The sequence below is a fragment of the Streptomyces sp. NPDC000348 genome (assembly GCF_042898795.1).
In the GTDB taxonomy this organism is placed as follows: domain Bacteria; phylum Actinomycetota; class Actinomycetes; order Streptomycetales; family Streptomycetaceae; genus Streptomyces.
Map to the genome: position 1 here is coordinate 182,722 of NZ_JBIAZD010000008.1, position 57,671 is coordinate 240,392.

Here is a 57,671-nt window from a genome sequence, read left to right on the forward strand (position 1 = left end):
CGGCGGGGGGGCCGGGGGGGCGGGGGCGCCCTGGGGGGGGGGGCGCCCACGAGCCCCCCCGGGCGGGGGGGCGGGGGGCCCCCCCGGCCGGCCCCCCCCCCCCCCCCCCACAGCCGGGTCACGGGAAGGCCGCGTGGGGCCCCGCGCCGGTGCGGCTCACCCGCACCGCCCGCCGGGGTCAGCGGTCCAGTTCGTCCTCCACCGGCGGTTCGGGCACCTCCCGCAGGTGCTGGGACTGGCCCTGCCTGCCGCCCGCACGGGCCTGCTCCGCCTGCTGCGCGGGACTCGGGCCGAGGTCGGAATCGGGGTCCACGCGCACCGACCGGGCCACCTCCTCACGATTGGCGTACTGCTCGGCGGGAATGCCGCGCAGCGCCTTGACGACGTCCTGCGAGGCACCCGACCGGCCGGCCGCCTCGACCAGGTCGTCCTTGCCGGCCGGGAAATCGACGTCCTTGACGGCGTTCACCACGTCCCGGGCGCTCGTCCTGTGGGCCATGGCTCCTTCTCCCCCGTCGTGCTGCCGGGACCCCCGGGTAACCGCCCCCGCCCGTCCCTCACCTCCGCGGAGAGCCCGCTAGGACGACTCCCGCACCACCAGCTCCGTGGGCAGCGTCCGCTGCTGCCGGGGCGCGCCCCGCCGGGTGATGCCGGTGAGGATCAGGGCCATGGTGCGGCCGATCTCCTCCACCGGCTGGCGCACGGTCGTCAGGGGCGGGGCGGTGTGGCGGGCGAGGATGGAGTCCTCGTAGCCGACGACGGCGACATCGCCGGGCACCTGCCGTCCCTGTCGGCGCAATTCGGCCAGGGCGCCGACCGCCATGAGGTCGGAGGCGGCGAAGACGGCGTCCAGGTCCGGGACGCGTTCAAGTAGCGAACGCATGGCCCGGCAGGCGCCCTCCTCCGTGAAGTCGCCCTCCTCGACCAGGAGTTCGTCCGCGGGCACCCCCGCCTCCCGGTGGGCGGTGCGCCAGCCGGCGAGCCGGCTGCGGCCGACGTCCATGTCCAGCGGGCCGGTGATCGTGGCGATCCGGGTCCGGCCGCGGTGCAGCAGGTGCCGTACCGCCGCGGTGGCGCCACCGGTGTTGTCGGAGTCGACGTAGCTCAGCCGCTCGCCCGCGTCCCGGCGGCCGGCCAGCACGGTGGGCAGGCCCATCTCCTCCAGCATGCCCGGCAGCCGGTCGTCGGCGTGCACGGAGACCAGCAGGACGCCGTCCACGCGGTGCGCCGCCACCGTCTCGGTGAGCTGGTCGCGCTCGGCCTGGTCGCGGACGAGCATCAGCTGGAGCTGGGTCCGGCTCTCCGCCAGGGCGCCGCTGACACCGCGGATCAGCGCGGCGAAGAAGGGCTCCGAACCGAGCCGGCTCTCCGACTCCGGGATCACCAGGGCCACCGCGTTGGTGCGGTTGGTCACCAGGCCGCGGGCGACCGAGTTGGGGACGTAGTTCAGTTCCTTGATCGCGGCCAGCACCCTCGCCCGGGCGTCGGCACTGACCAGGTCCGAGCCGTTGACGACGCGGGAGACCGTGGTACGGCCCACGCCGGCGCGGGCGGCGACCGTTTTGATGGTCGGACGGCGGTTGCCGCTCATGTGCTCCCCCCTGGGCGGCCGCGGCGGCGATGCCTGCCGCGGAGGTGACCTGCGGCAATTCTTGCAGACGCCGCCGTCGGCGCAGCACCCCCCGGGGGCGGGACGGCGGACGCGGGGCCCGGTGCGGGACGACGAGTTGGTTTCAAGTTATTGACAGACCTATCCGCTAGCCATGAGTCTTCGTTGCGCGGTGGGAACGTGCCCACCCCGAAATGGGCACGTTCCCATCCCTATCAGAGCCGCTGTAGTCATCGCAGAACTCGTCACTCCGATGTGTCAGCGCCGTCGCTAGGAGGAGATCCATGGGCACTCTCGGTTCGTTGCGCAGGAAGGCGGTGGCGACAGCCGCGGCCGCCGGCGCGCTGGCACTGGTCGTCGGCTGCGGCGGCAGCGACGACTCGGTCACCGGCGGTGGCAAGAAGGACGGCAAGGTCACCATCACCATGGGCCTGTACGGCGTGATGGGCCTCAAGGAGACCGGCCTTCTCGAGCAGTACGAGAAGGAGAACCCCGAGGTCGACATCAAGGCCGAGATCGCCGGTGACGAGCAGACGTACTACACCGCGCTGCAGACCAGGCTCGCCGCCGGCAACGGTCTGAAGGACATCCAGGGCATAGAGATCGGCCGGGCCAAGGAGATCACCGAGACCCAGGCGGACAAGTTCGCGGACTTCGCCGGCACGGCGGGCACCGACCACTTCCTGCCCTGGAAGGAGTCCCAGATCAGCACCGCGGACGGCAAGGTGCTGGGCCTGGGCACCGACATCGGCCCGATGGCCGTCTGCTACCGCAAGGACTACTTCGAGCAGGCCGGCCTGCCCACCGACCGCGAAGAGGTCGGCAAGCTGTGGGAGGGCGACTGGAAGAAGTACGTCGAGGTCGGCCGCACCTTCAAGAAGGACTTCAAGGGCGGGAAGGTGGCGTTCACGGACTCGGCCAGCGGTCTGTTCAACGCCATGGTCTACGGCTACCCCGAGCAGTACTACGACGAGAAGGGCGACCTGATCTACGACAGGAACCCGGCCGTCAAGGAGGCCTGGGGCCTCGCCTCCGACGCCGCGGAGGAGGGGCTGACCGCCAAGCTCCGCCAGTTCCAGCCGGGCTGGGACCCCGGCCTGGCCAACGGCACGTTCGCGACCGCCGTGTGCCCGGCCTGGATGCTCAGCCACATCAGCGAGAAGGCCGGTGAGGGCAACAAGGGCAAGTGGGACGTCGCCCGGGCGCCCAAGGGCGCCAACTGGGGCGGGTCCTTCCTCGGGGTGATCGAGAAGAGCCCGGTGAAGGAGGAGGCCAAGAAGCTCGTCGCCTGGCTGACCGCGCCGGAGCAGCAGGCCCACATCTTCAAGGAGATCGGCAACATCCCCTCCTCCGAGAAGGCCCTGGAGAACCCCGACGTGAAGAACGCCACGTCGGAGTACTTCGACAACGCCCCGATCGGCCAGATCTTCGGAGCCGCCGCGCAGGAGATCCCGGACAAGCAGGTCCTCGGCCGCAAGGACGGCACGATCAAGGACACCTTCTCCCAGGGCCTGGCCCTGGTCGAGCAGGGCACCGCGCGCGACCAGGCGTGGAAGACCACCACGGAGCGCATCGAGAAGGCGGTCGGCTGACCCGACGCCTCCCGCAGCCGCCCGGGCCCGCCCGGCACCTCGCCGACGGGCCCGGGGCCCGGCTCACCCATCCGCTCTCAGGAAGGAAAGTCCGGTGGCCACCTCCACCACCAAAGCCCTGACCGGCGAGGAGCCGCCGGCCCCGCCCGGCACGCCGGGCGGCGAGAAGACCGCCCGGCGGCGCAGCGCGCTGCTGCACCGGCTGGACGTCAAGGGCGCGCCGTTCGCGTTCGTCGCACCCTTCTTCATCGTCTTCGCCGCGTTCAGCTTCTACCCCCTCGTCTACACCTCGTGGATCTCGCTGCACGACGTGGAACTGGCCACCCTCGACGTCATGGAGTGGGTGGCGTTCGACAACTACGTCGAACTCTGGGGCGACTCGCGGTTCTGGAACGCGCTGCGGAACACCGTCACCATCGGCGTCATCTCCACGGTGCCGCAGCTGATGATGGCGCTCGGCCTGGCGCACCTGCTCAACTACCGGATGCGCGCCTCGCTGTTCTTCCGCGTCGCCTCGCTGGTCCCGTACGCCACCTCGGTCGCCGCCGCCGCGCTCGTCTTCACCATGATCTTCGAGCGTGACTTCGGCATGATCAACTGGGCGCTCGGCTCGGTCGGCATCGACCCGGTGGACTGGGAGGCCGACAAGTGGCCCGCCCAGGTGGCGATCTCCACCATCGTCATCTGGCGCTGGACCGGCTACAACGCGCTGCTCTACCTGGCCGCCATGCAGGCCATCCCGGCCGAGCGGTACGAGGCGGCGTCCATCGACGGAGCGTCCCGGTGGAAGCAGTTCACCCACGTCACCGTCCCCGGCATCCGCTCCACCATCGTCTTCACCATCGTGCTCTCCACCATCGGCGCCACCCAGCTGTTCGGTGAGCCGCTGATCTTCGGCCAGGGACCCAACGGCGTCACCGGCGGCGCCGACAACCAGTACCAGACGCTGGGCCTGCTGCTGTACGAGGAGGGCTGGAAGAACTACCAGATGGGCCGCTCGGCGACCGTCGCCTGGGCGATGTTCATGCTGCTCGTCCTCGCCTTCGCGGCGCAGCGCCTGATCAAGCGCCTGCGTTCCCGCACGTCCTGACCTGGAGTCCTCATGACCACCCACAGCCTCCCGGTCCGGACCAAGACCCCGGTCCGGACCCCCGCCGAGAAACCGGCCGGCCGCGGCGGCCGCCGGCTGCTGCGCCAGGGCGCCGGCCGCCAGCACCACGCCGGCCCGCTCGCCTACGTCCTGCTCGTCGTCATGGCGGTGCTGTCGATCTTCCCGCTGTACTGGACGATGGTGGCGGCCTCCACCGACAACACCCGGGTCAGCCAGACACCGCCGCCGTTCCTGCCCGGCCCCAACCTGTTCAGCAACCTCGCCCGGGCCTGGGACGAGGCGGCGATGGGCAAGGCCATGATCAACAGCCTGATCGTGGCCGGCGTGATCGCCCTCTCCACGGTGATGTTCGCGACGCTGGCCGGATTCGCCTTCGCCAAGCTGCGGTTCAAGGGGCGCAACGTCCTGCTCATGCTGGTCATCGGCACCATGATGGTGCCGCCGCAGCTCGGCGTCGTACCGCTGTTCATGATGATGTCCGAGCTGGGCTGGTCGCAGCAGCTGCCCGCCGTCATCTTCCCCACGCTGGTGAGCGCGGTCGGCGTGTTCTTCATGCGGCAGTACCTGTCGGAGGCCCTGCCGGACGAACTCGTCGAGGCCGGACGCGTCGACGGGGCGCACTCGCTGCGGATCTTCTGGAGCATCGTGCTGCCCGTGGCGCGGCCCGCGATGGCGGTCCTGTTCATGATCACGTTCGTGCACGCGTGGAACGACTTCTTCTGGCCGTTCGTGGTGCTCGACATGACCAACCCGACGGTCCCCGTCGCCCTCACCCAGCTCAGCGCGGGCTACGTCCGCGACCAGTCGCTGATCATGGCGGGCGCGCTGCTCGGCACGCTGCCGCTGCTGGCGATGTTCGTCGTCTTCGGCCGTCAGATCGTCAGCGGCATCATGGCGGGCGCCGTCAAGGGCTGACCCGCCGCGCCCGGACCCGCACCCCGGCCCCCACCAGGCATCCGCCTGCGAACCCCCTTACCCCGAAAGGACTTACGTGGTCACCGCACAGCAGACCGCGTCCGCCCCGGACGCCGCCCGCACCTTCCCCAAGGGCTTCCTCTGGGGCTCCGCGACCGCCTCCTACCAGATCGAGGGGGCCGCCGCCGAGGACGGACGCACGCCGTCCATCTGGGACACCTACGCCCGCACCCCGGGCCGGGTCCGCAACGGCGACACCGGCGACATCGCCACCGACCACTACCACCGCTGGCGCGAGGACGTCGCCCTCATGGCCGAGCTCGGCCTCGGCGCCTACCGCTTCTCCCTCGCCTGGCCCCGCATCCAGCCCACCGGCCGCGGCCCCGCCGTGCAGAAGGGCCTGGACTTCTACCGGCGCCTCGTCGACGACCTGCTGGACAAGGGCATCCAGCCCGTCGCCACCCTCTACCACTGGGACCTGCCGCAGGAGCTGGAGGACGCCGGCGGCTGGCCGGAGCGCGCCACGGCCGAACGGTTCGCCGAGTACGCCGCCCTCGCCGCGGACGCCCTCGGCGACCGGGTGAAGACCTGGACCACCCTGAACGAGCCCTGGTGCAGCTCCTTCCTCGGCTACGGCTCCGGCGTGCACGCCCCCGGCCGCACCGACCCGGTCGCCGCGCTGCGCGCCGCCCACCACCTCAACCTGGGCCACGGCCTGGCCGTACAGGCACTGCGCGACCGCCTTCCCGCCGCCGCCCAGTGCTCGGTCACCCTCAACATCCACCATGTCCGCCCGCTCACCGGCAGCGACGCCGACGCCGACGCGGTCCGCCGGATCGACGCGCTCGCCAACCGGGTCTTCACCGGCCCGATGCTGCGGGGCGCCTACCCGGAGGACCTGTTCAAGGACACCGCGGCGCTCACCGACTGGTCCTTCGTGCGCGACGGCGACCTCGAACGGATCCACCAGCCGCTGGACTTCCTGGGCGTCAACTACTACACGCCCACCGTCGTCTCCGAGGCCGACGGCAGCGGCACCCACACCTCGGACGGACACGGCAACAGCGCCCACAGCCCCTGGCCGGGCGCCGACCGGGTCGCCTTCCACCAGCCGCCCGGCGACACCACCGCCATGGGCTGGGCCGTCGACCCCACCGGCCTGTACGACCTGCTGCGCCGGCTGTCGTCCGACTTCCCCAAGACGCCGCTGGTCATCACCGAGAACGGGGCCGCCTTCGACGACTACGCCGACCCCTCCGGGAACGTCAACGACCCCGCCCGGATCGCCTATGTGCGCGGCCACCTGGCCGCCGTCCACCGGGCGATCGTCGACGGCGCGGACGTCCGCGGCTACTTCCTGTGGTCGCTGTTGGACAACTTCGAGTGGGCCCACGGCTACGGCAAGCGCTTCGGCGCCGTCTACGTGGACTACCCGACCGGCACCCGCATCCCCAAGGCCAGCGCCCGCTGGTACTCCGAGGTGGCCCGCACCGGGATCCTGCCCGGCGCCTGACCGGACGGGTGCGGTGGTGCCCGCCGCGCCCATGACCACTGCGCCGTGTGCCGGGGACCGAGCGGCCCCCGGTGCGGCACAGCGGGCGGGCGGCACCCCGGCGACGGGGGATCCGGTGGCGCCGACAGCAGACCGGCGACGGCGGTGACCGGCGGGACCACGGCCGCCGCCGGCCCGGCGCAGTTCCCCCACCCGGACTGCTCAACTGTCCCCCCGCACCTCTCGGTTCACGGTCAGGGTGCACCACTGTGCGGTACGCGACCGGCCTCGTCCTCCGCGGGGCGCGCAGACCTCCTCGACCTTCCGCGCACCGCCGCCGCGAACCGACCGGCTCTGCGCTCCCCGGAGACCGGCCCGCGGTGGAGAATGCGGGGAGGGGATCACCTGCGGTGGGGGCGGAGGGCCATGGAGCGCGAGGACGCGGCGGGGAAGAGCAGGCCGGCGGGCCCGGTGTCCGTCTCGACCGACAGCGTGAGCGGACCGGAGGGGTTCGACTGGTGGGGGGAGATGGTCGGCAAGGAGGTCATGCCGGTGTCGCTGGCCAGCGCACACGCCGACCGCTTCAGGGGCGAGGCGACCACACTGGAACTCGCGCGCACCGAGGCGTCCGCCTTCTCCTTCTCGCCGATGTCGGCGTGGCGGACCCCCGACCACATCCGGAGGTCGGACCCGGAGAACTACTACCTCTTCCTGGTCCACGGCAGCCCCGTCGGACTGGAGCAGCGCCGCAACAACGTCCTGCTCGCGGCGGGGGAGATGGCGATCTTCGACACCTCGCAGCCGCTGTTCTGCGAGTTCCAGGACCACGGCCGCCCCACCCGGGTGTCCCTGCTGCGGCTGCCCAGGGCCGCCCTGCCGCTGCCCGGTGACGGAACCGACGGGCTGGTGGCCACCCGGCTGCCCGCACAGGCCGGTTCGGGCGTGCTGCTCGCCTCCTTCCTGACCGGTCTGCGGGCGAACGCCGGGCAGTTCAACACGACGGAGCTGCGACGCCTCGGCGCCACGGCACTCGAACTGGCGGCCACCTTCCTCGCCGCCCGTCTCGACGTCTCCCCGCCGCTGCCGGTCGAGAGCAGGCAGCAGGTGCTGCTGGCCCGCATCGACGCCTTCATCGCGCACCACCTGTCCGACCCGGACCTGAGTCCGGCGACGATCGCCGCGCACCACCACATCTCCGTACGCCTCCTGCACGCCCTGTTCGAGCAGGAGCCCGAGACGGTCGGCGCCACGATCCGCCGCCGCAGGCTGGAACGCACCCGCGCCGACCTCGCCGACCCGCGGCTGCGGCACCGGACGATCGGCGAGATCGCCCTGCGCCGGGGCTTCCGCCACCCCGCCGACTTCAGCCGCGCCTTCCGGCGCGCCTACGGAATCTCCCCCAGCGACTTCCGGAACACCTCCTGACCCGACGGCGTCACGGGCGTCCCGTAGGCCGGTGCACCGCTTTTCCGGGAACCTCCGAAACATTCGGATTCCCCTGGTCCCTCCCGGGTTCCCGTCCCGCCGCCCCGGACCACCCTCACCGGCCGCGCTCCCGGCCGGCCCTGCGCCGTTCAGGCCTTCCCGGGCGGAGCCGTGCTCTGCCGCACCACCAGGTGCGTCGCCAGCTCGATGCGCTGGGCGGCCGTGCCGGGGTCGCCCGGGCGCAGCAGCATCCGGGCGGCCTCCTCGGCCATGTGCCGCAGCGGCTGGTGGACCGTGGTGAGCGGCGGGCTCGACCACTGCGCCAGTGGCACGTCGTCGTAGCCGACCACCGACAGGTCCTCCGGCACGCGCAGGCCCCTGACCCGGGCCGCCTCCAGCACGCCGAGCGCCTGGAGGTCGCTGCCCGCGAAGACCGCCGTGGGCCGGTCCGGCCCCTCCAGCAGGTCCATGGCGTGCTCGAAGCCGCCCTGCACGTGGAAGTCGCCGAAGCGCGTCAGCCGCGGATCGGTCTCCAGACCCGCCATCGCCATGGCCGAGCGGTAGCCGTCGAGGCGCGCCAGTGAGCACAGCATGTCCTCGGGCCCGGTGATGATCGCGACCCGTCGGTGCCCCCGGTCGGTGAGATGGCGGGTGGCGGCGAGACCGCCGGCCCAGTTCGCCGAGCCGACCGAGGGCACGTCCGGGTCGGGGTCGCCCGCCGGGTCGATGACGACGAAGGGGATGGCCGCCGTCCCGAGCCGCCGCTTGACCTCCTCGGGGAGCGTGGAGAAGACCAGCACGACGCCCAGCGGCCTGCGCCGCAGCACACCCGGGAGCCAGTCCGGCGCGGGCGCGTGCCGGGTGCCGCTCTCGGTGAGCACCACCGTCGCGCGGTTCTCCTTGGCGACGTTCTCCACGCCCCTGATCAGCTCCATCGCCCAGATGCTGTCCAGTTCGTGGAAGACGAGCTCGATGAGCGGGGAGCGGGACGCCGCCTGGGCGCGCCTGCGGTAGCCGTGGACCTCCAGAAGCCGCTCCACCTTGGCCCGGGTCGCGCGGGAGACATCCGAACGGCCGTTGAGGACCTTCGAAACTGTCGGCATCGAAACACCGGCCTCTTTCGCGACCGCGGCCAAGGTCACTCTGCCGCTCACCTCGTCGTCATCGTGCATATCCGCAGGATAGGGCACCGCGCGTCGATAACGGTTTGGGCGAGTACCGCTCCGACCGTTGACCGAAACACAGGTCTGACCTACTGTCCCACGGCATGGACTTTCGGCGATGATGCCGAAACTTTCGAAAGGCGAACGATGAAGACACGTGCGCGCTTGCCCAGACTGGTCGCCTGCGGTGCGACGCTCGCCCTCGCACTGGGCCTGACGGCCTGCGGCGACGGGAACGGCGGGGCGTCGGCGGACGACGGCAAGATCCATGTCCTGGTCTACGGGGACGCCACCAACAAGGTCGAGAAGCGGATCGTCGACACGTTCAACAAGACGTCCGACGTCAAGGTCGTCCTCGACACCATCCCCGGTGCGGACTACCAGCAGAAGCTGCAGACGATCATCAACACCCCCCAGGCCCCGGACGTCTTCTTCAACTGGGGCGGCGGCAGCATCAAGCCGTTCGTCAAGGCCGGTCTGCTGATGCCGCTCGACGACTTCATCAAGAAGAACCCGGACCTGGAGAACAAGTTCCTGCCGTCCGTCTTCAACAACGCCGTCGTCGACGGCAAGCCGTACGGCATCCCGATGCGCGGCACCCAGCCGGTCCTGCTCTTCCACAACAAGGCGGTCCTCGACAAGGCGGGCGTCGAGCCGCCGAAGACCTGGGACGAGCTGCTCGACGCGGTGGAGAAGCTCAAGGACGAGGGCGTCACGCCGATCGCGCTCGGCGGCGGCGACGTCTGGCCGACGCAGATGTGGTTCCAGTACCTCTACGACCGCATCGCCGGCCCGGAGCTGTTCGCGAAGGCCGTCGGGGGCGACAAGAGCGCCTGGGAGAGCGCGGACAGCAGGAAGGCCCTGGACATGATCAGGGAGCTCGTCGACGCCGGCGCCTTCGGCAAGAACTACGACTCCGTCAAGTACACCAACGGCGGCTCGGTCCAGCTGGTGGCCGGGGGCAAGGCCGGCTTCGAGCTGATGGGCTCCTGGTACTACTCCCAGCAGCTCACGGACCACAAGGAGTTCGCCGAGAAGGACCTCGGCTACAGCACCTTCCCGACCGTCGAGGGCGGCAAGGGGGACCCGGCCAACGTCGCCGGCAACACCAACAACTACTACTCGGTGATGAAGAAGACCAAGCACCCCGAGGCGGTCGCCGAGTTCCTGAAGCTCATGTACTCCGACGACTTCGTCAAGGCGCAGCTGGAGGTCGGCAACCTGCCGACCACGACCAACACCGACAAGTTCATCGAGACCACGGGCTCCCCCGAGTACTCGCGCTTCCAGTACGACCTGGTCGCCGACGCCCCGTCGTTCCAGCTCTCCTGGGACCAGGCGTACCCGCAGAAGGCCAGCTCGGACATGCACAAGGCCGTCCAGCAGTTCTTCAACGGACAGCTCGACACGGACGGCTTCATCAAGGCCATGCAGGCCCTCCCGACCGAGTGACGAACGGCTCATGACGACACAGATCACGAGCGCCCGGCCCGCCGCCGGACCCCGCAAGGGGTCCCGGCGGCGGCCGCCCGCCTCGTCCGCAACAACGGTGGGCCGCCCCGGCTTCGCCTGGGCGCTGCCCGCCGCAGTGTTCTTCGCCCTCTTCGCGATCGTCCCGCTGATCATGGTGGCGGTGCTGTCCTTCATGAGCTGGGACGGGCTCAGCTCGCCCGAGTTCGTCGGCACGGACAACTGGTCGCGCCTGATGGACGACCCGGTGATGCTCAACAGCATCTGGCTGACCCTGCTGCTGACCGTGCTCGGCGTGGTCCTCCAGACCCCGCTGAGCATCCTGCTCGGCGTCTGGGCCGCCGGCCACCAGCGCAACCGGGCCGTACTGTCCGTCATCTACTTCATCCCGCTGCTGCTGTCCGCGACGGCCGTCTCCGTACTGTGGCGGGCACTGCTCGACCCGAACTTCGGCATCCCGGCCGAGGCCGCCTGGCTGTTCGGCGACGGCAACCTGTTCGGTGAACAGGCCACCGCCATCGGGGTGCTGGCGTTCGTCAGCACCTGGCAGTTCACCCCGTTCCACACGCTGATCTACCAGGGCGCCGCCCGCGCGATCCCCCAGGTGCTCTACCAGGCAGCGGAGATCGACGGGGCGGGCCGCTACCGGCAGTTCTTCCACATCACCCTGCCGCAGCTGCGCAACTCGATGATCACCTCGATGATCCTGATGATCGTCGGCGGCCTGACCACCTTCGAGACCGTCCTCATCCTGACCCAGGGCGGCCCCGGCACCGACACCACCATCAGCGCCTACTACATGTACGACAAGGCGTTCAAGAGCTTCGACTACGGAACCGGCTCCGCCATCGCCCTGGTCCTGGTCGTCGCGGCCACGATCATCTCGCTGATCGTCGTCCGGGTCTCCGGCTACGACAAGATGCGCAGCTCCATGGAGGGTGTGTCATGAGGCGCCGACCGAACTACGTGGCCGGCGCCGGCTCCCTCCTCTGGCTCTTCCTGGTCGGCCTGCCGCTGTACGTGATGCTCGCCGCCACCCTGCGCACCCGCCAGGACTACGCCGAGAACGGCCCGGTCTCGATCCCGGACAGCTTCACCCTGGACAACTACACCGGCGCCTTCGACTCGGGCTTCGGCCAGTACTTCCTCAACACGCTCGTCGTCACCGCCTGCGTGATCGGCATCGTGCTGCTGCTGGTCCCACCGCTCGCCTACGCGATCGTCCGCAGCCGCGGCCGGACCACGTCGGCGATCTTCCGGCTGTTCCTGCTCGGCCTCGCCATCCCGGCCCAGGCCGTCATCGTGCCGATGTTCTACCTGATCAGCGAAGCCGGCCTGTACGACAACCTGCTGGGCGTCATCCTGCCCACGGCCGCTTTCTGCCTGCCGATGTCGGCGCTGATCCTCAGCGGCGCGATGCGTGACATCTCCCCGGAGCTGTACGAGGCCATGGCCATGGACGGCGCCACCCCGCGGCGCATGTTCTTCCAGCTCGTGCTGCCGCTGTCCCGCGGAGGGCTGTCCACGATCGTGGTCTTCTCCGCGCTCCAGGCGTGGAACGGCTTCCTGTTCCCGCTCGTGCTGACCCAGTCCGACTCCACCAAGGTGGTCACCCTGGGTCTGTACAACTTCCAGACCGAACACGGCATCGACATCCCCGGTCTGCTGGGAGCCGTGGTGCTGTCCATGGTGCCCATCCTGCTCGTCTACCTGTTCGCCCGTCGCGCCCTGGTCCAGGGCCTGATGGGTGTCGGAGGAAAGTGACTGCCGACGTGGCCGTAGAGACCGCCCCCGAAATCCCCCTCTGGAACGACCCCGACCGACCCGTCACCGCCAGGGTCGACGCACTCATCGGCGCGATGACCCTGGACGAGAAGATCGCCCAGCTGTACGGCGTGTGGGTCGGCGCGTCCGCCAACGGCGGCGAAGTGGCCCCGCACCAGCACGACATGGAGGAGGCCGTCGACCTCGACGCGCTCCTGCCCGCCGGACTGGGCCAGCTGACCCGCCCCTTCGGCACCGCGCCCGTCGACCCGGCGCTCGGCGCGCTCTCCCTGCTGCGCACCCAGTCCCGCATCACCTCGGCGAACCGCTTCGGCATCCCCGCCGTCGCGCACGAGGAGTGCCTGGCCGGTTTCGCCGCCTGGGGCGCCACCGCCTACCCCGTCCCCCTCTCCTGGGGCGCCACCTTCGACCCGGACGCGGTGCGCCGGATGGCCGCCGCCATCGGCCGCGACATGCGGTCCGTCGGCATCCACCAGGGCCTCGCCCCCGTCCTCGACGTGGTCCGCGACGCCCGCTGGGGCCGGGTGGAGGAGACCATCGGCGAGGACCCCTACCTCGTCGGCACCATCGGCACCGCGTACGTGCGGGGCCTGGAGTCCGCCGGGATCGTCGCCACCCTCAAGCACTTCGTCGGCTACTCGGCCTCCCGCGCCGGACGCAACCTCGCCCCCTCGTCCATGGGCGTCCGCGAACGGGCCGACGTCCTGCTGCCGCCGTTCGAGATGGCGATCCGCGAGGGCGGCGCCCGCTCCGTGATGCACTCCTACACGGACACCGACGGCGTCCCCGCCGCGGCCGACGAGAGCCTGCTGACCGGACTGCTCCGCGACACCTGGGGCTTCGAGGGCACCGTCGTCGCGGACTACTTCGGCATCGCCTTCCTCAAGACCCTGCACGGCGTCGCCGCCGACTTCGCCGACGCCGCGGGCGCCGCGCTCAAGGCGGGCGTCGACGTCGAACTGCCCACCGTCAAGACGTTCGGCGCACCGCTCGCCGAGGCCGTCACCGCCGGCCGCGTCCCCGAGGCGCTCATCGACCGCGCCCTGCGCCGCGTCCTCGGCCAGAAGGCGGAGCTCGGCCTGCTCGACCCGGACTGGAGCCCGGTCCCGCCCGCGCTCGAGGGCGCGGACCCGGACGACCCGGAGGCGCTGCGCGGCAGGATCGACCTGGACCGGCCCGAGAACCGTGAACTGGCCCGGGAGATCGCCGAGAAGGCGGTCGTCCTGCTCACCAACGACGGCACCCTGCCCCTCACCGGGCCCCGCCGCATCGCCCTGGTCGGCCCCAACGCGGCCGAGGCCACCGCCGTACTGGGCTGCTACTCCTTCCCCCAGCACGTGGGCGTGCAGCACCCGGACGTCCCGGTCGGCATCGACCTGCCCACCCTGCGCGACACCCTGACCGCCGAGTTCCCCGACGCGGACATCACGGTGGCCCGCGGCACCGGCGTCGACGACGGGGACCTCTCCGGGATCGGCGAGGCGGTGGACGCGGCCCGGGGCGCGGACGTCGTCATCGCCGTCCTCGGCGACCGCGCGGGCCTGTTCGGCCGCGGCACCAGCGGCGAGGGCTGCGACGCGGAGTCCCTCGCCCTGCCCGGAGCCCAGCAGCACCTGCTCGACGCGCTGCTCGACTCCGGCACGCCGGTGGTGACCGTCCTGCTCGCCGGCCGCCCGTACGCCCTCGGCCGCGCCGCGGCCGGCTCGGCGGCGATCGTGCAGTCCTTCTTCCCCGGAGCCGAGGGCACCCACGCGATCGCCGGCGTGCTCAGCGGCCGCACGAACCCCTCCGGACGGCTTCCGGTCAGTGTGCCGCGCGGCCCGGGCGCCCAGCCGACCACCTACCTCGGCGCACGCCTCGCCCAGCTCAGCGAGGTGTCCAACATCGACCCGACCCCGGCGTTCGGCTTCGGCCACGGCCTGACGTACACGACGTTCGCCTGGAGCGACCTCGCCGTGGACGCGCGGGAGGCGGGCACGGACGGCGAGTTCGCCCTCGCCCTCACCGTCCGCAACACCGGCGGACGGTCCGGCACGGAGGTGGTCCAGCTGTACCTCCACGACCCGGTCGCCTCCGTCGTCCAGCCGGTGCAGCGTCTGGTCGGCTACACACGGGTGGAGCTGGAGCCGGGCGAGGCCCGCCGCGTCCGCGTCACGGTCCCGGCCGACGTGGCCTCCTTCACCGGCCGCGACGGCCACCGGATCGTGGAACCCGGGGACCTGGAACTCCGCCTGGCCGCGTCGAGCACCGACGCGCGCCTGACGGCGACGGTCACCCTGACCGGCCCGGAACACCGGGTGGACCACACCCGCCGCCTCCACGCGGTCTTCACCCAGGAGCCGGCCCCGCGGGCGTGACCCGGACCCGCACCGAACCCCGGCCGGCCCCGCCCTTCCTCCGCAGGGCGGGGCCGGCCCCGCCAGGCAGCGCCTGCGGTACCCGAGAATCGAACGCGGCGCCCACACGCCGAACGGCACGAACCCCATGGCCGGCCAGGGCCGCTCCCGTAGGGGCCGCCACCGGGGAGGCCGCGACGCGGGTGGAGCGTCACGGACCCGGGCGCGGTGGGTCAGGTCCGGTCCCGCCCCAGGCCCGCGACGAACCCGGACCACGCGCTCCGCGCGAACGCGAGCCGAGGACCACCGCGCTCCTTGGAGTCCCGTACGTGTATGGCGAGTGCGTCGAAGGCGACTTCGACGCACTCGCCTCCTTCGTCACCGCGTCGGTAATGAGGCGGCTGAAGTGCTGGACCTCCAGATAGGCGACCTGTGGCTTGCCCCTCGGGGTGAGCAGTGTGAACGGGCCGCCCATGCCTGCGTGATCCTCGCTCGCAGTAGGCATGACCTGGATCTCGACGTGCCGCAACCGGCCGATACGGAGCAGCTGTTCCAACTGGCCACGCTGAACGGCCCGGCCGCCGAACGGCTGGCGCAGAATGCTCTCCTGGACGACGGCGCTCACGGTCGGCGACGGCCATCGGGTCATCAACTCCTGCCGGGTCATCCTCGCGGCAACACGCTCCTCGACGGTCTCCTCGTCGAACACCCTCGGTGATGTGAATCAGGAAACCGTCACCGCACCCGGTGAACCGCTCGTCGGCACGGACCACTTCCGCACCTCGTTCCCCACCACCGCGCACGGCGCGCACACCGCGCGCCACGCCGCCGAGCGCTGGCTGGCCGCGCGGCAGGGCGGGCCGGAGCCCGCCGACGACAGCGCGGCCACGGCCTCCCTCCTCATCGCCGAACTGACCGCGAACGCGGCCCTGCACGGTCGGGCGCGGGGCAGGCACGCACGCCTCGCCCTCACTCTGACCCCCGCGACCCTGCGGATCGAGGTCACCGACGCGCGGGGCGAGCGTCAGCCCGTACCGGCCCCGGCCGCCGATGCCGAGTCCGGACGGGGTCTGCTCCTGGTCGCCTCGCTCGCGGACGCCTGGGGCTGCGAGCCGTACCCACCGGGCGGCAAGACGGTGTGGGCGGAGTGCGCCCGGCAACCGGCCCTCAGAACGAGCCCCGGCTCTCCCAGCGGTCCCGGAACCACGTCAGCGTCTCGGTGAGCAGTTCCCGGTTGCGGTCCTTCTCCAGCAGAGACGGCCAGTATCTGGCGCACGCCGCAGCGCTCGGTGGCGGTGAAGCGGCGGTTGCCCGGGTGGACGACTTGTGGAGTGAGTGTAAGAGCCACATACTGGTGCCGAAAACGATCGGCGTGACGTCGCCCCCGGCGGGCGCGGGCGGTTCCCGGGGGAAGCAGTGAGCGGTCCGGACGGCAGACTCGTGCAGACCGCGGTGATCGGGGGCCCGAACTCGGGACGCGCGATCATCCTGCCGACGGACGCCGACGAACTGCTGCGGTGGCGCCGCGGTCACCGTGCCTCCACGTACTGGTGCGGAACTCAGCTCGGGGGCTGCGGCAACGAGCTCTCCGACCGGCTGTACCGGGACAAGGTCTGCCACTTCGCGCACCGGCCCCACACCTCCTGCCACCGCACGGCCACGGGCGCCAACAGTGCCGACCACCTCTTCATCAAGGACGACCTCGCCGCCTGGAGCGGCGGACTCGGGATCAAAGGACGTGCCACCTCACGCGATCTCGGGTCCGGACCCGGCGACGCCGTGGACTTCCGTGCCGGGAACGGCGGGCGGCAGCACGTACGCTTCCAGTTCAGCAAGCTCTCTCATACCGAGTGGGCCGGCACGCGTGATCGGCTGACGCGTGAGGCGGCCACCCTCGACTGGGTCTTCGGGCCGGGTACCGTGCAACCGGAAACCGTGGAAGAGCTGTACGACGAGTACGGATACCTGCTTCGTTTCCGCTTCGAGACGCACGGCACGGTCCGGCACATCCGTCTGCGGGCGGAGGACCCCGGTAACAGCACCGCATGGGTGCCGCTCCGGGCCTGTGCCATGACTCCCGAAGGGCTGCGGGTGCCGGGAGCCGAACTGCGACGCCGCGCATCCGGTTCGCGACCTCTCGATGCGGCAGATACCGCGTCGGCGCCGAGGTCGCGCGACGACCAGGTCCGTGCACTGAGGGAGGCGTTGGTCAGCGCCGCACGCTTCCGGACCCGGCTCACCTGGGAGGCGCTGTGCCGCACGGCCGGCGGCGACCTGCTGGGGGTCTCTCCGCAGGACCGGGCCGGCCTGCTCATCGCCGTGGAACAGGCCGGCGGAGAGGACGCACCGCTGCTGTCGGCCCTCCTGAGAACCGGAGCGGGCGAACCACCGCCCTACCTCGGGGAAGTGGTCACCGCTGTCGGTGGCGGGACGCCGGCCACGGCGCAGGTGCTGAAGCGCTGGTGCCAGCGGGAGGCCGACCGGGCGTTCGCCGTGTACGGAACGCCGTCCCGCACCGCTCCGGCACGTCTGGCGCTCACCGCCGACGGACGGATCGCCGCGCGGAGAGCCGAGCCGGCGACGCGGCGCACCATCGTCCATGTCGAGGCCCGCGCCTCGGTACTGGAGGTCACACCACTTCATGAGGCCCTGCGCGGTGCACGGGAGAGGCAGGACAGAAGGCTCGTGGTGGGTCTTCTCGAGCAGGCGGAAGACTCGATCGTCACCCTGCCGAAATCCGAACACATCAAGCTGCTGCGGGAGATGAGAACGGCACGCGACTGGTTGAACAGCGAGGTGAGGAAGAGCAAGCGGAAGCGCCGGACGCTGGTGAATCCGCAGGAGAGGGCGAAGAGGAAGGGCGGCACGCTGAGGGACGCCCGTCCGCTGCCGGACCTCGGGAAGAAGCCCAAGAAGAGGAAGCCGTCGCGGTGAACCCACGCGCCGCCCGGCATCCCGCGGGAGACCGCGGCGCACCCGCCGGGCCGTCGGCGGAACACGGCGGCGTTCTCCGCGGCCCACTGCCGGAAGGGCCGGGCGGGGGAGCCGGTGACACGCGGAACCGTGTCGTGCACCTCGAGCAATGCGTGTCGGCCGGAGCCTCCGGGAGTTCCACCCGATCATGGTCGGGCCCGGCGGCCTTCAGCAGCCTCATGTACAGAGGAAGCCGGGCGAGCCGGCGGACAGCGGCCGGCAGCTCGCTGAAGACGGTCTCACGCGGCTTGCGCGACTGGTTCCAGGCCGCTCGCGCTTCAGCTGTGCTCCAGGGCACGAGTCGATAGGAGGTTCCGCGTGGGCGGGCGGCGGACCGACCGTGGACAGTGGCGAAGAGCACCGGACAGGGCGACATCTCGATGTCCGGGGGAGTCCGCACAACCAGGAGGAAACGCAGAGCGGATGCGGTGACCTGGCGGAGGATGCGGTCCACCTGCGGGGCCACCGCGTCGAATCGGCTCTGGGAGGCCATGCCGTCGACGACCACCACGCACGGTCGATCGAGACGGACGGATCCGGTGTTCCTCCTCGTCTCTGTCCGCCCTCCCCTCGGGAACCTCTTCAGCCCTCGGTGACATGGATGTCCCGAGCGGCTTGGTAGACGCGGCTGCTTCCGGAAGCCGTCGCATTCATGACGATGGAACGGACACGTTCCTCATCGGAAGCCGAAAGAGAGGGACGCAGCACGTCGTCGAGTACGCGTTGCAGCTCGTCGGCCAAGCCCGGGTCCTGGCGCAGCAAGCGCATGAGCCTGCGCTGCCAGTCCTCCGCGAGCCCTTGTTCCGTGCCGTCGTCGCCCGCCCGGCGGGCCGACCGGATTTCTTCACGGACTTCGACCAGCTCTGCTTCGATCGTGTCGGCCCGCTGGGGGAAAGCGCGCCGCCACAAGTCCACGACGGCGGTGCGCGCGTGCTGCCACGTGTCGGTCGCCATGGCCCCGACCAATGCAGCCGCCGCGGTTGATGCCAAGGTCGCAGGATCCACCGAACCCCCTGAACGTCGAGTGAGAGTGCGGCAACACGATAGAAGTGTTGAAGCTGCAGGACCACAGCTCGGCACGGAAGCACACCAAAGGCTCCCTTTTCTGAGCGGGCGGCATGACAACGGGCTGGTCCGCATCACCTGAAGTGATGCGGACCAGCCCGTTGTCACCCCCAGGAATCCCAGTGGTGCTACACGGCCATGGACGCCACGAACACGGCCCACTCGTCCCGGCCGACCCGCAGCATGGTCCCGTCGCACAGGACTTTCGAGTCCCGCACATACACGGCGTGCGAGCCGGCGGCCACCTCTACGCAGTCGCCGCCGCCCGACCCGCTGTAGCTGCTCTTGAACCAGTGCAGCCCGTCCACGTTCTCGGATACCTGCTCCACGCTCATGCCTCTCCCACCAGCCGTTCGATCAGCCGCGCAGACTCGACAGCGTTCAGAGCCTGCGATCGCAGCTTGCCATACCGCAACCCGAAGGCGCTGACCTCTGCCGGATCATGGAGGACGCACCCGACTTCCTGAGACTCGATGTATCCGAGGTGCTGGTGTCCACTGGTCTCCAGCACCACGAACGGTCCGTTCAGGCCGGAGTGGAACCCGGCGGCGGCAGGCATGACCTGCACCTCGACGTTGCGCAACGCGTTCACTTCCAGAAGGTGTTGCCACTGCCCGCGCATGACCTCCCTGTCGCCCACCGGATTCCGCAGCACCTCCTCCCCGATGATGAACGACAACTCGGCAAGCGGTACCCGCCTCAGCAGCTTCTGCCGACTCAGCCGCGCTTCTGTGTGCTGGTCGATGGTCTCCTCGCTCAGTGGAGGACAGTGACCGGCGAACAGGGCCCGCGCGTACCCCTCCGTCTGCAACAACCCGGGCACCAGCAGCGGATCGTACGAGAAGCGGCTCACCGCCTCCGCCTCGATGAGCGCAAAGTTGCGGAAGAAACGCGGCAGTTTCGCCCGGTCCACCTCGTCCTGGAGAACCTCCAGAACCCCGCCCGCCTCCAGCACCCGGTCCGCCGCCCGCGTGAACGCCGCCTTCGCCGGCCGCCGCCCCTGCTCGACCGAGGCGACCTGTTCCATCGAGTAGTCGACGGCCTCGCCGAGTTGCTGCTGGTTCATCCCGGCCCGCTTGCGCAGATGCTGGAGCAGCCTCCCGTACGCCGCCCACGCCCCCGGCAGGTCGCCCCCGCCCTCCTCCTTCGCCGTCCGACCGCTCCGCGTCTCCCGCACCGTGCTCATGCCTCACGCCCTTCCGTCCCGGAGCGCATTCCACCCACCCGCACCCGCGGCGGCGCCCCATCCGACCGCCGGGGCCTTGCTCAACGCACGCCGCGACGGCCCGGATACGACTCCGGGCCCGTACAACGCCCGTACCGGGGACCGTGCGATTCCGCGCAGCGAAGGCCGACTCCCGCATGACACCGCGGAATCGCGGGCGGCTCGGGCTGACACGGCCGTCGTCCGGAACGGGCCCCGTTCCCTGCCGTACCAGAGCGCTTCCGATGTCTTCGGTGGCACCCGTCGCAAAGGTCAGCGTCGTCTTCTCCTGCCGTCGGCCGGTGATCACGCCTGCCGCGCGCCAGGACCTCGGCCGAAGTCCGGGTCATGCAGAGGGACCGGGACCGGTACGGTGAGGAGCTTCGGGCGGTCAGCCCGTCTGGACGGGGCCGTCGGCGAACGCGACCGCCAGGTCCGACTCGATGCGGGCGGCGCAGGCGCGCAGTGCGGGGAGGAAGGCGTCCCTGGTGTGCCCGGGCGGTTCGGGGCCGGCGTGCAGGGCGATGTTCACGGCGGCGACGGCCCGCCCCTCCCGGTCCCGGACCGGTACGGCCAGCGAGCGCAGACCCACCTCCAACTCCTGCTCGACCAAAGCGTGTTGCTCATGGGCGACCCGGTCCAGCTCGGCACCGAGCGCGTCGGGCGAGGTGAGGGTGTGCGGGGTCAGGGGCCGGGGGTGGGAGGCGTCGATGCGTTCCCGCCGGTCCGCCTCGGGCAGGTCCGCGAGCAGGACCCGGCCCATGGAGGTGGCGTACGCGGGCAGCCGTGTGCCGGGCATGATCCGGGCGCTGGTGATCTGCTGGGCGGCGGCCCGGGCCACGTAGTGGACCTCGGTGCCGTCGAGGACCGCCAGTGAGGCCGACTCCCTGACCCGCCCGGCCAGTTCGGTCAGATGGGGCTGGGCGATGTCGGCGAGGGTGAGGGTGGACAGCCGCGCGTAGCCGAGCTCCAGCACGCGCGGGGACGGCAGGAAGCGGCGGCCGACCTGTTCCACGTAACCGAGTTGGCGGAGTGTCAGGAGATTGCGGCGGGTGCTGGGGTACGAGAGGCCGGCGGCCTCGGCGGCCTCGGCGAGGGTGAGTCCGCCGCGCCGCCGGCCGAGCGCGGTCAGGACGGCGAGGCCCCTGGCCAGCGCCTGGAGGAAGGACGGCCCCAGTTCGGGCTTGGCGTCGGCGTAGGCGGGGGCGGCGGGCGGCGCGGCGGCCGTCGCCGAGGTGCCGTACAGCTCGTCCGCGATGCGCCGGGCCTCCTCCGTCATCGTGGCCAGCGCGTGCGCGCGCAGTTCCTCGCCGCTGTGGCGGCTGGTGTGCGCGAGCACGCTGATCGCGCAGACGGGCCGGCCGTCCGGGTCGCGCACCGGGACCGCCACCGCGACCAGGCCCGGGGCGACCAGCTGGTCGTCCACTGCCCAGCCGTCCGCGTCGGCCGCCGCCGTCCAGGCGGCGAAGTCGGCCTCCGTCCGCTCGGGGGCGGGGGCGGTGCGGCGCGCGGGAACGGCCGGGAAGGTCTCGTCGAGGGGGTCGGCGGCGCGGCGGGCCCGCCACGCGTCGTACGTCTCGGGCCGCCATCCGGGGGCGAGTACGGCACCGGCCGCGCAGCGCTCGGCGGGCAGCAGGTCGCCGACGCGGAAGCCCAGGGGGATCATCCGGCCGGGCGGGACCGCCTTGCCGACGATGCGCGCGTCGCAGCCATCGGGGACGATCGCCGAGACCGACTCGTCGAGGGTGCGGGCCAGCCGCTCCAGGCTCGGCCGCAGCGCGTGGTCCATGCCGCTCGCGTGCAGGTAGGCGTTGCCGAACTCCATCAGGCGCGGGGCCGGCACGAGGTCGCGTCCCGCGGCGCGCAGGTGGTCGAGGTGGGTCAGGGTCGCGGTGATCCGGTCGACGGTCGAGCGCGCCAGACCGGTCGCCCGGGAGAGGTCGCCCGGGCGGACGGGGTGGGGGGAGTCCGCCGCGATCCGCAGCACGGCCAGTCCGCGCTCCAGCGGGCCGGCGGCCTCCGCCCCGGAGTCGGCCGGCGGAGGGACCGTCGGCGCGGATGCCTCCGGTGCCGCCCTCGGAACGCCCGGCGCCATGGCACTTCCTCCCGTATGTCGCTGTATGTCGGCTTCCCGGCGCGTGAGGCCGTACCCGTCGTCAGGGAAACGCTACCGGCCGTTGACAGCCGCCTCGGCGATCGCACACACTCGGCGCACTCGGTTAATGAAAATAAGTTCACTCAGCGAAAAATGATGGTCCGGTGTGCTGCGGTGCGCATCCCGCCGGGCCGCCCTCCCACCCGCCGACGCCTGAACCTCATGTCCGCCCCGCACAGGAGCCGTCCATGTCCCTCTCCCGAGGACTGATCATCAACGGCCAGGAGGTCCCCGCCTCCTCCGGCCGCACCGCGACCGACACCAACCCCTGGACCGGCGCCGTCTGCGCGGAGGTCGCCGCGGGCACCCCGGACGACGTACGCCGTGCCGTGGACGCCGCCGACGCCGCGTTCGAGGCGTGGGCCGCGACCAAGCCGGCCGAGCGCCGCCGGATCTTCCTGCGCGCCGCGCAGCTGATGGCCGAGCGCACCGAGGAGGTCGTACGGCTGATGGCCGAGGAGGTCGGCGGCGTCGCCCCCTGGGCGGGCTTCAACGCCCACCTGGCCGCCGACATCCTGCTGGAGGCGGCGGCCGAGGTCAGCCGCCCGACCGGCCGGATCCTCGCCACCAATGCCGACGGCGTCCACTCCACGCAGGTGCGGGTGCCCAAGGGGGTGATCGCCGCGATCTCGCCGTGGAACGCGCCGGTCATCCTCGGCGTCCGCGCGGTGGCCATGCCGATCGCGATGGGCAACACCGTGGTGATGAAGCCCAGCGAGGACGCGCCGATCGCCTGCGGTCTGCTGATCTCGGACGTCCTGCACGAGGCGGGACTGCCCGCGGGCGTGCTCAACGTCGTCACCAACGACCGCGCCGACGCGGCCGGGGTGGTCTCCGCGCTGATCGCCGACCCCCGGGTGCGGATGGTCAACTTCACCGGCTCCACGGAGGTCGGCCGCGCCATCGGCGTCCAGGCCGCCCAGCACCTCAAGCCCGCCGTCCTCGAACTCGGCGGCAAGAACGCCCTGCTGGTACTGGAGGACGCGGACGTCGACTACGCGGTGGACGCGGCCGTCTTCGGCTCCTTCATGAACGCGGGCCAGATCTGCATGTGCGTGGACCGGGTCGTCGTCCACCGCTCGGTCGCCGACGAGTTCACCGCCAAGTTCGCCGCCCGCGTCCGGGCACTGCCCTGCGGCGACCCGGGCGACCCGGCGACGGCGGTCGGCCCGGTCGTGAACGAGGCCGCCGCCCGCCGGGTCGCGTCACTCGTCGGGGACGCGGTCTCCCGGGGCGCCGAACTGGCCGCGGGCACCGGGCGGATCGAGGAACCGGGCACCCTGATCCGCCCGGTCGTCCTCACCGGGGTCACCAAGGACATGAAGATCTACCACGACGAGATCTTCGGCCCGGCGACCGTCGTCCACGTCGTCGACAGCGCCGACGAGGCCGTCGCGCTCGCCAACGACACCCCCTACGGGCTCACCGCGGGCGTCATCACCGAGGACCTGGCCAAGGGCCTGGAGGTCGCCGGCCGTCTGCGCACCGGCATCGTCCACGTCAACGACCAGTCCATCGCGGACGAGCCGCAGGCCCCCTTCGGCGGCGTGAAGAGCTCCGGCTACGGACGCTTCGGCGGCCAGGCCGGCGCCGAGGCCTTCACCGACACCCGCTGGGTCACCGCGCAGGCCAGGGGCCACGCGCACTTCCCGATCTGACGACGGGCGCACTCCGCTCCATCCGCCGCGCCGTCTCCCCGGTGAGCGAAGGGGACTCGTTCCTCTCCGGCCCGCGCGGGAGACGGCGCGAACGGCGGGTCCCCCTTGTCCGGGCCCGTACGCGGTGACGCGCATGACCGCCGTGCGGCTGCCGGCCCAGGGCAACGGCCATCCGGCGCTGATCCTCCGGCTCGACGGCGCCGTCGACACCGTCGTGGCGGTGCGCGTCGACGACGGCCGCATCACCGGCCTCTACGCCGTGCGCAACCCGGAGAAGCTCTCGCGCATGGAGAGGGAGACCACCCTGTGCCGCTGAGCCGGCCGGGACACCGGGTCACCCGAGCGTGCCCCGGTGGCGCCGCACCACGTCCGCGTACGCCTTCGCGCTCGGCTTCGGGCGGCGCTCGAAGGTGTCGCGGTCGACCTCGTGCAGCCCGAGTTGGGCGCCGTACCCGAAGATCCACTCGAAGTTGTCCATGAGCGTCCAGTGGCAGTACCCGAGGACGGGCGTCCCCGCGCGCACCTCGGCCGCGAGGTGTTCGACGGCGGCGGGGACGAAGGCGGCGCGCTGTGCGTCGTCGGGGGTCTGGATGCCGTGTTCGGTGACGAGGACCGGCACCCCCGACACCTCGTGGGCGTAGCGCACGGCGCCCGCCAGGGACTCCGGCTCGATGACGGTGCCCATCCCGTTGAGCTCACCGTCGGGCCGCACCTCGCCGTCGGGGCCGTGGACGATCCGCTCGTAGTTCTGCACGCCGATGAAGTCGTCGTGGCGCGCCTCGCGCAGCCAGTGGTCGTAGACGGCGGCGCGCTTGGCGTCCCGGCGTTCCTCGCCGCCGGGGAGGGCCACTTCGTCGGCGATGGCGATGGAGACGCCGACGGGCAGGTCGGCGCGGCGGGCCTTGACGGCGTCGCGGGCGGCCCGGTGCGCCCGCGTGAACGCGGCCTGGAACTCGTCCTGCAGGTGGGCGGGGATGACGTTCGCGCTGGCGTACGTCCCGCTCCCGGCGGCGTGTGCGGCGGCCGCGAGCATCCGCGTCTTGAGCGCCTCGGCCTCGGCCGGGAGCTTCGCGCCCGCCTGCAGCAGCTGTTCCAGGTTGGGTTCGTTCAGGGTGACGGCGTAGGCGATGCGGTCGCCGAAGCGGGCCATGACGCGGTCGCACTGCTCGGCGAAGCGGGCCGGGGCGTCGGCGGCGGTCCAGGAGCCGGCCGCGGCGAACCAGTGCGGTGCGGTGAAGTGGCTGAACGTCACCAGGGGGGCGAGCCCGCGCTCGAGGCAGCCGTCGACCTTGCGCTCGTAGTGGTCCAGGGCCTCGGCGGAGACCGCACCGCGCTCGGGTTCGACGCGGGCCCACTCGACGGAGAACCGGAAGGCGTTGAGCCCGAGCCCGGCGGCCAGGTCGAGGTCCGTCTCCCAGTGCTGGTAGCCGCGGCACGCCGGACCGCTCGGTTCACGGAACAGCGAGGGGGCCGTGTGCTCCAGGAACCAGGTGTCACTGGCGCTGTTGTCGCCCTCGTTCTGGTGTCCCGCGGTGGCGACGCCCCACAGGAAGGTGTCGGGCAGGCTGATGTGGGTCATGGGTGTGCTCCTCACACTGGGTCGGGCAGGGCGGTCGTCGGGTGTCACCGCACGGCCCCGGTGGACGGCGTGGTCCCGGGGAACGGCGCTGCCCCGGTGGACGGCGTGGTCCCGGGGAACGGTGCGTAGAAGGTGTGCCGGCCGGGTCCGGCCTCCACGGGCTCCGCACCCGGCAGGTCGACCAGCGCGGTGACGTCGGGCGGCACGACGACGTCGACGCGCAGGCTGTCGCCCTCCCGGCTCCACCCGGCCTCGGCCCGGCCGTACGGCGTCTCGTGCTCGGCCCGGGCCCAGGTGAGGCCGCCGCCGGGGCGGGGGCGGACCAGCAGCCGCCGGTAGCCCGGCTCGGCCGGGGCCAGACCGGCCACGGTGCGGTGCATCCAGTCGGCGACCGCGCCGAGCGCGTAGTGGTTGAAGGAGGTCATCTCGCCGGGGTTGACGCTGCCGTCGGGCAGCATGCTGTCCCAGCGTTCCCACACGGTGGTGGCGCCCATGTCGACCTGGTAGAGCCAGGACGGGCAGGACCGCTGGGTCAGCAGCCGGTAGGCGGTGTCCACGTGTCCGGTGTCGGTCAGCGCGTCGCACACCAGGGGAGTGCCGAGGAAGCCGGTGCCGATGCGGTGGCCGCGCCCGGCCACCAGGGCGGCCAGCCGGCGTCCGGCCTCGGCGCGCTCGGCGTCGTCCCGCAGCAGCCGGAAGCACAGGGCGAGGGCGTAGGCGGTCTGCGTCTCCTCCGTCAGGCGTCCGCCGCCGGCGTGGAAGCGGGCGAGGAAGGCGTCTCGGACCGCGTCGGCCAGGGCGTGGTGACGGACGGCGTCGTCGTGGTCGCCCAGCACCTCCGCGGTCCGGGCCAGCAGCCGCGCGGAGTGCGCGAAGTACGCCGTGGCGACCAGGGCGGACGACGTCACCGCGCGGCCGGGGTCGTCCGCCGGGGCGGTCGGGTCCAGCCAGTCACCGAACTGGAACCCCTCGCCCCAGATCCGGTCCGGCCCGGCCAGGCGGTCGACCGCGCCGACCCAGGCGCGCATCGACGGGTACTGGGCGCGCAGCACCTCCGTGTCGCCGTAGCGCTCGTACAGCACCCAGGGCACGACGACGGCCGCGTCGCACCAGCCGGCCATGGGCGGGTTGCCGGGCGGGATCGGCACCGGGGTGATCACCGGGATGTCGGGGCTGAACACCGGGGGCACGTGCCGTTCGTCGTCGCCCTGGTCGGCCGCGAGGTCGCGCAGCCAGGAGCGCAGGAAGTCACGGACGTCGTGGAGGAAGGCGGCGGTGGGGGCGAAGATCTGGACGTCGCCGGTCCAGCCGAGCCGCTCGTCGCGCTGCGGGCAGTCGGTGGGCACGTCGACGAAGTTGCCGCGCATCCCCCACACCACGTTCTCGTGCAGCCGGTCGAGGGAGGGATCGGAGCAGGTGAACCAGCCCGTGCGGCGCAGGTCGCTGTGGACGACCACGGCCGTGACGTCGGCCGGGTCGAGGGCGCCGGGCCAGCCCTCGACCTCGGCGTAGCGGAAGCCGTGGAGGGTGAAGCGGGGTTCCCACTCCTCGCCCGCCGGGTCGCCGCGCAGGACGTAGCGGTCGGTGGCGACGGCGTGCCGCAGCGGGCGGGTGCAGAGTTCGCCGTCCTCCAGGACCTCCGCGTGGCGGAGGGTGACCGTGCGGCCGGCCTCGCCGCGGACCCGGACGCGCAGCCGCCCGACGAGGTTCTGGCCGAAGTCGAGGACCGTGCGCCCGGCGGGCGAGGTGGTGACCGCGACGGGCGCGAGGTGTCCGGTGCGGCGCACCGGCGGACTGTCGGCGGGGAAGAGGACGGTGGTGTCGAAGTCGATGACGTCGGCCGGCTGCCACGCCGAGTCGTCGAAGCCGGCCTCGCTGAAGCCCGTCCGCTCCCGGCGGGCGTCGTACTCCTCGCCCTCGTACAGACCGGCGGCGAGGACGGGCCCGGCGCTCCAGCGCCAGCCGTCCCCGGTGGCGACGGTCTCGGTGGTGCCGTCGGCGTACTCGAGGCGCAGTTCGGCGAGGAGGCCGGTGCGCTCGCCGTAGACGTCCCGGGTGCCGCCGTTGAACCCGAGCAGGCCCCGGTACCAGCCGTCGGCCAGGTGGGCGCCCCAGGCGTTGCGGCCCGCACGGACCAGGGGGGTGACGTCGAAGGACTGGTAGCGGTGCCGGTGGCGGTAGCTCGTCCAGCCGGGGGCCAGCACGTGGTCGCCCACCCTGGTGCCGTTGAGCTCCAGCTCGTAGACGCCGAGGGCGGTGACCCGGAGCCGGGCCGACCGCACGGCCGCCCGCGCGGTGAACTCGCCCCGCAGCAGCGCGGCCGGGCGGGCCCCCTCGGCGGGCGCGGGGAGGCGGGGACTGACGACACGTGCCGTCCAGTGGTGACGCATGGCGCCCTTTCTCAGCAGCGGCGGTGAGCAGGCACGATCATGCAGCCAATACCTAGTGATTGCTAGGTGTTGGCGGGCGTGACGTGCGCCACGTGCAGAGAGGTGCGCTAATCATGTTCATGACAAACATGTACCGGCCGTGCGGACCCGGCGGCTCCGGAGGGGTCCGCGGGCCGGCCTACAACCCCTGCCCGTCCGTGGAGATGACCCGCATCAGGCGGTCGAGGTGGCCGCGCATGACCGCGATCAGGTCGAAGGTCCGCCCCGAGGCCAGCCACTGCTGCAGCAGGCCCGCGTCCAGGGCGGCGCACTCGCGGGCGATGCCCTCGTGGTCCAGTCCGGGCAGCAGCTCCCCGCTGCGGCTGCCGGCCCGCAGCCGGTCGGCGAGCTCCGCGACGCCCTTCTCCTGCCAGGTGGTGAAGTGGCCGTGGGCCGGATGGTCGGGCGCGGTGGCCTCGGCGGTCAGTACGACCGCCAGCTCCACCATGCCGGGCATGCCGAGCGTCTCGGCCGTGTCCTCCAGGTGGCAGCGGAAGGCGTCCCGCACCGAGTCGGAGACGCGCTCCCACCGCACGTCCATGCGTTCGTGCCAGTACTCGACGACCGCGAGCAGCAGCTGCTGCTTGTCGCGGAAGTGGTGCAGCAGTCCGGCGTCGGTGATCTCGGCGTCCCGTGCGACGCGGGCGAGGGAGGTCTTGCGGTAGCCGTCCCTGCCGAAGCGCAGCAGGGCGGCCTCCAGAATCTGCGTACGCCGTGCCCGGCCCGCCGTGTAGTGGCCGCGAGGTCCCCTGGGTGTCGCCATGCCAGAACAGTACCGGCGGGGTGTGGGGCGGCTGCCGGCCGTGTCCGCCGCGGAAAGGCTGTGTGAGGTGGGCCACACTCTCGAAACCTAGCGGTCACTAGGTGTTCGGGTCATCATCGAGCCACGCGACGACAGGTTGCCGCGCTGTCACATCCCCGTGAACCACGCGTGACGGCAGCCCGTCCTCAGCCCTTCCCCCACATGCTCCCCCTTCCTTCGGCACCTCCGTGAAAGGAGGGCTGGCATGACGACGCCGTCATCAAGCCCCACGGTCGACCACGCACCCCGCGACCCCGCGGACGGGCGGTGGACACCCCGCCTGGTCCTGATCCTCATCGCACTCGCCTGGCCGACCCAGCTGCTGGCCGCGGGCGGCATCCTCGGCGCCAACGCCACCGCGGGCGTCGCCCAGGCGTTCCACACCACCCAGGTGGTGTGGTTCGGCCTGACCCTCACCCTGGTGTCGACCCTGCTCACCCCCTTCGTGATCAAGCTGGGAGACCTGTACGGCAAGCGCCGCGTCATGCTCGCGATGACGGCCCTGGGCGCCCTCGGCGAACTGCTGGCCGCGCTGGCCGGCAGCTTCTGGCTCGTCCTCGCCGGCCGGGCGATCGCCGGGTTCTACGGGCCCTTCGGCGCCCTGTCGTTCGCCGCCGTGCGGGACGTCTTCCCGGCCCGGCTGGTGAAGCAGGCGAGCGGCATCATGGGCAGCAGCGTCGGCCTGGTGGCCATCGTCTCGCCGTTCCTCGCGGGATGGCTGATCGACACCTGGGGGTACCGCGGGGTCCTGTGGTTCCTCGCCGTCGCCACCGCGGTCGCCTTCGCGCTGATCGCGCTGCTGGTCCCGGAGACCCCCCGGCACGCCTTCGGGTCCCGTCTCGACTGGCCGGGCGGCCTGGTCCTCGGCGGCGGCCTGACGGCCGTGGTCTACGCCCTCGGCCAGGGGCAGAGCTGGGGCTGGGCGGACGCCCGGACCCTGGGCTGGCTCGGAGCGGGGGCCGCCGCGCTGATCGCCTTCCTGTTCGTCGAGCGCTCCAGCGCCCACCCCATCCTGGACCTGAAGGTCCTGAGCCGCCGCCCGGTCGCCCTGGCGCTGACGGCCGGCGGTCTCGGCCAGACGGTCGCCTTCACCATGCCGGGCCTCGCCATCCTGCTCGCCCTGTACCCCGCCATCCCGGGCGTGTCGGACGGACTCGGCTGGACCGCCCACCACAACGCCGTCGTCAGCGTGAGCTGGAACCTGGTGATGTTCGGCACCGGCATGCTGGTCAGCCGCTACCTGCGCCGCTTCGACGCGCGCCGGGTGTGGTGCGCGGGCCTGGCGGTCATGGCCGTCGGCTACACCCTCGTGGGCTTCTTCCACGGCGACGAACTCCAGCTCATCGTCACCTCCTGCGTTGCCAACGTCGGCGCCGGCGTCGTCGTCTCGGTGGCGCCGGTCCTGGTGATCGGCGTGGTCTCGCGCGACGAGCAGGGGCTGGGCAGCGGCATGCTCAACATGCTCATCAGCCTGTTCGGCGCCGTCGTGACCGCAGGCGCCTACGCCGTCCTCGGCGCGAGCAGCACCACCGTCGACGGCACCGCCTTCTACCTCGACGCCGGTTACTCCGGGATCTTCTGGCTCGGCGCCGCGGTCACGGCCGTGGCCCTGGTGCTCTCCGTCCTCATCCCGCGGCTGCGCGACCCCGAGGAGGACCCGGCCGACGGCTGACCCCCTCGCCCTCAGGGCTTCGTCAGCGACCGGAACTCCGTCGGCGTCATGCCGGTGTGCCTGCGGAAGAAGGCGCTGAAGACCGTCGGGTAGAGGAACCCGATGTGCTCGCCGACGGCGGCGGGCGGCAGCGAGCTGTGGATCAGCAGACGCTTCGCCTCCAGCAGCACCCGGTCGTCGATGTAGCGCTTGGCGCCGCAGCCGAGGGCCGCCCGGGTGGCACGGGTGAGGGTGCGGGGACTGTAGCCGAGCCGGGCGGCGTAGTCCTCGACCCGGTGGGTCCGGCGGAAGTCCTCCTCGACGGCCTCACGGAACAGCCGGAACGGCTCGCCGCCGCCGGGACGCCCCCGCCGTCGCGGGTCGGCGAGATGGACGAGCCGGACGAGGATCACCGACAGCAGGTTCCGCAGCGTCTCGACGTACGCCTCCAGCGACAGGTCGGACAGCGCGGCGTGCTCCTCGACCAGCGCGTCCAGGAGCCGCAGCAGGGCCGCCTGCCGCGGCTCGTCCGGCGTGACGAGGCGGTGCGGGAGGTGCTCCCCGTCCCGGATGAGCGCGTCCGTCGCCGCGCCGGGGAAACCCGTCGGGAAGACCAGGACGGTGGCGTCGCAGCCGTGGTGCCCGTCGGGCAGCCGGAACACCTGTCCGGGCCACACCCACAGCCAGTCGCCCGGCGCGAGGAGGTACGAGGTGAAGTCCACCGAGCACTCCAGCCGCCCGCCGCGGGCCGCGACGACCACGTGGAAGGCCGGACGGCCGGGCGCCGTGAGGGGCAGGCCCCGCTCCTCGGCGCGGGCGGCGAGCCCGGGCAGGTCCAGGACCTCCAGACCCGGGGGCCTCCCCGGCGTCGGCAGGTACGACACGGCCGGGACACCGGCCGCCGCACGGCCCACGGGGAACTGTCCGTTTTCCTTCATCGCGTGCCCGAGTGTACGCAGGCCGTCCCTCCCCGCCGGTCTAGCGTGAGGAGGACGAGCCGCGACGGGCGGGGCACGAGCCGCCGGCGCCCCGGCCGAGTCCCTTTTTCTTCTTTCTCCCCTCTCTGCCACCCCTCCGACGGAAAGGACCACCATGACCATCGAGTTCGCCACCCGCTACCGCGAGCGCTCCCACATCCCGCCCGAGCCGGGCAAGCCGTACTTCATCGAGAAGGGCGAGGGCGACCGCGCCCACCTGTTCACCGACCTGTTCACCGTCTACGCCGGTGGCGAGCAGACCGAGAACACCTTCAACTTCTTCACCTGCGAGGGCCCGAAGGGCGACATCATCCCCGCCCACTCCCACCCGGACACCTACGAGGTCTTCTACATCACCGACGGCGCGGTGCGGCTGTTCGTCGAGGACCTCGAGGGCGAGCAGTACGAGAAGCTGCTCACCGCGGGCGATTTCGGGTTCGTGCCCAAGAACTGCCCGCACGCCTACCGCATCGAACGCCACCACAGCCGGATCGTCGGCGTGGCCGCCGGACCGGGCGGCACCTTCGAGCGGTTCTTCGAGAACCTCGGCACCCCCACCGACGAACGCGGCCTGCCCCAGCGGCCGTTCGTGCCCGAACCGCACAAGTTCGGCACCGTGCCGCAGCGGTACGACGTGACCTTCCTGCCCGACCACCAGTGGCGCACCGGAAGCTGAGCGGTCCATGCCGTACCTCGAGGCACTGATCGCCGGAGCGCTGGTCGGCGTGGCCTACGTGCTGGTGCGGGTCGAGTCGCCCGCACCGCCCCCCGTCGCGCTGGCCGGACTGCTGGGCATGCTGCTGGGCCAGGCAGTGCTGGAGACGCTGTGAGCGCCGCCGGCGCGCAGCGCGCCTTCCTCCGCAAGGCCGGCCTCTCCTTCGCCGCCGGTCTGCTCATGGGGGCGCTGTACTGGGCGATGGACCTCACCTCACCCGCCCCGCCGCTCCTCGGCCTGACCGGACTGGCAGGCATCGTGCTCGGCGAGCGCGCCGCCACCGCCGTACGCGACCGCCTGACCCGGCGCCGTCCCGCTCCTCCACCGTCCGCCGCAGAAGAAGGAACCTCCCGTGTCCCCTGACACCCCCGGGTACGTCGACGTCCACGCCCATTTCCTCACCGACTCCTACGTCCGCCGGGCCCGCGAGGCCGGACACGAGCTCCCCGACGGGGTCCCCGCCTGGCCCACCTGGTCGGCGGCCGCGCACCTGGAGCTGATGGACCGCTGCTCCATCGAGACCTCGATGCTCTCGATCTCCTCGCCGGGCGTCCACTTCGGCGACGACACCGCCGCCCGCCGCCTGGCCCGCGAGGTCAACGAGGCCGGCGCCACCGCCGTGCGCGACCACCCGGGCCGCTTCGGCCTGTTCGCCTCGCTGCCGCTCCCGGACGTCGACGGCGCCCTGGAGGAGATCGCGTACGCCTACGACACCCTGCACGCCGACGGCGTGATCCTGGAGACCAACACCCACGGCACCTACCTCGGCGACCCGGACCTGGAGCCCGTGTGGGCCGAGCTCGCCCGGCGCCGCGCCGTCGTCTTCCTGCACCCCACGTCCCCGGTGTGCTGGGAGCGGTCCGCCCTCGGACGCCCCCGGCCGATGATCGAGTTCATCTTCGACACCGCCCGCACCGTCACCGACCTGCTCATGGCCGGGACGCTGGACCGCCACCGCGACCTCACGGTGATCGTGCCGCACTGCGGGGGCGCCCTGCCGGTGCTGGCCGACCGCATCGACGGCTTCATGAGGATGTTCATGCCCGAGGGCACCGAGGCCCCCGGCGCCGTCGAACAGCTCGGCCGCCTCCACTACGACCTCGCCGGCCCCGCGCTGCCCCGCCAGCTCCCCGCCCTGCTGGGTCTCGTCGGCTCCGACCGGCTCCTGTACGGCAGCGACCACTGCTGGACCCCCGCCGCCGGGGTGGAGGCCCACGTCGCGGGTCTGGACGCCGCCCCGGCCCCCGACGGCGCGGCCGGCTGGCGCGCGCTCACCACCGCCAACGCCCGCCGCATCCTGCCCCGCACGGCCCGCTGACGTAAGGCACCCATCGTGACGTTCCCCTTCCACCTGCTGGCCCCGCCCGACCCGGCCGCGCTGCCCCTGCCGCACCCCGCGCACCCCGCCGACGGTGTGCGGCTGCTGCGCGGCGCCGTCTACGCGGTTCCCGAGGGCAGCCGCCCGCTGACCGTCGACCTGTGGCTGCCGCGGGACGCCGCCGGCCCCGTTCCGGTCGTGGTCTTCGTGCACGGCGGCGCCTGGCGCACGGGCCTGCGCGACGACCTCGGTCCCCGCTTCCGCCACTGGGACCCCGGCCCGTTCGCCCGGCTCGCCCGAGCCGGTTTCGCCGTCGCCTGCCCCGACTACCGCCTCAGCGGCGAGGCGCCCCACCCCGCCCAGACCGACGACCTCGCCGCCTGCCTGGACTGGCTGCGCACCCGCGCCGCCGACCTCGGCCTGGACGGCGCGCGGACCGTCCTGTGGGGCGAGTCGGCCGGCGGGCACCTCGCCGCCCTGACCGCCCTCACCCGGCCCGCCGGCACCGTCTCCGGCTGCGTCACCTGGTACGCCCCCACCGACCTGCCCGCACTCGCCGAGGACCACCCCGAGGGCGCCTACGACGCCCGTGACCCGGCCACCTTCGAGGCCCTGCTGCTCGGCGGCGCCCCGGCGGAGCGGACCGGCACGGCCCGCGACGCCAGCCCGGTCGCCCACGTCGGCCCCCAGGCGCCGCCCTTCCTGATCCTGCACGGCACCGACGACGCGCTGGTCCCCGCCCGGCAGTCCGTCCGCCTCGCCGAAGCCCTCCGCGGCGCCGGCCACCATCCCGACCTGCGGCTCCTCGGCGGCGGCAACCACCTCTGGGTGGGCCTGACCGACGCGGACGTCGAGGACTGCTTCACCCGCACCGTGGACTTCGCCCGCCGCTGCACGGACGGCGGGCGGACCTGAGCCACCGGAGCGGGCACACGGAACCGCCCGGCACGCGGACCGCTGCGGCCGGCCGGCGGACGCAGGGACCGGGCGGGCCGCTCGGGGTGCGCCCGGCCTCCGGTCCGCCGTGGTCGGACCCGGCCCCGCCGGACACCCGGACCACGCCGGGGCCGGGCCGCGGGCACCGTACGGCCGTGCCCGCCGCGGACGGTCACCCGGCGGCGCTCACGGCAGGGTTCGCCGGTCCGCGATCCCGCGCGGTGCGACCGCGCTCCGTCCGGGGCGGCGGTCACCGGACTTCCCGCCGGTCGCGGACCGCGCGGGTCACCAGCTGCTCTTGGTCACCCCCGGCAGTTCGCCCGCGTGGGCCATCTCCCGCAGGCGGATGCGGGACAGGCCGAAGGCGCGCAGATGACCGCGGGGGCGGCCGTCCACGGAGTCGCGGTTGCGCACGCGGGTGGCGCTGGCGTCGCGGGGCTGCCGGCGCAGTTCCCGCTGGGCGGCGGCGCGTTCCTCGTCGGACGTCCGGACGGACGCGATGACCGCCTTCAGTTCGGCGCGACGCTCGGCGTGGCGGGCCACGACGAGCCGTCGCCGTTCGTTCTTCGCGATCTTGCTCTTCTTCGCCATCAGACCTTCCCTCCCCGGGCGCGGATGCGTGCGACCGCGGCCTCGACGCCGATCGCGTCGACCGTCTTGATGCCCTTGGCGGACAGCGTGAGCCGCACGTGGCGGCCTTCGCTCGGCAGCCAGTAGCGCTTGCGCTGGACGTTCGGGTCGAAGCGCCGCTTGCTCCGCCGGTGGGAGTGCGAGATCCGGTGCCCGAAGCCGGGCTGCCGGCCGGTGAGTTGGCAGTGAGCGGACAAAGTTCCTCCTCGGGGTCGCTCGGTGGCAGCACAGTAGCAGCTAGATGAAAATGAAATTCAATACCGTGTACAGTGCGGTCCATGGCCCGCAACGAACTGCGTCCGATCATCAAGCTGAGGTCCACCGCCGGCACCGGCTACACCTACGTGACCCGCAAGAACCGCCGTAACGACCCCGACCGTCTGACGCTGCGCAAGTACGATCCGGTCGCCGGGCGCCACGTCGACTTCCGTGAGGAGCGCTGAGAACCGTGAAGCCCGGAATCCACCCCGAGTACCGCCCGGTCGTCTTCCGCGACCGGGCCGCCGACTTCGCCTTCCTCACCCGGTCGACGGCCACCGGTGACCGGACCGTCGAATGGGAGGACGGCAACACCTACCCCGTCATCGACGTCGAGATCTCCTCGGCGAGCCACCCCTTCTACACCGGCACCCAGCGCGTCCTGGACACCGCGGGACGGGTCGAGCGCTTCGAGCGGCGCTACGGCCGCGAACGGGGCGGGCGGTGAGCGGGGGCCGGGCGCGGCTGCCGGTCGCGATCGTCGCCGGACTGCACGCCGACGCCCGCCGGGCCGCCGTCGACGAGATCCTGCGCACGGTGCCCGGTTCGGTCGCCCTGCACCACGACCTGACGTCCGCCGTCGACGGTTCGGTGCACCGGACCGTACGCGACGCCGGCGGCCTGCTCGGCGGCGGCGACGCGCCTCTGGTGAACGACTGCGCGTGCTGCGCGCTGCGCGAGGACCTCGTCCCGGAACTGGCGCGGCTCGCGGAGGCGGGCGGTCACCGGCTGGCCGTCGTGGAACTGTGGGACTCCGTCGAGCCCCACGGCATGGCCCCGGTCATCGCGTCCGGGGGCGCGCCGCTCGCGCTGACCGGGGTGGCCACCGTGGTCGACCCGGCCCTGGTCCTGCCGTACCTGTCCGACGGCGACGACCTCGCCGAGGCGGGCCTCGCCGCCGCCCCGGCCGACCGGCGCACGGTCGCCGACACCTTCGCCCGGCAACTGGAGTACCCCACGGTGATCGCCGTCCTCGAGGACGGCCCCCAGGGGGAGGACCGCGAGGCCGCCGACGCCGGCGACCACGCGCTGCTCGCCCAGCTCACGCCCGGCGCGCGCAAGGTGCCGGTGGGAGGCGGGGCCCTGGGCGCCGCCCTGCTGGCGGGCTTCGACCCCGAGGCGGCCGCCGCCCGTGTGCATCCCGCGTGCGCGCTGCTGCCGCAGGAGTGCGACGAGCACGGTGTGAGCACCTTCGTCTGGCGGCGCGAGCGGCCCTTCCACCCGCAGCGCCTCCACGCGGCGCTGGAGGACCTGACCTGCGCCGCCGCGCGCAGCCGCGGGCGGTTCTGGCTGGCGGACCGCCCCGACACCCTGCTGTCCTGGGACGCCGCGGGCGGCGCGCTGTGCGTGGAGTCGGCCGGTCCCTGGCTGGCGGCCCTGCCGGACGCCGCCTGGGAGATGGTGCCCGCGGAACGCCGCGTCGCCGCCTCGGTGGACTGGCACCCGGAGCACGGCGACCGCCGCCAGTACCTCACCTTCACCGCACCCGGCCTGGACCGCGACGGCCTGCTCGCCCTCCTCGACTCGTGCCTGCTCACCGACGACGAGTACGCGGCGGGCAGGAGCCGCTGGGAGCAACTTCCGCACCCGTTCGACGACTTGCTCGACCCGGTCATCTGAAGTCCCGTCCCGCCGCGGCGCCGCCCCCCGGCCGCGTACGCCCCGCACCGTGTTCGAAGAAAGGAACGACCCCGCCATGCCCCGACGCGCGAGCACCGACCGGCGCACCGCCCAACGCGCCAACCCGCTGGACATCGCCGGCATCACCTACGTCGACTACAAGAACACCGATCTGCTGCGCAGGTTCATCTCCGACCGGGGGAAGATCCGCAGCCGCCGGGTGACCCATGTGACGCGCCGGCAGCAGCGGCAGATAGCGCGGGCCGTCAAGAACGCGCGCGAGATGGCCCTGCTCCCGTACGGCTCCCGACAGGGCTGAGGGCTGTCGGCGAACGGTGTCCGCCCCGCGCCCCCGGCTTCGCCGGGCGGTGAACGGCCGTACGGACCCGCTCGCACCGAGGCGCCCTCGATCGCCGCCCACGGCGATCGGGGGCGCCTCGTCCCATGCGGCCGACGTTTCTAGTAATGAAATTCATTTTTGATTACTGTGTGGCCGACCCATGAGGCATCGAGTTTCTGGAGCAGTGATGAGCGACCCCTACGAGCGGTCCGCCGAGTACCTCGACATCCTGATCGCCGAGTCGTGGGAGCCGCTGGCCCCGGCGCTGGCGGACGTCCTGACGCGCGTCGGCGCCGGAACCGGGGCCGTGGTGGACCTCGGGGCCGGTTCCGGCCGGGGTGTGCGCGTCATCTGCGACGCGCTGCCGCGGGTGCCGGTGTTCGCCGTCGAACCGTCCGCCGCGATGCGCGCCGTCCTGCTCGCCCGGGTCCACGAGGACGGTGAACTGCGCGAGCGCGTCACGGTGGTTCCCGGCGACTGCGCGAGTGCCGACTGGCCCGACGGCGTGCGGGCGGTGGTGGCCCTGAACATGATCGGCCACCTGCCGCCCGGGCAGAGGCGCGCGCTCTGGGACCGCGCCGCGCGGCAACTGGCCCCGGGTGGGGCGCTGGTGTTCAACCTCACTCCGCCGTTCGCCCCGGTGGAGGTGGAACGGGTGCGGATGGCGCGGGTCGTCATCGGCGAACTGGAGTACGAGGGCTGGGCGAGCGCGCGCCCCACGGGGGCGGACGAGATCACCTGGCGCATGGACTACGGCGTCCTGCGCCGGGGCCGGCCGCTGGGCGGGACGTCGGTCGAGTACCGCTGGTGGGTCGCCACGGAGGACGCGCTGGCGGCCGAAGCCGCCGGGGCGGGGCTGGTGCTGCGCCGGGCGGGGGATCCGGGGCTGGGGCTGTGCGTTCTGGAGCGCGCGGACGACCGGTCACCGCAAGCTAGTTGATCTGATAATCATTTTCAATTAGGTTCATGGGTGTTCCGCTTCCCCCGGATCTCTCTGCGGGGGAAGCGCTCTCTTGCCTGCCTCTGCGACGGAGACCGGATGAACCAGCCTGTGCCGAGCGACGACCTCCTTGCCCACGTCCTCGACTGCATCGCCGAAGTCCTCGGCACACCACCGCACGAGGTCGTGCCGACGACCCCGCTCGCGGCCCTGGGGCTCGAATCGTTCACCGCGGTGCGGCTGAGGCGGAGGATCCGCGAACGCACCGGCCGGGACCTGCCGTTGACCGCCTTCCTGGGGGAGGGGGCGACGGCCCGTGCGGTGGCGGACCGCCTGCTCGCCGGCCGCACGCCGGAAGAGGCCCCGGACGAGGAGGAGGCGGAGGGCTTCCCCCTGACGCCCATTCAGGCCTCGTACCTGGCCGGGCGGGCCGAGGGCATGCCGCTGGGCGGAGTGGCCACCTTCTACTACTACGAGTACGACCGCACACCCGGCGACACGGACCCGCTCGTGGACGTGGCCCGGCTGGAAACCGCCTGGAACCGGCTGGTCGCCCACCACCCGATGCTGCGCATGACGGTGGACGACCGGGGCCGCCAGCGCATCGCGGCCGCTCCCGGCCCCTACCGGATCGGCGTCACCGATCTGCGGGGCGAGTCCGCCGAACGGGCGGGGGAAACGTTGTCCGCCCAGCGGCGGGAACGTTCCCACCAGAACCGGCCCACCGGTTCCTGGCCGCTGTTCGACATCCACGCCACCCTGCTGCCCGACGGGCTGACCCGGCTGCACATCGGTGTGGACGTGCTCCTGACCGACCTCGCCGGCTGGATGCTGCTGATGCGCCAATGGGGCCGCCTCGTCGCGGACCCCGCCCACCGGCTCCCGGAGCCGGAGGCCCGGTTCGCCGACCTTCAGCGCGCCCGCTCGAAGGACCCGGAGTGGGCGGCCCGGCGCGCCCGGGACCGTGCCTACTGGGCCGAACGCGCCCCCGGCCTGCCGCCGTCGCCGCGGCTGCCCCTGCGGCGCGATCCCGCCGACACCACCCCGCCCCGCTTCGTCCGCTCCGCCGCCGAACTCGACGCCGGGACCTGGACGCTGCTGCGGGCCCGCTGCGCCGAGCACGCCGTCACACCGACCGCGGCCCTGCTCGCGGCCTTCGCCGTCGTGCTCGGCCGCTGGGGCGCCGGGGACCGCGTGTGCCTCAACACCACCCTGTTCGACCGTCCGGAGGACGGCGCCGGGGCCGAGGGCGTGGTCGGCGACTTCACCACCACCGCGCTGGTCGGCACGCCGCGCTTCAGCCCCGCCGACTGGAAGGGCTTCGCCGGCTACGCCGCCGAGGTCAACCACCGCTTCTGGGAGGACCTGGACCACCGGTCCGTGTCCGGCGTCGAGGTGCTCAGGGAACTGCGGGGGCAGAACCCGCCGTCGGCGGCGGCCCCCGGCCATCCGGTGGTCTTCACCAGCGGGGTGGGTCTCGCGGGCGACGGGGAGCCCCCGGCCGCCTGGATCGGCCGGGAGGTGTACGGGATCTCCCAGACCCCGCAGGTGCTGCTCGACCACATCGTGTGGGACGAGGGCGGACGGCTCCGGCTGGCCTGGGACGCGGTCGAGGGCGCGTTCCCCGACGGCTGGGTCCAGGCCCTGCTGGACGCCCACGTGCGCCTGCTGCGGGCCCTGACGCGGCCCGAGGCCTGGCGGGACCCCGCGCTCGGCTGGGACCCCTCCTTCCGTTCCGCGGAACCCCTGGACGCCGACCCCTTCCCGGCCGCCGGTCCGCTGCTGCACGATCCGGTCACCGACGCGGCCCGGCGCCATCCGGAGCGGCCCGCCCTGCGCACCTCCACCGGCACCGTCACCCACGCCCGCCTCGCGGACAACGCCGCCGCCACCGCGGCACTCCTGACCGCGCACGGGGTGGGGCCCGGCGACCTGGTCGCCGTCGCCTGCGAGAAGGGCACCGCGCAGATCACCGCCGTGCTCGGCGTCAGTCTGAGCGGGGCGGGCTACCTGCCCGTCGAACCCTCCTGGCCGGCCGCGCGCGTCGCCGCCGTCTGCGAGCGGGCCGGTGTCCGGCACGCGCTGACCGGGCGCGGGGTGAGGACGGACTGGCCCGACGGCGTCACCGTGCACCGGCTGGGCGCCGCGGGCCGGCCCGCGCGCGGCGCCGCGAACCCCGACGCGGCCGCGCACCCGCCCACGGCCCCGCGTCCCGACGACATCGCCTACACCATCTTCACCTCGGGTTCCACCGGCAGCCCCAAGGGCGTGGAGATCGAGCACCGGGCCGCGCGCACCACCGTCGACGACGTCGTCGACCGGTTCGCCCTCGGTCCCGAGGACCGGGTGCTGGCGCTGTCGGCGCTCAGCTTCGACCTGTCCGTCTTCGACATCTACGGCGTCCTCGGCGCCGGCGGCTCCCTGGTGCTGCCCGACCCCGCCCGGCAGCGCGACCCGCAGCACTGGCTCGAACAGGCCGGCCGGCACGGCGTCACCGTGTGGAACACCGCGCCCGCCCTGCTCGAAATGCTCGTCGAGTACGCGGAGATGGAACCGGAGGAGGCCACCGAGGCGCTGCGCACCCTGCGCCTGGTGATGCTCTCCGGCGACTGGATCCCCCTGACCCTGCCCGACCGGCTGCGACGGCTGGCCCCCCGGGCGAAGGTGATGAGCCTGGGCGGGGCGACCGAGGCGTCCATCTGGTCCATCACGTACCCGGTGGAGCGCATCGATCCGCAGTGGCGCAGCATCCCCTACGGCCGGGCGCTGCGCGGCCAGAGCTTCCTCGTCCTCGACGAGGACGGCGCGCCCTGCCCGGTGGGCGAGGCGGGGGAACTGTTCATCGGCGGCGACGGACTGGCCCGCGGCTACACCGCCGATCCGGTCCAGACCGCCGAGAGGTTCGCCGTCCACCCCGTGCTGGGCCGCCGCCTGTACCGCACCGGGGACCTCGGCCGGTGGACCGCCGAGGGCACCATCGAGTTCCTCGGGCGCGTCGACCGGCAGGTGAAGATCCGCGGGCACCGCATCGAACTGGGCGAGGTGGAGGCGGTGCTGGCCCGTCACCCGGCGGTCCGCCAGTGCGTGGTGTCGTCGGTGCGCGGCCCCGACGGACGGCCCCGGCTGGTGGCGCACCTGTCGCCCCGGGGCGCGAGCGAACCGCCGACCGCCCGGGAACTGGCGGACGTCCTGCGGGAACGGCTGCCCGACTACATGGTGCCCGGCCGGTTCGTGATCCTGGACCAGCTGCCGGTGACGGCCAACGGCAAGATCGACCACGCGGCGCTGACCGCCGCACCCGCGGGCGACCGGACCGCCGGCGCCGACGGGCCGGACCCGGCCGCCGCGCCGAAGGAGGAACCCTCCGCGGCACCGCGTACGGTTCCGGCCGGATCCGCCACCGGGCCGGCACCGGGCGGGGACTGGGTCGCCGCCGCGCTGGCCGAGGCGACCGCCCTGGGCCTGGAGGCCGCCGTCGTGGTCAGGCCCGGACGGCTCCGGCCGGACCAGGCGCTGGAGGCGTCGGCCCGATGGCTCCGGCACGTGGCGCGGACCGCCGACGGCGACGCCGCGGCGCCGCGGCTGAGCCCCGGAGGGCTGGCGGAGGTGGTCTGCCGCCCCGGGGCGGGGGACCCCCCGGCGCCCTCGCCGTCCAAGGCGGCGTCCGGCACCGCGGCCTCGGACCGGTACGGCACGGAACCCGGCCGGACGCCCCGGCACCGCGGGCCGGACGCGGCCGGGCCCGTGGACCCGGCCGTCCTGGAGACGCTCACCGGCATCCTGGCCGACTTCACGGACGTGCCGGTGACACCCGACAGCACCTTCACGGAGCTGGGGGCCACCTCCCTCACCCTGGTCCTCACCCACCGCAGGCTCCGCGAGGGCATCGCGCCCGGCCTCGCCCTGGCGGACATGTTCGAACACCCCACCGTCACGGCCCTGGCCGCCCGCATCACCGACCGGAGCACCCCGGACACCGACCGGGCCCCCGCTGCCGCCGCCGTTCCCGCACCCGAGCGGTCCGAACGGCCCACCCGCAGAACGTCCCGCGTCGCCGCACGCGCCCTGGCCGAGGAGACCACGCGATGACCGAACCGACGCCCTCCCGGGGAGACACCCCGGACACGCCCCGGCCCGACGACGACCTGATCGCGGTCACCGCCCTGGACTGCCGGTTCCCCGGAGCCCCCGACACGGCGGCCTACTGGGACCTGCTGGTGGGCGGCCGCAGCGGGCTGACCCGGCACGGTGAACGGGAACCGGCCGAACGCGGCGTCCCGGCGGGGCTGCAGGCCAACCCCGCCCACATACCCGTCAGCGGGGTCATCGACGAACAGGACCACTTCGACCCCGAGCCGTTCGGTCTGACCGACGCCGAGGCGGCCGTGATGGACCCCCAGCAGAGGCTCTTCCTCGAAGCGTGCCTGCGCGCCCTGGAGAGCGCCGGACACGGCGGCGGCGTGGGAGCGGGCGCCGTGGGCGTCTTCGCCGGCGCCGCCCACAGCGACTACCTCGCCCGCAACCTCGCCGACCGGTACGCCGCCTCCGCCACCGACCCCGTCGGCAGCCTCCAGGCGGCCCTCGCGGGCGTGGCCGACTACCTCCCCCTGCACGTCGCGCACCGCCTCGCGCTCACCGGACCCGCCGTCGCGGTGGGCACCGCCTGCTCGACCTCGCTGGTGGCCGTGCACCTGGCGGCCCAGTCCCTGCTGGCGGGGGAGTGCGACACCGCGCTCGCCGGCGGTTCCTCCCTGATCGTCCCGCAGGGCAGGGGCTACCTCCACGTCCCCGACGGGATCTTCTCCGCCGACGGGCACGTACGGACCTTCTCCGCCGAGGGCACCGGCATCGTGCACACGCAGGGCGTCGGCGTGGCCGTCCTGCGGCGGCTGCGCGACGCCCTCGCCGACGGCGACCCGGTGCTGGCCGTCCTGCACGGCTCCGCCGTGAACAACGACGGCGGCGACCGCACCGGCTTCACCGCCCCCTCGCCGCGCGGACAGGCCCGTGCGGTCTCCGAGGCGCTCGCCGTGGCCGGTCTCACGCCCCGGGACATCACCTACGTCGAGGCCCACGGCACCGCCACCCGTCTCGGCGACGTCGTCGAGGTCGCCGCGCTGCGCCGCGTCTTCGGCGACACCGGTCCCGCCTGGTGCGCCCTGGGCTCGGTCAAGAGCAACATCGGGCACGCCAACTCGGCCGCAGGCATCGCCGGTTTCGCCAAGACCGTCCTCGCCCTGCACCACGGCGTACTGCCGCCCACCCTGGACGCCCGGCCCCTCAACCCCGACCTCCGGCTGGACGACTCGCCCTTCACCGTCGTCCACGAGCCCACCGACTGGACCGGCCCCCGGTACGCGGGCGTCAGTTCCTTCGGCATCGGCGGCACCAACTGCCACGTGGTCCTGGGCAGCGCCCCCGTCCGGCCCGAACCCCCCGCCGATCCACGGCCCCAGCTCGTCCTGCTCAGCGCGCACCGCGACGACGCCCTCGCCCGCCTCGCCGACGCCACCGCGACCGCCCTGCGCACCACGCGGGTCGCGCCCGCCGACGCGGCCCACACCCTGCACACCGGCCGCCGCACCCTGCCCTACCGCGCCGCCGCCGTGATCACCGGGGCGCAGGACGCCGACGGCCGCGCCCTGCGCACCGCCCCGCGGCGCCGCCCCGGCCCCACCCCGCCCCGGATCGTGCTGGCCTTCCCCGGCGGCGGGGCCCAGTACGCCGGCATGGGCCGCGGACTGTGCGCCGAGGAGGAGGAGTTCGACCGCACCGTGCGCGAGTGCGCCGGTCTCTTCGACGACGGGACCGGCGCCGGCCTCACCGCGCTGATCACCGCCGACCCGTCCGACGAGCACGCGCGCCGGCTGCTGCGCGACCCCGCCCACGGACTGCCCGCCCTGTTCACCGTCTCCCTGGCCGCCGCGCGCACGCTGCGCTCCTGGGGCGTGGAACCGGACGCGGTGGTCGGCCACAGCCTCGGCGAGTACGTGGCCGCCGTGCTGTCCGGGGCCCTGTCCCTGTCCGACGCCGCGACCCTGGTGGCGGTCCGCTCGCGCGGCATGTCCCGGACGGCGGGCGGCGGAGTGATGCTGACGGTTCCGCTGACCGAGCGGCGGACCCTGGCCCTGCTCGCCGACCACCCGGAACTGGACCTGGCCGCCGTCAACGGCCCGCGGTCCTGCGTGGTGTCCGGCCCCGCGCCGGCCGTGGCCGAGGTGGAGCGGGCCCTGACCGCACGCGGTGAGCGCACCGTACGGCTCTCCCTCGACGCGGCAGCCCACTCGCGCCTGGTCGATCCGGTCCTGCCCGAACTGCGTGCCGCCGCCGAAACCGTGCGGCCGCGTGTGCCCGGCGTGCCGCTCGCCACGACCCTCACCGGGAAGCTGCTGGACACCGCTCCCGGCGCCGACCACTGGGTGGCCCACCTGCGGTCCACGGTGCGCTTCTCCGACGCCCTGGCCACCGCCCTGGGCGACGGGCCGGCCGTCCTCGTCCAGGCGGGACCGGGCGGCGCGCTGCTCCAGCTGGCCCGTCAGCAGGAGGACCGGCGGCCCCTGACGACCCTGGCGGCCTTCCCCGACCGCGACGACCCCCGCGCGGGGCGCGCCGCGCTGCTCGCGGCCGCCGGAGAACTGTGGACCCACGGAGTCCCCCTGGACGCCGCTGCCCTGCACCGCCCGGGGCGACGCCGCGCCGTGCTGCCGGGGCTGCCCCTGGAGCGCCGCAGACTGTGGATCGATCCGCCCGCCGCCGGTCCGTCGGCCGCCGCGGCGGCCGACGGACCGGCCGGGCGGGAACAGGCCGCCCCGGACGAGTCCGAGCCCTTCCAGCTGCCCGTCTGGCGGCGTACGCCTCCCGTCGAGCCGGACCGGCCGGCGCTGCGCGGCCGCTGGCTCGTGGCCGGTCCGCCCGGGTCGCCGTCGGCCGAACCGGTGCGCGCCGCGCTGGCCGCCGCCGGGGCCCGCACCGTCACCCTCGACGAGGCGGTCCGCGACCCCGGCACCCCGTGCGAGGGCGTCGTCGTGATCGGCCCGCACGGTGACACCGGCGACGACCCGGCGGAAACCGTCGGCGCGTCGGTCCTGCGGTACGCGGAGGTGGCGCGGGCCGCCGCGGCCTGGGCGCACCGCACCTGCCTGCTGCACCTCAGCCACGACGCCCAGCAGGTGGAGAGCGCCGACCGGCCCGCCCCCCACGCCGCCGCCGCCCTCGCCGTCCCCCGCGTCCTCGCCCAGGAGTTCCCGGGCCTGCGCTGGCGCTCGGTGGACCTGCCGGCCGGAGTGCCGGACGCCGACGACCTCCGGGCCGTGTCCGCGGAGGCCGCGGACCTGGCGTCGGGAGGCCCGAACGGCACCGAGTGCGCCCTGCGCGGCGGACACCGCTGGACCCGCGGCATCACCCCCTGGCGGCCGTCCGCACCGGACGCGGACGGCCCGGCCGCCGCCGACGGCGGGACGGGCACGGCGGTGATCCTGGGCGGACTCGGCGACGTGGGCCTGGCCCTGGCCGGGCACCTGGCCCGCTCCGGACGGCGGGTCGTGGTCACCGGCCGCACCGGGCTCCCCCCGGCCCCCGCACCCGGCAGCGACGAAGCGGAACGGGCGGAGACGATCCGTGTCCTGCGGGCGGCCGGCGCGGACCTCGAGGTCCGCGCCGCGGACGCCGCGGACACCGCCGCCACCACGGCCCTGCTGCGGGAACTGACCGACCGCGACGGCCCGCTGGACCTGGTCGTGCACGCCGCCGGCGTGGTCGCCTCCGCCGCCGTCGCACCCCTGCGGGCCACCGGGGAGCAGGCGGTGCGCGCGCACGCGCACGCCAAGGTCACCGCGGCTCTCGCCCTGCGCGCCGCCGTGCACGGCCTGCCCCCCGGACGCCGCCCGGCGACCGTCCTGCTGATGTCCTCCGCCACGGCGTTCGTCGGCGGCCTCGGCCTCGCCCCGTACGCCGCGGTCAACCGCTACCTGGACGCCCTCGCCGAACACGAGCGGAGCACGGGAACGGAGGCGCCCCGCTGGGTCAGCGTGGCCTGGGACGGCTGGCGGGTGGGCCCCGGCCGAAGCGAACGCACCGTGGCCTCCCGGCACTCGATCGGCCTGGCCGACGGCATGCGCACCGTGGACCGGTTGCTGGCCCTCGCGGCCCGGGGCCGTGCCCCGGCCTCCGTCGCCGTCTCACCGGCCGACCTCGCGCCCCGCACCGCGGGCACGCCCACCGCCGTACCCGCCCCCGCCGTACCCGCTCCCGGCGCGCCCGCGACGGAGCCGCCCGCCGGCGCGGGATTCACCACCGGAGCCGAGGCACGACTGGCCGAGGTCTGGTCGGACCTGCTGGGCTTCCCCGTCACCGACCGCGACGCCGACTTCTTCGCCCTCGGCGGCCACTCCCTGCTGGCCACCCGGATGCTGGCCCGGCTGCGCGACGACCACGGGGCCGACCTGCGGCTGCAGGACCTGCTCGCCCGGCCGACCGTCGCGGCGCTGGCCCCGCTGCTGCCCGGCGGGGAACCGCGGCGCGCCGCCGCCACGCCGGCCGGCCCGGGCGCCCCGTCCCCGCAGTCCGCCGACGGCCCCCGGGAGTTCCCCCTCACCCGGGTGCAGCACGCCTACTGGGTCGGCGGTTCGGGCGGCTACCGCCTCGGCGACGTCCCCTGCTCCTTCCACCTGGAGTACGACTGTCCCGGCCTGGACACCGACCGGTACGAGGCCGCGTGGAACGCGGTCGTCGCGCGCCACCCGATGCTGCGCGCGGTGGTCTCCCCGGAGGGCCGCAACCGGGTGCTCGACAAGGTGCCCCGCTACCGGATCCGCGTGCAGGACCTGACGGAGGACGACGACACCGAGCGCGCCCGGAAGCTGGAACGCGTGCGCGAGCGCATGGTGCGCCGCGAACCCCGGCCGGGCCGCTGGCCCCTGGTGGACATCCGGGCCGCCCGCCTGCCCGGCGACGTGGTCCGCCTGTTCGTCAACGTGGACGTGCTGGTCTGCGACACCGCCAGCTACCTGATCTGGGACCGCGAACTGCGCACCCTCTACCACGACCCCGGCGCCCCGCTGCCGCCGCTGGAGACCACCTTCGCGGAGTGCGTGGCCGCGCTCGAGCGCCGCGCCGAGGGCCCCGCGCACGCGCGGGCCGCCGCCTACTGGCGGGCCAGGCTGGACGGCCTGCCCGGCGCGCCCGCCCTGCCCGTACGCACCGCCGGTCCCGGGGACCGGCCCCGCTTCGCGCGGCGCACCGCCCGTCTGGAGCCGCACCGCTGGGACGCCCTCAAGGCGGAGGCGGCCCGGCGCGGGCTGACCCCCACGGCCGTTCTGCTGGCGGCCTACGGCGAGGCACTCGCCGAGTGGTCCGGGCAGGACCGGTTCGCCGTCACCCTCACCCTGTTCGACCGGCCCGCGCACCTGCCCGGGGCGGACGCCGTGGTCGGCGACTTCACCTCGCTGATGCTGCACGAGGTCGACCGCACGGACGTCCGCTGCTTCGCCGACGCCGCCGTACGGGCCCGGCGCACCCTCTTCGAGGACCTGGACCACCGGGAGTTCTCCGCCCTCGACCTGCTGGCCGAGAAGTCCTCGCGCACCGGCCGCACCGAGTCCGTCCCCGTGGTCTTCACCAGCGCCCTGGGCCTGTCCGGGCCGCTCGGCGGCGGACACGACCTGGACTGGGCGGGCACGCCGGTGTACGGCGTGAGCAGCACCCCGCAGACCTGGCTGGACCACCAGGTGATCGAGCAGCACGGCGCGCTCCTGCTCCAGTGGGACGTGCTGGAGGACGTCCTGCCCGCCGACGAGGCGGACGCGGCCTTCGCCGCCTACACCGAACGGGTCCGCCGGCTGGCCGACGCACCACGGTCCTGGGACGTCCACGAACCCCGCACCGTGTCCGCCGCCCCGGCCCGCGCACCGGAACGGGCGACGACCGCCGGTCACGGCCGGGGCCCCGACACCGACGCGGCCATGCTGCTGCACGACGGCGACGGCGGCCGCCCCCTGTTCCTGATGCACCCCTCCGGCGGGGACGTGCTGTGCTACGGCGAACTCGCCCGGCACCTCACCGACGGCCGGCCCGTCGTGGCACTCACCGACCCCGCCCTGACCGGCGGCACGGGACCGCGGACCATCGCCGAGATGACCGACCGCTACCTCGCCGCGCTCCGCGCCCACCAGCCGCGGGGCCCCTACCTGCTGGGCGGCTGGTCGATGGGCGGCACGGTCGCCCACCAGATGGCCGTGGAACTCCAGCGGCGCGGCGAGCGGACCGACCTGCTCGTCCTGATCGACTCCAACACCCCCGACCGCATCCGGGCGCTGGGCGGCACCGACCGCGCCCAGGACACCGCCTTCGCGGCCGTCCGCTACCTGCGCTCACTGGAGGCGTTCCTCGACCTCGACCTGGAGCTCGGCGCGGACGCGGAGACGATCCGCACGGCCCCGGACGCGGCGGCGGTGCGCCGGGCCGTCACCGAACGGCTGCGGTCGGCCGGCCTGCTCGGCCCCCGGGACACCGCCGACACCCGCCTCGAGGTCTTCGAGCGCCACCTGCGGGCGCTCGCCGGCCACCGGGCCGGACACCTCACCGATCCCGCCACCCGACTGCTGCTGATCGCCGCCTCCCGCCCCTCGCCGCACAACGCCGGTGTCGGCATGGGCGTGGACGACGCCGCGGACCTGCCCGCCCTGGGCTGGCTGCCGCACGTCGCCGGACCGGTGGACGCCCACACGGTCGACGGCCACCACTACTCCCTGCTGCACGACCCCGCGGTCCGGCGGACCGCCGCCCTGATCGACCGTGCCCTGGCCGCCGTACGCCCCGGCCGGTGAACCCGGCCGCCCGCCCCGCCACCCGAACCCCTCGCGGAAAGCAACCATGCACCAGCACCCGTCACCCCGTCCCGTCCTCTCCCGCAGATCCGCCCTCACCGCCCTCGCGGCGGCCGGCACCCTGCTGCTGAGCGCCTGCTCCGGCACACCCGCCGCCGACACCCCGCCCTCCCGCACCGGCACGCCCGTCGACGGCGGAACCCTGCGGTACGCCGTCGCCGGATCCCCGGCCACCGCCAGTGACGACCCGCACGGCGGCCTCGGCAACGAGTCCGACGTCCTGCGCTTCGCCCTGACCTACGACGTCCTGACCGTCCCCGGCAAGGACGGGAGGACCCGGCCGAGACTCGCCACGTCGTGGAAGCCCAACGACGCCATGGACCGCTGGACCCTCACCCTGCGCGAGGACGCCCGCTTCACCGACGGCACGCCGGTGCGCGCCGCCGACGTGCTGTACTCCCTGCGCCGCATCGGCGGCAAGGCCGCCGAGAACTACGGCCGGCTCGCCGACTTCGACCTGGCGAAGTCCACCGCCCCCGACGGGCACACCGTCGTCCTCGCCACCCGCGCCCCGATGGCCGACGCGCCCCGGGCCCTGGAATCCGTCACCTTCGTCGTGCCCGAGGGCACCGAGGACTTCTCCCGCCCCGTCACCGGCTCGGGCCCCTACCGGGTGGAGCGGACCGGCGCCCAGACCACCGTCCTGACCCGCAACGACACGTGGTGGGGCGAGCGCCCGCACCTGGACCGGATCGAGATCCGGGCCGTCGCCGACCCGCAGGCACGCGCCGACGCCGTCGCCTCCGGGCAGGCCGACGTCGCCGGCAGCGTCAGCCCCGCAGCGGTCAGGAGCGCCGGATCCCCGGCGGGGACCCAGGTCGTCCGGCGCGACGGAGTCACCGAATACCCGTTCGTCATGCGCCTGGACACCGAGCCGTTCGACGACCCCCGGGTCCGCGAGGCGTTCCGCCTCGCCGCCGACCGCAAGGCCCTGGTCGACACCGTGTTCCTCGGCTACGGCAAGGTCGCCAACGACCTCCCCACCCCCTACGACCCCTCGGCCCCCGAGGACCTGCCGCAGCGCACCCGCGACGTGGCGAAGGCCAGGAAGCTGCTGGCCGAGGCCGGCCACGCCGACGGACTGTCCGTCACCCTGCACACCACCACCTCCTACCCCGGCATGGACACCGCCGCCACCCTCTACGCCCAGCAGCTCGCCGACATCGGCGTCGACGCGGAGGTGAAGGTCGAGCCGGCGGACACCTACTGGACCGCCGTCTACGCCAAGAAGGCGTTCTACACCGGCTACTACGGCGGCATCTCCTTCCCCGACCTGGTCCGCGTCGGGCTGCTGTCCGACTCCCCGACCAACGAGACCGCCTGGCGCAGCGAGACCTTCGACGACGGCTTCGCCCGGGCCATGGCGACCGCGGACGACGCGCGGCGCGAGGAACTGCTCTCCGGCATCCAGCGCGAGCTGTGGAAGGACGGCGGCTACGTCGTCTGGGGCACCGGCGACGGCCTCGACCTCGCCGCGCCCGGCGTGCGCGGCCTGCCCGACGGGCCCGGGTTCCAGCGCATGTTCCTCGACCAGGTGTGGATGGCCGGGTGACCCCGCGCGCTGCCGGCCGCGCCCTGCGCCCGGTCGGCCGGGCCGCCGCCCTGGCCGTCGCCGCCACGGCCGTGGTCTTCACGGCCACCGAACTGCTCCCCGGGGACGCCGGGGAGCTGAGGACGGCGGGCCGGGCCTCCGAGGAGGACGTCGCGGCGCAGCGGGAGCGTCTCGGACTGGACCGGCCGGCCGCGGTCCGCTACCTCGACTGGCTGTACGGCCTGCTCCGGGGGGACCCGGGACGCTCGCTGGCGGGCGGCAGACCCGTGGCGACGCTGTTCGCCGAACGGCTGCCCGCCACCGCCGTCCTGGTCGCGGTGGCGCTCGCGGCCACCGTGCTGCTCACCGCGGCGGCCCTGACCGTGACGTACCTGCGCGGCGGCCGGGGCGGCTCGGCCGCCACCGGACTGGCCGCCGTGCCGCAGCCGGTCCACGCGGCGGTGCTCGGCGCGGTCCTGGCGGGACCGCTGGGCTGGCTGCCCCCCGTGTCCCTGCTGCCGCCCGGCGGCTCCCCCCTGGCGGACCCCCGGCTCCTGGTGCTGCCCGCGCTCACCCTGGCACTGCCCTCGGCCGCGTTCGCCACCGCCCTGCTGCGCGGGGTGCTGGCCGACACCCTGCGCCGCCCGCACGTGGCCGACGCACGGCTGCGCGGCCTGCCCGCCCCGCGCGTGCTGCACCGGCACGTCCTGCCCTTCCTGTCCGCGCCGGCGCTCCAGGTCACGGCCCTGCTGGCCGGCGGCCTCGTGGCGGGCACCGCGCTGGTGGAGACGCTGTTCGGCTATCCGGGCACCGGGCAGCTGCTGGTGTCCGCGGTCGCGGTGCGGGACGTCCCCGTGATCCAGGCCGCGGCCCTCCTCCCGGCCGGCGTCCTGCTGCTGGGCATGCTCCTGGCCGACCTGGCCGCCCGGCGCACCACGGTGCCCGGCCACCCGGGGAACACCGGTCCGTCGGGACCGGGAGCGGGGAGGACCGCATGACCGGCCGGTCCCTGCCGCTCCTGCCGAAGGCCGTCCGTCCCCCGGTGCCCGTGACCGCGGCCCTCGCCCTGCTGGTGTGCGTGCCGCTCGGCCGGTGCGCCGCTCCGTACCCACCGGAGCGGACGGTCGCCGCCCCCTGGGCGCCGCCGGGCGGACAACATCCGCTGGGCACCGACGCCCTGGGGCGGGATGTGCTCTCCCGGGTCCTGGCCGGGGGCACCCAGCTGCTGGCGGTGTCCCTGACCGCCGCGGTCGCCGCGGTCGTCTGCGGCACGGGCCTCGGGCTGGCCGCGGGCTGGTCGGCTGGCCGCGTCCCCCGCGCCGTACGGGCCCTGTGCGACCTGCTGCTGGCGGTCCCCGCCCTGGTCCTGGCACTGGTGCTGGCCACCGCCCTGCCGGGGGCCACGGCGGTCGTCGTGGCGGCCGTGCTCGCGGGAGCCCCGCTCACCGCACGGGTCGTCGGCACGCAGTGCGCGCAGCTGCGCGGCAGCGGGCACGTGCACGCCGCCGTCGAGCGGGGCGAGCGCACCCCCGCCGTCCTGCTCCGCGAAGTGCTGCCCGCCCTGCGCCGCCTGGTCGCCGCCGACGCCGGGCTCCGGCTCGTCACGGCGCTGCAGATCGCCTCGGCCCTCGCCGTGCTCGGCCTGGGCCCCCAGCCCCCGGACCCCGACTGGGCCCTGATGCTGAGCGAGAACCTGCCCGGCGCCGCGCTCAACCCCTGGGCTCTGCTGGCCCCCGCGGTCCCCCTGGCGGGCTGCGCCTGGGTGTTCGCCGCGGCCGCCCGGACGGCCGCCCGGACCCCGGGGGAGGCGACATGACGACCGACGTCCACGGCGGTCCGGTCCCGGCCGGCGCCCCGCTGCTGGCCGCCGAGGGCCTGACCGTCCGCCGCACCCCCGGCGGAGCCGTCGTCCTGCCGCCGGTCGACCTCCGTGTCGGACCGGGGCAGGTGCTGGCCGTCACCGGAGCGTCCGGCGCCGGCAAGTCCACGTTGCTGCGCGCCCTGCTCGACGTCCTCCCGGACGGACTGCACCGCACGGCGGGCACCGTGCGCTGGCGCGGTGCGACGGTGCCGCAGGGCCGGGCCGCCGCACGGTGGCGGCGCGTCCGGTGCGGCTGGCTGGCGCAGGACCCGGCTGCGGCGCTCCATCCGCTGTGGCGGGTGGACCGGCTGATCGGCGAGGAGTTCACCGGTGACGCCGCCGCCCGCGCCCTGCGGGTCGGGGAGCTGATGCACCGCCTGGGCCTTCCGCCCCGGCTCGCCTCCCGCCGGGCCGGGGAGCTCTCGGGCGGACAGGCCCAGCGGGTCGCCCTCGCCCGGGCCCTGTGCACCGATCCGGAACTCCTCGTCCTCGACGAGCCGACCTCGGCGCTGGACCGCGCGACGGCCGGCCTGGTGGCCGACGTGGTGCGGTCCCGCCGGGGAGTCCCCGGCCGGTGCGTTCTCCTGGTCACCCACGACGCCCGGCTGGCCGCGGAACTGGCCGACCGGACACTGGTGCTCGCCGCGGACCCGGGCCCGGCCTCCCGCGCCCGAACCGCGTCGGGAGCGACCGGCGCCGTACGGGAAAGGATGCCGCGCTCCCCGGAAAGGGGCCCGCGCGGCCGGGTCGCCGGCCCCGTGCCGCCCCGCACGGCGGACCCCGCCCCGTCTTCGGCCGCCGTGCTGTCCGCGCGGGGCCTGACCCTGCTCGCCCCGGACGGCACACCGCTGCTCGACCCCACCGACCTGGACCTGCCGGCGGGCGGCTGGCTGGCCGTCACCGGGCCCTCGGGCAGCGGCAAGACGACCCTGCTGCACGCACTCGTGGGCCGCCGTCCACCGGCCGGCGGACACCTGCTCCTGCACGGACGCCCGCTGCCCGCCGGGACCCGCTCGCGCGACCGGCGGATGCTGCGCGCCGTCCAGCTGGCCGGACAGGACACGGTGGCCGAACTCAACCCGGCGCACACCGCGGGCCGGGCGGTGACCCGGCCGCTGAAGGTGTTCCACGGGGCCACCGCGGCGGCCGGACGGGAACGCGTGCGGGAACTCCTCGAAGCCGTGGGGCTCCCCGCCGAGCTGGCCGGCCGCAGACCGGCGGCGCTCTCCGGCGGCCAGCGCCGCCGGGTCGTCCTCGCCCGGGCGCTCGCCGCCGAGCCCGACGTACTGCTGCTGGACGAACCCACCGCGGGCCTGGACCCCGGCTCGGCACGGCTCGTCCTCGACCTGCTGGACCGGCTGCGGGAGGACGGGCCCGCCGTCCTGACCGTGACGCACGACGCCGGCACGGCCGCCCGCGCCGACCGCGTCCTCCACCTGACCGGGCGCCGCCTGGCCCCGCGGCCGGCCGCGCCCCGCGACCACCTCCACGACGACAGAACGGAGCACTCCGGTGTCCGACCACACGACGGCTGAACACCCCGGCCGGATCGCGGGCCTGCTGGCCGCCCATCCCTGGGTGGCCCGGGCCCACCCCGCACCCGACGGCGGCGTCCGGGTCGTCCCGCACCCGGACGCCGTGACCGCCGCACCCGAGCCGGGCCCCCTGATGCGCGAGCACCTCGAACAGTGGGCCGAGGTCTACGAGTGGACGTACGAGACGGCCGAGGGACGGCACGCCGACGACCTCGACCTGTCCGGATGGCGGGCCTCCGACACCGGGGCACCGCTGCCCGCGGCCCACATGCTGGACTGGGTGGACCGCACGGTGGACCTCGTCCTGGCCCGGCGCCCGCGCAGGGTCCTCGAACTCGGCTGCGGCACCGGCCTGCTCGCCCACCGCCTGCACCCGCACCTGGACGGGTACGCCGGCACCGACGTCGCCCAGGTCGCGGTGGACCGCCTCACCGGCGCCGGCCTGCCCCGCACCGCGTTCGTCCGGGCCGCCGCCCACGAGACCGCCGCCCCCCGGGTGCGCGACGCCATGGACGCCGCCTTCGGCCCCGGCGCGCTCCCCGACTGCGTGCTGCTCAACTCGGTCACCCAGTGCTTCCCCGACCTGGCCTACCTGACGGCCGTCCTGCACGGGGCGCTGTCCGTCGTCGAGGACGGCGGCACCGTCGTCGTCGGGGACATCCGGCACTCCGGCCTGCTGCTCGACCACTTCGGACGGCTGGAACGGGCGCGCGACCCCGAGGCGGACGACACGACGATCGCCGCCAGGGCGGCGGCCGCCGCCGCGGCGGACGAGGAACTGTCCTTCACCCCGGCGGCCGTCGCCGCGGCGATCGCCGACCGGCCGGGGCCGGTCCGGATGAGCGTGCACGCCCGCACCATGGCCGAGGACACCGAACTCACCCGCTACCGCTACGACGTCGTGCTGCGCGTCGGCGGTCCGGACGTGCGGCGGGTGCGCCGCACCCCTTGGGAGGGGCACGGGGGCGGCGGCGTCCGGGAGGCGCTGCGCGGCAAGCTCGGCGAGGGCCCCGTCGTCGTCCACGGGATCCCCAACGCGCTCCTCCACGACACCCCCGGGGCGGTGACCCCGTACGCCCTGCGCGAGGCCCTGGAGGGAGCGGACGCCGCCGTGCTGCTCGACGCCGCCGACCCGCGCCTGCTGGCCGTGGCGTCGCCCGCGGACTGCGCCCCCGCAGCCGCGGAGGTGCCGGTGCCCTCCGGCCCGGCCGCCCACGAGCCGTTCCCCCTGTTCGTGCGGCGCCGCCTGCCCGAGGTGCTGCGCGATCACCTGCGCCGGGCCGAGCCGGACACGGTCCCGCCGGCGATCACCGTGGTGGAGGGCGGACCCGCGTGAACGGCGCCCTCACCGACGCGGTCCTCGCCGGGCTCCCGGGCGTGACGGACCGGCAACTGGTGCGCGGCGACGCGGGGGAGACCCTGCTGGTGGCGGGCCCGCCACCGGCCACGCGGACGCCGTCCGGCCCGGGCCGTGACGACGTCCGCGCCGCGAGCCGGGCCGCGGACGCCGGTGACGCCGCCGTACGCGGTACCGATCCGGCCCCCCTCCCGGCGCTGATGCGCCGGCTCGACGAGACGGCGCTGCTGACGATGGCCCGGGTGCTCGACCGGACCCGGCTGTTCCGCGACGCCGGCCGTCCCGCCACCGAGGAGGTCCTCGCGGCCCTGTCGGTCGCCCCCCGGCACGCGTGGATCGTACGGCGCTGGCTGCGCACCCTGACCGCGGAGGGCCGGCTCCGCCTGGATCCGCGCACGGGCCGCCACCACTCCCTCGTGGCACCGGACCGCCGTGACCACGCCCGGGCGCTGCGCGAGCTGGACGGCGCCTGCGCGGGGCTGGGCTACCCGGCCTCCATGACCCGGTTCTTCCGGGCCGCGGCCGAACGGCTCCCGCTGCTGCTCCAGGACCGCGCCTCCCTGCAGGAGGTCCTCTTCCCGGACGGGGAGACGGACACCGCGCGGGGCAACTACCGCGACAGCGTCCCCAGCCGCTGGGCCAACCACGCCGCCGCGTCCCTGATCACGGACGAGGCGCGCCGCCGGACGGCACCGGCCCCCCTGCGCGTCCTCGAAGCGGGCGCCGGGGTGGGCGGCACCACCGGCACCGTCCTGGAGGCGCTCGGCGGCCTCCCCGTCGACTACCTGTTCACGGACGTCTCCCCGTTCTTCCTGCGGGCGGCCGGGGACGTCCTCGGCGGCCGGCCCGGAGTGCGGTACGCCCTGTTCGACATCCAGGACGACCCGCTCGCGCAGGGCCTGGAGCCGGCATCCCAGGACGTCGTCCTGGCGGCGAACGTCCTGCACAACGCACGGCACGCCGGACGCGCCCTGGCCGCCCTGCGGGAACTGCTGGTCCCCGGCGGGCTGCTGGTCCTGGTCGAGTCGTGCCAGGAGCACTACCAGGCGCTCACCTCCATGTACCTGCTGATGTCACCGGCCCCCGGTGAACAGGACTGGTTCACGGACCTGCGGGCCGGACAGGACCGGGTCTTCCTCACCGCACAGGAGTGGACGGCGCAACTGGACGCGGCGGGCTTCGACCCGCTGCCCGTCCTGCCGCACGAGGCGCATCCCCTCGCCGCGGCCGCGGGCCAGCGCGTCGTCGCGGGACGCGTCAGGACCCGCGGCACCCGCCCCGACCCCGGCCGGGTCCGCGCCGCGCTCGCCGGCCGGCTGCCCCCCGGCCTCCCCCTCCCACGGATTCACACCGTGGACCACATCATCCGCCCCACCGACCCGACTGGAGCCCCCTGTTGACCTCCGCCCCCGCCCCCGGGCACACCGCCGCCGCGCAGCCGGCCCCGGCCGACCTGGTCGACGCCGTCCGCGCCGTGTGGGCCGACGCCCTGGAGACCGACCTGACCGCCGTACCGGCGGACGCCAGCTTCCTGAGCCTGGGCGGCGACTCCGTCCTGGCCGTCCGCATGGCCGCCATGCTCCGCAAACGGCTGGGCACGCCGCTGGCGCTGGCGGACGTCCGGGTCGAGCAGAGCGCCGCGCAGCTCGCGGCCCTCGTCCACGAACGCAGCACCGGCACCGGCGCGCTGCGCCCGCTGCCGCTGGACCTGCGCCGACGCGCCGACCCGGAGGCCCCGTTCCCGCTCCTGCCGCTCCAGCAGGGCTACTTCGTCGGCCAGCAGGACGCCTGGGAGCTGTCGTACCGCTCCGCCCACCACTACGTCGACATCGGGCTGGAGGACATCGACGCCGACGAAGCCCCCGAGGCGCTGCAGGACGCCCTGGAGCGCCTGGCCGAGCACCAGGCCGTCCTGCGGGCGCGCATCCTGCCCGACGGCCGGCAGCACGTCCTGCCCCTGGACGACCCGGAGGCGGTCCCGCGGCTCCAGGTCACCGACCTGCGCGGCACCGACGAGGAGACCGCCGCCGCGCGGCTCGCGGAGATCCGCCACGAGATGAGCACCGAGGGCCCCGACCCCTCGCGGGGCTGCGGCCTGGACATGCGGCTGACACTGATGTCCGGGAACCGCGCGCGGCTGCACTCCTCGACCAGCCTGCTGATCATCGACGGCTGGTCCTCCGGCGTCTTCTACCGCGACCTGTTCGCCCTGGTCTCCGACTACAACGCCGTCCTCGCGCCCCTGGACATCGACTACGGCGACTACGTGACGACCCTGCGGGACCTGCCCGGCACCGAGGCGTGGCAGCAGGACCGCGACTGGTGGTGGGACCGTCTCGACGGCTTCCCGCTGCCG

46 protein-coding genes and 3 pseudogenes (1 of these 49 running past the window's edge) are annotated in these 57,671 nt (G+C 74.1%); 33 read left to right on the forward strand and 16 right to left on the reverse strand.

The window, feature by feature from the left end:
• Positions 1–178 precede the first annotated feature (178 nt).
• Positions 179–499, reverse strand: coding sequence for a DUF2795 domain-containing protein (locus tag ACFY3N_RS18030; protein ID WP_390817654.1), 321 nt, complete (start codon positions 497–499; stop codon positions 179–181).
• A gap of 78 nt (positions 500–577) precedes the next feature.
• Complete coding sequence (locus tag ACFY3N_RS18035; RefSeq protein ID WP_390817655.1) at positions 578–1,591, reverse strand: LacI family DNA-binding transcriptional regulator; 1,014 nt, start codon at positions 1,589–1,591, stop codon at positions 578–580.
• Between the two features lie 302 nt (positions 1,592–1,893).
• On the opposite strand from ACFY3N_RS18035, the gene ACFY3N_RS18040 reads away from it, so the two are divergent.
• The 5 genes from ACFY3N_RS18040 to ACFY3N_RS18060 all read left to right on the forward strand — a co-directional run bounded on the left by ACFY3N_RS18040 (position 1,894) and on the right by ACFY3N_RS18060 (position 8,144).
• Positions 1,894–3,201 (forward strand): ABC transporter substrate-binding protein, encoded by a 1,308-nt coding sequence (locus tag ACFY3N_RS18040; RefSeq protein ID WP_390817656.1) that lies wholly within the window; start codon positions 1,894–1,896, stop codon positions 3,199–3,201.
• A gap of 94 nt (positions 3,202–3,295) precedes the next feature.
• Positions 3,296–4,291: a carbohydrate ABC transporter permease gene (locus tag ACFY3N_RS18045; protein WP_390817657.1), complete on the forward strand. Its 996-nt coding sequence runs from the start codon at positions 3,296–3,298 to the stop codon at positions 4,289–4,291.
• A 12-nt stretch (positions 4,292–4,303) separates the two neighbouring features.
• Positions 4,304–5,227 (forward strand): carbohydrate ABC transporter permease, encoded by a 924-nt coding sequence (locus ACFY3N_RS18050; RefSeq protein ID WP_390817658.1) that lies wholly within the window; start codon positions 4,304–4,306, stop codon positions 5,225–5,227.
• A gap of 76 nt (positions 5,228–5,303) precedes the next feature.
• Positions 5,304–6,740, forward strand: a complete 1,437-nt coding sequence (locus ACFY3N_RS18055) for a GH1 family beta-glucosidase (protein ID WP_390817659.1) — start codon at positions 5,304–5,306, stop codon at positions 6,738–6,740.
• Positions 6,741–7,145: 405 nt separating this feature from the next.
• Positions 7,146–8,144 (forward strand): helix-turn-helix domain-containing protein, encoded by a 999-nt coding sequence (locus tag ACFY3N_RS18060; protein ID WP_390817660.1) that lies wholly within the window; start codon positions 7,146–7,148, stop codon positions 8,142–8,144.
• A 149-nt stretch (positions 8,145–8,293) separates the two neighbouring features.
• Here the strand turns inward: ACFY3N_RS18060 and ACFY3N_RS18065 are convergent, their stop codons facing one another.
• Positions 8,294–9,316, reverse strand: coding sequence for a LacI family DNA-binding transcriptional regulator (locus ACFY3N_RS18065; protein WP_390817661.1), 1,023 nt, complete (start codon positions 9,314–9,316; stop codon positions 8,294–8,296).
• A 138-nt stretch (positions 9,317–9,454) separates the two neighbouring features.
• Between ACFY3N_RS18065 and ACFY3N_RS18070 the strand changes: the two genes are divergently transcribed.
• The 4 genes from ACFY3N_RS18070 to ACFY3N_RS18085 are packed head-to-tail and all read left to right on the forward strand — an operon-like array spanning position 9,455 to position 14,919.
• A complete protein-coding gene (locus tag ACFY3N_RS18070) occupies positions 9,455–10,759 on the forward strand; it encodes an ABC transporter substrate-binding protein (RefSeq protein ID WP_390817662.1) in 1,305 nt (434 codons plus the stop codon).
• Positions 10,760–10,769: 10 nt separating this feature from the next.
• The gene (locus ACFY3N_RS18075) at positions 10,770–11,726 is read left to right on the forward strand and encodes a carbohydrate ABC transporter permease (RefSeq protein WP_390817663.1); all 957 of its coding nucleotides are present in this window, start codon (positions 10,770–10,772) and stop codon (positions 11,724–11,726) included.
• Positions 11,723–12,541 (forward strand): carbohydrate ABC transporter permease, encoded by an 819-nt coding sequence (locus ACFY3N_RS18080; protein WP_390817664.1) that lies wholly within the window; start codon positions 11,723–11,725, stop codon positions 12,539–12,541. Before ACFY3N_RS18075 ends, ACFY3N_RS18080 begins: the two co-directional genes overlap by 4 nt.
• The gene (locus tag ACFY3N_RS18085) at positions 12,538–14,919 is read left to right on the forward strand and encodes a glycoside hydrolase family 3 N-terminal domain-containing protein (RefSeq protein ID WP_390817665.1); all 2,382 of its coding nucleotides are present in this window, start codon (positions 12,538–12,540) and stop codon (positions 14,917–14,919) included. The genes ACFY3N_RS18080 and ACFY3N_RS18085 overlap by 4 nt, the downstream gene beginning before the upstream one ends.
• 212 nt (positions 14,920–15,131) lie before the next feature.
• Here ACFY3N_RS18085 and ACFY3N_RS18090 read toward each other — a convergent pair whose 3' ends face one another.
• Together ACFY3N_RS18090 and ACFY3N_RS18095 are read right to left on the reverse strand one after the other, a co-directional pair.
• Positions 15,132–15,233 (reverse strand): DUF397 domain-containing protein, encoded by a 102-nt coding sequence (locus tag ACFY3N_RS18090; RefSeq protein ID WP_390817799.1) that lies wholly within the window; start codon positions 15,231–15,233, stop codon positions 15,132–15,134.
• Between the two features lie 107 nt (positions 15,234–15,340).
• Positions 15,341–15,565: pseudogene (locus ACFY3N_RS18095) on the reverse strand (Scr1 family TA system antitoxin-like transcriptional regulator); the annotation flags it as partial.
• A 52-nt stretch (positions 15,566–15,617) separates the two neighbouring features.
• Here ACFY3N_RS18095 and ACFY3N_RS18100 point away from each other — a divergent pair.
• Both ACFY3N_RS18100 and ACFY3N_RS18105 read left to right on the forward strand, forming a co-directional pair.
• On the forward strand, positions 15,618–16,121 hold the full coding sequence (locus ACFY3N_RS18100; protein ID WP_390817666.1) for an ATP-binding protein: 504 nt from the start codon (positions 15,618–15,620) through the stop codon (positions 16,119–16,121).
• Positions 16,122–16,314: 193 nt separating this feature from the next.
• Positions 16,315–17,832, forward strand: a complete 1,518-nt coding sequence (locus ACFY3N_RS18105; RefSeq protein ID WP_390817667.1) for a hypothetical protein — start codon at positions 16,315–16,317, stop codon at positions 17,830–17,832.
• A 56-nt stretch (positions 17,833–17,888) separates the two neighbouring features.
• On the opposite strand, the pseudogene ACFY3N_RS18110 reads toward ACFY3N_RS18105, so the two are convergent.
• From ACFY3N_RS18110 to ACFY3N_RS18130, 5 genes and pseudogenes are all read right to left on the reverse strand, one after another.
• Positions 17,889–17,981 (reverse strand): annotated as a pseudogene (locus tag ACFY3N_RS18110) (capsule biosynthesis protein CapD); the annotation flags it as partial.
• Between the two features lie 472 nt (positions 17,982–18,453).
• Complete coding sequence (locus ACFY3N_RS18115) at positions 18,454–18,825, reverse strand: hypothetical protein (protein WP_390817668.1); 372 nt, start codon at positions 18,823–18,825, stop codon at positions 18,454–18,456.
• A 239-nt stretch (positions 18,826–19,064) separates the two neighbouring features.
• The gene (locus tag ACFY3N_RS18120) at positions 19,065–19,271 is read right to left on the reverse strand and encodes a DUF397 domain-containing protein (protein WP_390817669.1); all 207 of its coding nucleotides are present in this window, start codon (positions 19,269–19,271) and stop codon (positions 19,065–19,067) included.
• Complete coding sequence (locus ACFY3N_RS18125) at positions 19,268–20,122, reverse strand: helix-turn-helix domain-containing protein (protein ID WP_390817670.1); 855 nt, start codon at positions 20,120–20,122, stop codon at positions 19,268–19,270. The genes ACFY3N_RS18120 and ACFY3N_RS18125 overlap by 4 nt, the downstream gene beginning before the upstream one ends.
• A 409-nt stretch (positions 20,123–20,531) precedes the next feature.
• Positions 20,532–22,235 (reverse strand): IclR family transcriptional regulator C-terminal domain-containing protein, encoded by a 1,704-nt coding sequence (locus ACFY3N_RS18130; protein ID WP_390817671.1) that lies wholly within the window; start codon positions 22,233–22,235, stop codon positions 20,532–20,534.
• A gap of 248 nt (positions 22,236–22,483) precedes the next feature.
• Here ACFY3N_RS18130 and ACFY3N_RS18135 point away from each other — a divergent pair, with 248 nt between their 5' ends.
• Both ACFY3N_RS18135 and ACFY3N_RS18140 read left to right on the forward strand, forming a co-directional pair.
• On the forward strand, positions 22,484–23,953 hold the full coding sequence (locus tag ACFY3N_RS18135; RefSeq protein WP_390817672.1) for an aldehyde dehydrogenase family protein: 1,470 nt from the start codon (positions 22,484–22,486) through the stop codon (positions 23,951–23,953).
• A 151-nt stretch (positions 23,954–24,104) separates the two neighbouring features.
• A pseudogene (locus tag ACFY3N_RS18140) lies at positions 24,105–24,269 on the forward strand (RNA polymerase subunit sigma-24); the annotation flags it as partial.
• Between the two features lie 18 nt (positions 24,270–24,287).
• Here ACFY3N_RS18140 and ACFY3N_RS18145 read toward each other — a convergent pair.
• The 3 genes from ACFY3N_RS18145 to ACFY3N_RS18155 all read right to left on the reverse strand — a co-directional run bounded on the left by ACFY3N_RS18145 (position 24,288) and on the right by ACFY3N_RS18155 (position 28,724).
• Positions 24,288–25,532, reverse strand: coding sequence for a family 1 glycosylhydrolase (locus ACFY3N_RS18145; protein ID WP_390817673.1), 1,245 nt, complete (start codon positions 25,530–25,532; stop codon positions 24,288–24,290).
• Positions 25,533–25,576: 44 nt separating this feature from the next.
• A complete protein-coding gene (locus ACFY3N_RS18150; RefSeq protein ID WP_390817674.1) occupies positions 25,577–27,922 on the reverse strand; it encodes a family 78 glycoside hydrolase catalytic domain in 2,346 nt (781 codons plus the stop codon).
• A gap of 178 nt (positions 27,923–28,100) precedes the next feature.
• The gene (locus ACFY3N_RS18155) at positions 28,101–28,724 is read right to left on the reverse strand and encodes a TetR/AcrR family transcriptional regulator (RefSeq protein WP_390817675.1); all 624 of its coding nucleotides are present in this window, start codon (positions 28,722–28,724) and stop codon (positions 28,101–28,103) included.
• A 244-nt stretch (positions 28,725–28,968) separates the two neighbouring features.
• On the opposite strand from ACFY3N_RS18155, the gene ACFY3N_RS18160 reads away from it, so the two are divergent.
• Complete coding sequence (locus ACFY3N_RS18160; protein WP_390817676.1) at positions 28,969–30,435, forward strand: MFS transporter; 1,467 nt, start codon at positions 28,969–28,971, stop codon at positions 30,433–30,435.
• 11 nt (positions 30,436–30,446) lie between these two features.
• Here ACFY3N_RS18160 and ACFY3N_RS18165 read toward each other — a convergent pair whose 3' ends face one another.
• Positions 30,447–31,352 (reverse strand): helix-turn-helix domain-containing protein, encoded by a 906-nt coding sequence (locus ACFY3N_RS18165; protein WP_390817677.1) that lies wholly within the window; start codon positions 31,350–31,352, stop codon positions 30,447–30,449.
• A gap of 154 nt (positions 31,353–31,506) precedes the next feature.
• Between ACFY3N_RS18165 and ACFY3N_RS18170 the strand changes: the two genes are divergently transcribed.
• From ACFY3N_RS18170 to ACFY3N_RS18190, 5 genes are read left to right on the forward strand one after another with little or no spacing between them, the layout of a single operon-like run.
• Positions 31,507–32,067: a quercetin 2,3-dioxygenase gene (locus ACFY3N_RS18170; protein ID WP_390817678.1), complete on the forward strand. Its 561-nt coding sequence runs from the start codon at positions 31,507–31,509 to the stop codon at positions 32,065–32,067.
• A 7-nt stretch (positions 32,068–32,074) separates the two neighbouring features.
• Positions 32,075–32,221 (forward strand): DUF1427 family protein, encoded by a 147-nt coding sequence (locus ACFY3N_RS18175; protein WP_371241284.1) that lies wholly within the window; start codon positions 32,075–32,077, stop codon positions 32,219–32,221.
• Complete coding sequence (locus tag ACFY3N_RS18180) at positions 32,218–32,469, forward strand: XapX domain-containing protein (RefSeq protein ID WP_390817679.1); 252 nt, start codon at positions 32,218–32,220, stop codon at positions 32,467–32,469. Before ACFY3N_RS18175 ends, ACFY3N_RS18180 begins: the two co-directional genes overlap by 4 nt.
• Positions 32,459–33,424: an amidohydrolase family protein gene (locus tag ACFY3N_RS18185; RefSeq protein WP_390817680.1), complete on the forward strand. Its 966-nt coding sequence runs from the start codon at positions 32,459–32,461 to the stop codon at positions 33,422–33,424. Before ACFY3N_RS18180 ends, ACFY3N_RS18185 begins: the two co-directional genes overlap by 11 nt.
• A 15-nt stretch (positions 33,425–33,439) precedes the next feature.
• The gene (locus tag ACFY3N_RS18190; protein WP_390817681.1) at positions 33,440–34,339 is read left to right on the forward strand and encodes an alpha/beta fold hydrolase; all 900 of its coding nucleotides are present in this window, start codon (positions 33,440–33,442) and stop codon (positions 34,337–34,339) included.
• Between the two features lie 306 nt (positions 34,340–34,645).
• Here ACFY3N_RS18190 and rpsN read toward each other — a convergent pair whose 3' ends face one another.
• The gene (rpsN, locus tag ACFY3N_RS18195; RefSeq protein WP_217137059.1) at positions 34,646–34,951 is read right to left on the reverse strand and encodes a 30S ribosomal protein S14; all 306 of its coding nucleotides are present in this window, start codon (positions 34,949–34,951) and stop codon (positions 34,646–34,648) included.
• Positions 34,951–35,187 carry a 50S ribosomal protein L28 gene (gene rpmB, locus ACFY3N_RS18200; RefSeq protein ID WP_390817682.1) on the reverse strand — a complete coding sequence of 79 codons (237 nt, stop codon included), beginning with the start codon at positions 35,185–35,187 and terminating at the stop codon, positions 34,951–34,953. The genes rpsN and rpmB overlap by 1 nt, the downstream gene beginning before the upstream one ends.
• Positions 35,188–35,268: 81 nt before the next feature.
• Here rpmB and rpmG point away from each other — a divergent pair, with 81 nt between their 5' ends.
• The 14 genes from rpmG to ACFY3N_RS18270 form a co-directional block, all read left to right on the forward strand.
• Positions 35,269–35,433 (forward strand): 50S ribosomal protein L33, encoded by a 165-nt coding sequence (rpmG, locus tag ACFY3N_RS18205; protein WP_017949758.1) that lies wholly within the window; start codon positions 35,269–35,271, stop codon positions 35,431–35,433.
• A 5-nt stretch (positions 35,434–35,438) separates the two neighbouring features.
• Complete coding sequence (locus ACFY3N_RS18210; RefSeq protein WP_390817683.1) at positions 35,439–35,696, forward strand: type B 50S ribosomal protein L31; 258 nt, start codon at positions 35,439–35,441, stop codon at positions 35,694–35,696.
• Positions 35,693–36,868 carry a GTP-binding protein gene (locus ACFY3N_RS18215; protein WP_390817684.1) on the forward strand — a complete coding sequence of 392 codons (1,176 nt, stop codon included), beginning with the start codon at positions 35,693–35,695 and terminating at the stop codon, positions 36,866–36,868. The genes ACFY3N_RS18210 and ACFY3N_RS18215 overlap by 4 nt, the downstream gene beginning before the upstream one ends.
• A 76-nt stretch (positions 36,869–36,944) precedes the next feature.
• Positions 36,945–37,187 (forward strand): 30S ribosomal protein S18, encoded by a 243-nt coding sequence (gene rpsR / locus ACFY3N_RS18220; protein ID WP_390817685.1) that lies wholly within the window; start codon positions 36,945–36,947, stop codon positions 37,185–37,187.
• A 208-nt stretch (positions 37,188–37,395) separates the two neighbouring features.
• Positions 37,396–38,148 carry a class I SAM-dependent methyltransferase gene (locus ACFY3N_RS18225; RefSeq protein ID WP_390817686.1) on the forward strand — a complete coding sequence of 251 codons (753 nt, stop codon included), beginning with the start codon at positions 37,396–37,398 and terminating at the stop codon, positions 38,146–38,148.
• 99 nt (positions 38,149–38,247) lie between these two features.
• Complete coding sequence (locus tag ACFY3N_RS18230; protein WP_390817687.1) at positions 38,248–42,237, forward strand: amino acid adenylation domain-containing protein; 3,990 nt, start codon at positions 38,248–38,250, stop codon at positions 42,235–42,237.
• Complete coding sequence (locus ACFY3N_RS18235; RefSeq protein ID WP_390817688.1) at positions 42,234–48,971, forward strand: SDR family NAD(P)-dependent oxidoreductase; 6,738 nt, start codon at positions 42,234–42,236, stop codon at positions 48,969–48,971. Before ACFY3N_RS18230 ends, ACFY3N_RS18235 begins: the two co-directional genes overlap by 4 nt.
• 46 nt (positions 48,972–49,017) lie before the next feature.
• The gene (locus ACFY3N_RS18240; RefSeq protein WP_390817689.1) at positions 49,018–50,583 is read left to right on the forward strand and encodes an ABC transporter substrate-binding protein; all 1,566 of its coding nucleotides are present in this window, start codon (positions 49,018–49,020) and stop codon (positions 50,581–50,583) included.
• A complete protein-coding gene (locus ACFY3N_RS18245) occupies positions 50,580–51,560 on the forward strand; it encodes an ABC transporter permease (protein ID WP_390817690.1) in 981 nt (326 codons plus the stop codon). Before ACFY3N_RS18240 ends, ACFY3N_RS18245 begins: the two co-directional genes overlap by 4 nt.
• The gene (locus tag ACFY3N_RS18250) at positions 51,557–52,378 is read left to right on the forward strand and encodes an ABC transporter permease (protein WP_390817691.1); all 822 of its coding nucleotides are present in this window, start codon (positions 51,557–51,559) and stop codon (positions 52,376–52,378) included. Before ACFY3N_RS18245 ends, ACFY3N_RS18250 begins: the two co-directional genes overlap by 4 nt.
• Positions 52,375–53,958, forward strand: coding sequence for an ABC transporter ATP-binding protein (locus tag ACFY3N_RS18255; protein ID WP_390817692.1), 1,584 nt, complete (start codon positions 52,375–52,377; stop codon positions 53,956–53,958). The genes ACFY3N_RS18250 and ACFY3N_RS18255 overlap by 4 nt, the downstream gene beginning before the upstream one ends.
• Positions 53,936–55,294: a class I SAM-dependent methyltransferase gene (locus tag ACFY3N_RS18260; protein ID WP_390817693.1), complete on the forward strand. Its 1,359-nt coding sequence runs from the start codon at positions 53,936–53,938 to the stop codon at positions 55,292–55,294. The genes ACFY3N_RS18255 and ACFY3N_RS18260 overlap by 23 nt, the downstream gene beginning before the upstream one ends.
• Positions 55,291–56,715 (forward strand): methyltransferase, encoded by a 1,425-nt coding sequence (locus ACFY3N_RS18265; protein WP_390817694.1) that lies wholly within the window; start codon positions 55,291–55,293, stop codon positions 56,713–56,715. The genes ACFY3N_RS18260 and ACFY3N_RS18265 overlap by 4 nt, the downstream gene beginning before the upstream one ends.
• A protein-coding gene (locus ACFY3N_RS18270; protein ID WP_390817695.1) for a condensation domain-containing protein crosses the window boundary here: on the forward strand, positions 56,712–57,671 show its 5' end (the start). 1,056 nt of this gene lie beyond the right edge of the window; the window shows 960 of its 2,016 coding nt (coding positions 1–960); the start codon lies at positions 56,712–56,714; its stop codon lies beyond the right edge, outside the window. The genes ACFY3N_RS18265 and ACFY3N_RS18270 overlap by 4 nt, the downstream gene beginning before the upstream one ends.

Bases quoted from the DNA above. Each gene is read 5' to 3' on its own strand.
- ACFY3N_RS18225 (WP_390817686.1), top strand. From the start codon at position 37,396: ATGAGCGACCCCTACGAGCGGTCCGCCGAGTACCTCGACATCCTGATC.
- ACFY3N_RS18075 (WP_390817663.1), top strand. From the start codon at position 10,770: ATGACGACACAGATCACGAGCGCCCGGCCCGCCGCCGGACCCCGCAAG.
- rpmG (WP_017949758.1), top strand. From the start codon at position 35,269: ATGGCCCGCAACGAACTGCGTCCGATCATCAAGCTGAGGTCCACCGCC.
- ACFY3N_RS18135 (WP_390817672.1), top strand. From the start codon at position 22,484: ATGTCCCTCTCCCGAGGACTGATCATCAACGGCCAGGAGGTCCCCGCC.
- ACFY3N_RS18240 (WP_390817689.1), top strand. From the start codon at position 49,018: ATGCACCAGCACCCGTCACCCCGTCCCGTCCTCTCCCGCAGATCCGCC.
- ACFY3N_RS18060 (WP_390817660.1), top strand. From the start codon at position 7,146: ATGGAGCGCGAGGACGCGGCGGGGAAGAGCAGGCCGGCGGGCCCGGTG.
- ACFY3N_RS18070 (WP_390817662.1), top strand. From the start codon at position 9,455: ATGAAGACACGTGCGCGCTTGCCCAGACTGGTCGCCTGCGGTGCGACG.
- ACFY3N_RS18160 (WP_390817676.1), top strand. From the start codon at position 28,969: ATGACGACGCCGTCATCAAGCCCCACGGTCGACCACGCACCCCGCGAC.
- ACFY3N_RS18255 (WP_390817692.1), top strand. From the start codon at position 52,375: ATGACGACCGACGTCCACGGCGGTCCGGTCCCGGCCGGCGCCCCGCTG.
- rpsR (WP_390817685.1), top strand. From the start codon at position 36,945: ATGCCCCGACGCGCGAGCACCGACCGGCGCACCGCCCAACGCGCCAAC.
- ACFY3N_RS18065 (WP_390817661.1), bottom strand. From the start codon at position 9,316: ATGCACGATGACGACGAGGTGAGCGGCAGAGTGACCTTGGCCGCGGTC.
- rpsN (WP_217137059.1), bottom strand. From the start codon at position 34,951: ATGGCGAAGAAGAGCAAGATCGCGAAGAACGAACGGCGACGGCTCGTC.
- ACFY3N_RS18130 (WP_390817671.1), bottom strand. From the start codon at position 22,235: ATGGCGCCGGGCGTTCCGAGGGCGGCACCGGAGGCATCCGCGCCGACG.
- ACFY3N_RS18035 (WP_390817655.1), bottom strand. From the start codon at position 1,591: ATGAGCGGCAACCGCCGTCCGACCATCAAAACGGTCGCCGCCCGCGCC.
- ACFY3N_RS18145 (WP_390817673.1), bottom strand. From the start codon at position 25,532: ATGACCCACATCAGCCTGCCCGACACCTTCCTGTGGGGCGTCGCCACC.
- ACFY3N_RS18155 (WP_390817675.1), bottom strand. From the start codon at position 28,724: ATGGCGACACCCAGGGGACCTCGCGGCCACTACACGGCGGGCCGGGCA.
- ACFY3N_RS18250 (WP_390817691.1), top strand. From the start codon at position 51,557: ATGACCGGCCGGTCCCTGCCGCTCCTGCCGAAGGCCGTCCGTCCCCCG.
- ACFY3N_RS18050 (WP_390817658.1), top strand. From the start codon at position 4,304: ATGACCACCCACAGCCTCCCGGTCCGGACCAAGACCCCGGTCCGGACC.
- ACFY3N_RS18230 (WP_390817687.1), top strand. From the start codon at position 38,248: ATGAACCAGCCTGTGCCGAGCGACGACCTCCTTGCCCACGTCCTCGAC.
- ACFY3N_RS18080 (WP_390817664.1), top strand. From the start codon at position 11,723: ATGAGGCGCCGACCGAACTACGTGGCCGGCGCCGGCTCCCTCCTCTGG.
- ACFY3N_RS18235 (WP_390817688.1), top strand. From the start codon at position 42,234: ATGACCGAACCGACGCCCTCCCGGGGAGACACCCCGGACACGCCCCGG.
- ACFY3N_RS18040 (WP_390817656.1), top strand. From the start codon at position 1,894: ATGGGCACTCTCGGTTCGTTGCGCAGGAAGGCGGTGGCGACAGCCGCG.
- ACFY3N_RS18150 (WP_390817674.1), bottom strand. From the start codon at position 27,922: ATGCGTCACCACTGGACGGCACGTGTCGTCAGTCCCCGCCTCCCCGCG.
- ACFY3N_RS18030 (WP_390817654.1), bottom strand. From the start codon at position 499: ATGGCCCACAGGACGAGCGCCCGGGACGTGGTGAACGCCGTCAAGGAC.
- ACFY3N_RS18165 (WP_390817677.1), bottom strand. From the start codon at position 31,352: ATGAAGGAAAACGGACAGTTCCCCGTGGGCCGTGCGGCGGCCGGTGTC.
- ACFY3N_RS18120 (WP_390817669.1), bottom strand. From the start codon at position 19,271: ATGAGCGTGGAGCAGGTATCCGAGAACGTGGACGGGCTGCACTGGTTC.
- ACFY3N_RS18175 (WP_371241284.1), top strand. From the start codon at position 32,075: ATGCCGTACCTCGAGGCACTGATCGCCGGAGCGCTGGTCGGCGTGGCC.
- ACFY3N_RS18125 (WP_390817670.1), bottom strand. From the start codon at position 20,122: ATGAGCACGGTGCGGGAGACGCGGAGCGGTCGGACGGCGAAGGAGGAG.
- ACFY3N_RS18170 (WP_390817678.1), top strand. From the start codon at position 31,507: ATGACCATCGAGTTCGCCACCCGCTACCGCGAGCGCTCCCACATCCCG.
- ACFY3N_RS18115 (WP_390817668.1), bottom strand. From the start codon at position 18,825: ATGGCGACCGACACGTGGCAGCACGCGCGCACCGCCGTCGTGGACTTG.